At 64.6% G+C, this 57,125-nt stretch carries 50 protein-coding genes and 5 pseudogenes (1 of these 55 running past the window's edge); 20 read left to right on the plus strand and 35 right to left on the minus strand.

Going from position 1 to position 57,125, the window contains the following annotated elements; all coding sequences use genetic code 11:
- Window positions 1–122 precede the first annotated feature (122 nt).
- The 5 genes from HB724_RS02590 to HB724_RS02610 form a co-directional block, all read right to left on the minus strand.
- A complete protein-coding gene (locus HB724_RS02590; RefSeq protein WP_213979352.1) occupies window positions 123–1,604 on the minus strand; it encodes a glycoside hydrolase family 28 protein in 1,482 nt (493 codons plus the stop codon).
- Between the two features lie 59 nt (window positions 1,605–1,663).
- The gene (locus tag HB724_RS02595; RefSeq protein ID WP_213979353.1) at window positions 1,664–4,540 is read right to left on the minus strand and encodes a TonB-dependent receptor; all 2,877 of its coding nucleotides are present in this window, start codon (window positions 4,538–4,540) and stop codon (window positions 1,664–1,666) included.
- A gap of 106 nt (window positions 4,541–4,646) precedes the next feature.
- A complete protein-coding gene (locus tag HB724_RS02600; protein ID WP_213979354.1) occupies window positions 4,647–6,149 on the minus strand; it encodes a DUF885 family protein in 1,503 nt (500 codons plus the stop codon).
- Complete coding sequence (gene dctA, locus HB724_RS02605; protein ID WP_213979355.1) at window positions 6,146–7,453, minus strand: C4-dicarboxylate transporter DctA; 1,308 nt, start codon at window positions 7,451–7,453, stop codon at window positions 6,146–6,148. Before dctA ends, HB724_RS02600 begins: the two co-directional genes overlap by 4 nt.
- Entirely contained in the window at window positions 7,450–8,646 is a 1,197-nt protein-coding gene (locus HB724_RS02610; protein WP_213979356.1) for a mandelate racemase/muconate lactonizing enzyme family protein, read from the minus strand. The genes dctA and HB724_RS02610 overlap by 4 nt, the downstream gene beginning before the upstream one ends.
- A 94-nt stretch (window positions 8,647–8,740) precedes the next feature.
- On the opposite strand from HB724_RS02610, the gene HB724_RS02615 reads away from it, so the two are divergent.
- Window positions 8,741–9,631 carry a LysR family transcriptional regulator gene (locus HB724_RS02615; protein ID WP_213979357.1) on the plus strand — a complete coding sequence of 297 codons (891 nt, stop codon included), beginning with the start codon at window positions 8,741–8,743 and terminating at the stop codon, window positions 9,629–9,631.
- Between the two features lie 67 nt (window positions 9,632–9,698).
- Here the strand turns inward: HB724_RS02615 and HB724_RS02620 are convergent, their stop codons facing one another.
- A complete protein-coding gene (locus tag HB724_RS02620; RefSeq protein WP_256731280.1) occupies window positions 9,699–13,475 on the minus strand; it encodes a LamG domain-containing protein in 3,777 nt (1,258 codons plus the stop codon).
- Window positions 13,476–13,905: 430 nt separating this feature from the next.
- On the opposite strand from HB724_RS02620, the gene HB724_RS02625 reads away from it, so the two are divergent.
- From HB724_RS02625 to HB724_RS02640, 4 genes are all read left to right on the plus strand, one after another.
- Window positions 13,906–14,691 (plus strand): 2-keto-4-pentenoate hydratase, encoded by a 786-nt coding sequence (locus tag HB724_RS02625; RefSeq protein WP_218625045.1) that lies wholly within the window; start codon window positions 13,906–13,908, stop codon window positions 14,689–14,691.
- 114 nt (window positions 14,692–14,805) lie between these two features.
- A complete protein-coding gene (locus HB724_RS02630) occupies window positions 14,806–16,368 on the plus strand; it encodes a carboxylesterase/lipase family protein (protein ID WP_213979358.1) in 1,563 nt (520 codons plus the stop codon).
- A 46-nt stretch (window positions 16,369–16,414) separates the two neighbouring features.
- Window positions 16,415–16,645, plus strand: coding sequence for a hypothetical protein (locus tag HB724_RS02635; protein ID WP_213979359.1), 231 nt, complete (start codon window positions 16,415–16,417; stop codon window positions 16,643–16,645).
- Between the two features lie 9 nt (window positions 16,646–16,654).
- Window positions 16,655–16,987 (plus strand): GFA family protein, encoded by a 333-nt coding sequence (locus HB724_RS02640; protein ID WP_213979360.1) that lies wholly within the window; start codon window positions 16,655–16,657, stop codon window positions 16,985–16,987.
- 74 nt (window positions 16,988–17,061) lie between these two features.
- Here the strand turns inward: HB724_RS02640 and HB724_RS02645 are convergent.
- The 3 pseudogenes from HB724_RS02645 to HB724_RS20355 all read right to left on the minus strand — a co-directional run.
- A pseudogene (locus tag HB724_RS02645) lies at window positions 17,062–17,444 on the minus strand (transposase); the annotation flags it as partial.
- Between the two features lie 18 nt (window positions 17,445–17,462).
- Window positions 17,463–18,583: pseudogene (locus tag HB724_RS02650) on the minus strand (IS3 family transposase).
- A 61-nt stretch (window positions 18,584–18,644) separates the two neighbouring features.
- Window positions 18,645–18,773, minus strand: a pseudogene (locus HB724_RS20355) (IS5/IS1182 family transposase); the annotation flags it as partial.
- Between HB724_RS20355 and HB724_RS20360 the strand changes: the two are divergent.
- On the plus strand, window positions 18,712–19,125 hold the full coding sequence (locus HB724_RS20360; protein WP_256731300.1) for a hypothetical protein: 414 nt from the start codon (window positions 18,712–18,714) through the stop codon (window positions 19,123–19,125). The pseudogene HB724_RS20355 and the gene HB724_RS20360 overlap by 62 nt on opposite strands.
- Window positions 19,126–19,474: 349 nt before the next feature.
- Window positions 19,475–20,683 (plus strand): site-specific integrase, encoded by a 1,209-nt coding sequence (locus HB724_RS02660; RefSeq protein WP_213979363.1) that lies wholly within the window; start codon window positions 19,475–19,477, stop codon window positions 20,681–20,683.
- Here HB724_RS02660 and HB724_RS02665 read toward each other — a convergent pair.
- Both HB724_RS02665 and HB724_RS02670 read right to left on the minus strand, forming a co-directional pair.
- A complete protein-coding gene (locus tag HB724_RS02665) occupies window positions 20,658–20,852 on the minus strand; it encodes a helix-turn-helix domain-containing protein (protein WP_213979364.1) in 195 nt (64 codons plus the stop codon). The genes HB724_RS02660 and HB724_RS02665 overlap by 26 nt on opposite strands.
- Window positions 20,849–21,064, minus strand: coding sequence for an AlpA family phage regulatory protein (locus HB724_RS02670; protein WP_213979365.1), 216 nt, complete (start codon window positions 21,062–21,064; stop codon window positions 20,849–20,851). Before HB724_RS02670 ends, HB724_RS02665 begins: the two co-directional genes overlap by 4 nt.
- Window positions 21,065–21,663: 599 nt before the next feature.
- Between HB724_RS02670 and HB724_RS02675 the strand changes: the two genes are divergently transcribed.
- Window positions 21,664–21,819, plus strand: a complete 156-nt coding sequence (locus tag HB724_RS02675; RefSeq protein ID WP_346344660.1) for a zinc-binding dehydrogenase — start codon at window positions 21,664–21,666, stop codon at window positions 21,817–21,819.
- Between the two features lie 191 nt (window positions 21,820–22,010).
- Here the strand turns inward: HB724_RS02675 and HB724_RS02680 are convergent, their stop codons facing one another.
- On the minus strand, window positions 22,011–22,802 hold the full coding sequence (locus HB724_RS02680) for an alpha/beta fold hydrolase (RefSeq protein ID WP_213979366.1): 792 nt from the start codon (window positions 22,800–22,802) through the stop codon (window positions 22,011–22,013).
- 168 nt (window positions 22,803–22,970) lie between these two features.
- Window positions 22,971–23,783: an SDR family oxidoreductase gene (locus HB724_RS02685; RefSeq protein ID WP_213979367.1), complete on the minus strand. Its 813-nt coding sequence runs from the start codon at window positions 23,781–23,783 to the stop codon at window positions 22,971–22,973.
- A 122-nt stretch (window positions 23,784–23,905) separates the two neighbouring features.
- Here HB724_RS02685 and HB724_RS02690 point away from each other — a divergent pair, with 122 nt between their 5' ends.
- From HB724_RS02690 to HB724_RS02700, 3 genes are all read left to right on the plus strand, one after another.
- Complete coding sequence (locus tag HB724_RS02690) at window positions 23,906–24,868, plus strand: GlxA family transcriptional regulator (protein ID WP_213979368.1); 963 nt, start codon at window positions 23,906–23,908, stop codon at window positions 24,866–24,868.
- Between the two features lie 153 nt (window positions 24,869–25,021).
- On the plus strand, window positions 25,022–25,981 hold the full coding sequence (locus tag HB724_RS02695) for a helix-turn-helix domain-containing protein (protein WP_213979369.1): 960 nt from the start codon (window positions 25,022–25,024) through the stop codon (window positions 25,979–25,981).
- A 160-nt stretch (window positions 25,982–26,141) separates the two neighbouring features.
- A complete protein-coding gene (locus HB724_RS02700; protein WP_213979370.1) occupies window positions 26,142–27,566 on the plus strand; it encodes a coniferyl aldehyde dehydrogenase in 1,425 nt (474 codons plus the stop codon).
- Between the two features lie 184 nt (window positions 27,567–27,750).
- On the opposite strand, the gene HB724_RS02705 is transcribed toward HB724_RS02700, so the two are convergent.
- A complete protein-coding gene (locus HB724_RS02705; RefSeq protein WP_256731281.1) occupies window positions 27,751–28,998 on the minus strand; it encodes an aminotransferase class V-fold PLP-dependent enzyme in 1,248 nt (415 codons plus the stop codon).
- Between the two features lie 50 nt (window positions 28,999–29,048).
- The gene (locus HB724_RS02710) at window positions 29,049–31,475 is read right to left on the minus strand and encodes a TonB-dependent receptor (protein WP_346344653.1); all 2,427 of its coding nucleotides are present in this window, start codon (window positions 31,473–31,475) and stop codon (window positions 29,049–29,051) included.
- Between the two features lie 676 nt (window positions 31,476–32,151).
- On the opposite strand from HB724_RS02710, the gene HB724_RS02715 reads away from it, so the two are divergent.
- Window positions 32,152–33,273: an alpha/beta fold hydrolase gene (locus HB724_RS02715; protein ID WP_213979372.1), complete on the plus strand. Its 1,122-nt coding sequence runs from the start codon at window positions 32,152–32,154 to the stop codon at window positions 33,271–33,273.
- 517 nt (window positions 33,274–33,790) lie between these two features.
- Here the strand turns inward: HB724_RS02715 and HB724_RS02720 are convergent.
- Window positions 33,791–34,810, minus strand: a complete 1,020-nt coding sequence (locus HB724_RS02720; RefSeq protein ID WP_213979373.1) for a bile acid:sodium symporter family protein — start codon at window positions 34,808–34,810, stop codon at window positions 33,791–33,793.
- Between the two features lie 68 nt (window positions 34,811–34,878).
- Between HB724_RS02720 and HB724_RS02725 the strand changes: the two genes are divergently transcribed.
- The 4 genes from HB724_RS02725 to HB724_RS02740 all read left to right on the plus strand — a co-directional run bounded on the left by HB724_RS02725 (window position 34,879) and on the right by HB724_RS02740 (window position 37,004).
- Window positions 34,879–35,778, plus strand: a complete 900-nt coding sequence (locus tag HB724_RS02725) for a LysR substrate-binding domain-containing protein (protein WP_256731282.1) — start codon at window positions 34,879–34,881, stop codon at window positions 35,776–35,778.
- A 104-nt stretch (window positions 35,779–35,882) separates the two neighbouring features.
- Complete coding sequence (locus HB724_RS02730; RefSeq protein ID WP_213979374.1) at window positions 35,883–36,092, plus strand: hypothetical protein; 210 nt, start codon at window positions 35,883–35,885, stop codon at window positions 36,090–36,092.
- 108 nt (window positions 36,093–36,200) lie between these two features.
- Window positions 36,201–36,455 (plus strand): hypothetical protein, encoded by a 255-nt coding sequence (locus HB724_RS02735; RefSeq protein ID WP_213979375.1) that lies wholly within the window; start codon window positions 36,201–36,203, stop codon window positions 36,453–36,455.
- A gap of 18 nt (window positions 36,456–36,473) precedes the next feature.
- Window positions 36,474–37,004 (plus strand): PIN domain-containing protein, encoded by a 531-nt coding sequence (locus HB724_RS02740; protein WP_213979376.1) that lies wholly within the window; start codon window positions 36,474–36,476, stop codon window positions 37,002–37,004.
- Window positions 37,005–37,008: 4 nt separating this feature from the next.
- Here the strand turns inward: HB724_RS02740 and xth are convergent.
- Window positions 37,009–37,831: pseudogene (gene xth, locus HB724_RS02745) on the minus strand (exodeoxyribonuclease III).
- Window positions 37,828–38,073 (minus strand): hypothetical protein, encoded by a 246-nt coding sequence (locus tag HB724_RS02750; protein ID WP_213979377.1) that lies wholly within the window; start codon window positions 38,071–38,073, stop codon window positions 37,828–37,830. Before HB724_RS02750 ends, xth begins: the two are co-directional and overlap by 4 nt.
- A gap of 154 nt (window positions 38,074–38,227) precedes the next feature.
- Between HB724_RS02750 and HB724_RS02755 the strand changes: the two genes are divergently transcribed.
- Window positions 38,228–40,084, plus strand: coding sequence for a CHASE3 domain-containing protein (locus tag HB724_RS02755; protein WP_213979378.1), 1,857 nt, complete (start codon window positions 38,228–38,230; stop codon window positions 40,082–40,084).
- Between the two features lie 95 nt (window positions 40,085–40,179).
- Here HB724_RS02755 and HB724_RS02760 read toward each other — a convergent pair whose 3' ends face one another.
- From HB724_RS02760 to HB724_RS02790, 7 genes are all read right to left on the minus strand, one after another.
- The gene (locus HB724_RS02760) at window positions 40,180–40,761 is read right to left on the minus strand and encodes a DNA starvation/stationary phase protection protein (RefSeq protein ID WP_213979379.1); all 582 of its coding nucleotides are present in this window, start codon (window positions 40,759–40,761) and stop codon (window positions 40,180–40,182) included.
- A 114-nt stretch (window positions 40,762–40,875) separates the two neighbouring features.
- The gene (locus tag HB724_RS02765) at window positions 40,876–41,454 is read right to left on the minus strand and encodes a class I SAM-dependent methyltransferase (protein ID WP_213979380.1); all 579 of its coding nucleotides are present in this window, start codon (window positions 41,452–41,454) and stop codon (window positions 40,876–40,878) included.
- A complete protein-coding gene (locus HB724_RS02770; RefSeq protein WP_213979381.1) occupies window positions 41,447–42,193 on the minus strand; it encodes a PIG-L deacetylase family protein in 747 nt (248 codons plus the stop codon). Before HB724_RS02770 ends, HB724_RS02765 begins: the two co-directional genes overlap by 8 nt.
- Window positions 42,190–43,278: an acyl-CoA dehydrogenase family protein gene (locus tag HB724_RS02775; protein ID WP_256731283.1), complete on the minus strand. Its 1,089-nt coding sequence runs from the start codon at window positions 43,276–43,278 to the stop codon at window positions 42,190–42,192. The genes HB724_RS02770 and HB724_RS02775 overlap by 4 nt, the downstream gene beginning before the upstream one ends.
- A 62-nt stretch (window positions 43,279–43,340) precedes the next feature.
- Window positions 43,341–44,465, minus strand: a complete 1,125-nt coding sequence (locus tag HB724_RS02780) for a glycosyltransferase family 2 protein (RefSeq protein ID WP_213979382.1) — start codon at window positions 44,463–44,465, stop codon at window positions 43,341–43,343.
- 5 nt (window positions 44,466–44,470) lie between these two features.
- Window positions 44,471–46,624, minus strand: coding sequence for a catalase (locus HB724_RS02785; RefSeq protein ID WP_213979383.1), 2,154 nt, complete (start codon window positions 46,622–46,624; stop codon window positions 44,471–44,473).
- A 143-nt stretch (window positions 46,625–46,767) separates the two neighbouring features.
- Window positions 46,768–47,706 (minus strand): NAD(P)/FAD-dependent oxidoreductase, encoded by a 939-nt coding sequence (locus HB724_RS02790; RefSeq protein WP_213979384.1) that lies wholly within the window; start codon window positions 47,704–47,706, stop codon window positions 46,768–46,770.
- Window positions 47,707–47,793: 87 nt separating this feature from the next.
- Between HB724_RS02790 and HB724_RS02795 the strand changes: the two genes are divergently transcribed.
- On the plus strand, window positions 47,794–49,407 hold the full coding sequence (locus HB724_RS02795) for a DUF4403 family protein (protein ID WP_256731284.1): 1,614 nt from the start codon (window positions 47,794–47,796) through the stop codon (window positions 49,405–49,407).
- 107 nt (window positions 49,408–49,514) lie between these two features.
- On the opposite strand, the gene HB724_RS02800 is transcribed toward HB724_RS02795, so the two are convergent.
- On the minus strand, window positions 49,515–49,844 hold the full coding sequence (locus HB724_RS02800; protein WP_213979385.1) for a hypothetical protein: 330 nt from the start codon (window positions 49,842–49,844) through the stop codon (window positions 49,515–49,517).
- 103 nt (window positions 49,845–49,947) lie between these two features.
- On the opposite strand from HB724_RS02800, the pseudogene HB724_RS02805 reads away from it, so the two are divergent.
- A pseudogene (locus HB724_RS02805) lies at window positions 49,948–50,265 on the plus strand (ATP-binding protein); the annotation flags it as partial.
- A gap of 203 nt (window positions 50,266–50,468) precedes the next feature.
- On the opposite strand, the gene HB724_RS02810 reads toward HB724_RS02805, so the two are convergent.
- From HB724_RS02810 to HB724_RS02825, 4 genes are all read right to left on the minus strand, one after another.
- Window positions 50,469–51,617: an NADH:flavin oxidoreductase/NADH oxidase gene (locus HB724_RS02810; protein ID WP_213979386.1), complete on the minus strand. Its 1,149-nt coding sequence runs from the start codon at window positions 51,615–51,617 to the stop codon at window positions 50,469–50,471.
- Between the two features lie 59 nt (window positions 51,618–51,676).
- Complete coding sequence (locus HB724_RS02815) at window positions 51,677–52,030, minus strand: putative quinol monooxygenase (protein ID WP_213979387.1); 354 nt, start codon at window positions 52,028–52,030, stop codon at window positions 51,677–51,679.
- Window positions 52,031–52,110: 80 nt separating this feature from the next.
- Window positions 52,111–52,572: an antibiotic biosynthesis monooxygenase family protein gene (locus HB724_RS02820; protein WP_213979388.1), complete on the minus strand. Its 462-nt coding sequence runs from the start codon at window positions 52,570–52,572 to the stop codon at window positions 52,111–52,113.
- 93 nt (window positions 52,573–52,665) lie between these two features.
- Window positions 52,666–53,436, minus strand: a complete 771-nt coding sequence (locus HB724_RS02825) for a glucose 1-dehydrogenase (protein WP_213979389.1) — start codon at window positions 53,434–53,436, stop codon at window positions 52,666–52,668.
- A 154-nt stretch (window positions 53,437–53,590) separates the two neighbouring features.
- Between HB724_RS02825 and HB724_RS02830 the strand changes: the two genes are divergently transcribed.
- Window positions 53,591–54,475 carry a LysR family transcriptional regulator gene (locus HB724_RS02830; protein WP_213979390.1) on the plus strand — a complete coding sequence of 295 codons (885 nt, stop codon included), beginning with the start codon at window positions 53,591–53,593 and terminating at the stop codon, window positions 54,473–54,475.
- A 31-nt stretch (window positions 54,476–54,506) separates the two neighbouring features.
- Here the strand turns inward: HB724_RS02830 and HB724_RS02835 are convergent, their stop codons facing one another.
- The 5 genes from HB724_RS02835 to HB724_RS02855 all read right to left on the minus strand — a co-directional run.
- Complete coding sequence (locus HB724_RS02835) at window positions 54,507–54,773, minus strand: DUF6506 family protein (RefSeq protein WP_213979391.1); 267 nt, start codon at window positions 54,771–54,773, stop codon at window positions 54,507–54,509.
- A 13-nt stretch (window positions 54,774–54,786) separates the two neighbouring features.
- Window positions 54,787–55,344 (minus strand): flavin reductase family protein, encoded by a 558-nt coding sequence (locus tag HB724_RS02840; RefSeq protein ID WP_213979392.1) that lies wholly within the window; start codon window positions 55,342–55,344, stop codon window positions 54,787–54,789.
- A 58-nt stretch (window positions 55,345–55,402) separates the two neighbouring features.
- Entirely contained in the window at window positions 55,403–55,729 is a 327-nt protein-coding gene (locus HB724_RS02845; RefSeq protein WP_213979393.1) for an NIPSNAP family protein, read from the minus strand.
- 77 nt (window positions 55,730–55,806) lie between these two features.
- Entirely contained in the window at window positions 55,807–56,802 is a 996-nt protein-coding gene (locus HB724_RS02850; protein ID WP_213979394.1) for an aldo/keto reductase, read from the minus strand.
- A 31-nt stretch (window positions 56,803–56,833) separates the two neighbouring features.
- A protein-coding gene (locus tag HB724_RS02855) for an aldehyde dehydrogenase family protein (protein WP_213979395.1) crosses the window boundary here: on the minus strand, window positions 56,834–57,125 show its end. The gene runs 1,136 nt beyond the window's last position; the window shows 292 of its 1,428 coding nt (coding positions 1,137–1,428); its start codon lies beyond the right edge, outside the window — the gene reads right to left on this strand; its stop codon occupies window positions 56,834–56,836.

Here is a 57,125-nt window from a genome sequence, read left to right on the forward strand (position 1 = left end):
CCGGGGGGGGGGGGGGGGGGGGCCGCGCCGCGCCCGGGGCCTGGCGGGCGGGGCCAGCCAGAGCAGCATGCCGAGCGCGGCAGCCCCGCGAAACATTCCCTTCATGCCCCTCGATCCTCCTCTCAGCCGTCCCTGCCGGCCGGCACGGCGACCCCGCCCGGCGTGGGGCCGGACACGGGCTGGCCGTTGCGGCGGACATTCTCATAGCGCAGCCCCTCGACATGGCTGACGATGTCGGGCTCGGCGGCGCGCACCACCGCGCAGTCGACCAGCCGGATGTCGCGGATCGGCGCGTTGGCGAAGCCCTGGAGGTCCAGCACGCGCTGGCAGCGGCCGACGAGCAGACGCTCGATCGTCAGGCCCCGGAAGACCGGCGTGAAGCCGCCTTTGGCGCCTTCACCGTAATTATAGTCGATCGTGATCGCCGCGCGATCGACCTGGCCCACGGTCACGTCGCGCACATGGACATTCTCCAGCGTGCCGCCGCGCATCGCGTTGTTCTTGAATCGGATCGCGGTGTTGAGCCGGGGGCTGTCCATCCGGCAATTCTCGACGAAGACGTTGCGCACGCCGCCGGTGATCTCGCTGCCCAGCGTCACGCCGCCATGCCCGTCCGCCATCACGCAGCCGGAGACGATGACGTTCTCGGTCGGCCGCTTCAGGCGCCGGCCGTCGGCGTTGCGGCCGGACTTGATCGCGATGCAATCGTCGCCGGTGTCGAACAGGCAGTTCTCGATCAGCACGTCGCGGCAGCTTTCGGGGTCGCAGCCGTCATTATTGGGGCCGTGGCTCGAAATGGTGAGGCCGCGCACCGTCACATTCTCGCACTCGACCGGATGGATCTCCCACATCGGCGAGCGGATGATGGTGAGGCCCTCGATCAGCACGTTGCGGCAGCGATAGGGCTGGATGAATTGCGGGCGGATGGTCGAGCCGGGGGCGAACACGCGCTTCGCCACGGGCACGCCCTCCTCGGCGAGGCGCTTCAGGCGTTCGCTGTCACCCTCCGATCCGTCGTCGGGGCCGTGCTTCCAGTGCCACCAATGCTCGGTATCGGCCTGGCCGTCGAGGACGCCATGGCCGGTGATTGCGACATTCTCGCAATCGATCGCGTAGATGAAGGGCGAGATGCCCATCAGCTCGTTGCCCTCCATCCGGGTGAGCACCGGCGGGAAATAGAGCGCGGGATCGCGCGCGAAGCGGATGATGCTCTCGCGATCGACGTGCAGCTCGACATTGGAGCGCAGGTGGATCGGCCCGGTGAGCCACACGCCGCCCTCCACCACCACGCGGCCGCCGCCGGGCGCGCGGGAGGCCGCCTCGATCGCGCGGGCGATGGCCTGGGTGGCGAGCGTCTTGCCATCGGGCACGCCGCCGAACTGCTGCGGGGTGAAGCGGTTGGCGCGGGGGAAGCTCGGCGGACGAATGCGCCGGCGGATCGCCTCCGCCTCCGCCCATGCGGGGGGGCTTTCGTCCGCCGGGGCGGCGGCGCGGTCCCATGGGGCGACCGCCCGTGCATGGGCGGGGGCGGAGGCGAACGCTGCGCTCAGCCCGGCGGTCCGGGCCAGGAAATCGCGCCGTGTGGTCCAGATCGGCTGAGGCATGGGATCGGTCCGAAAAAGGAGTGCCGACGCGGCGGGGATGCCGCGCCGGCAGGGGGCGATCAATAGTTGAAGCGAATACCGGCGAGAAACTCGCGGCCCGTATGGTGATAGACCGAGAGCAGGTTCCGGCTGTCGACGAACTGGTCCTGATATTGGTCGGTCAGGTTCACCGCTTCGAAGGTCAGCTTGAACTGGTCGGTCAGCGTGATCTGCAGCGAGGCATCGAGGTTGAAGGTCTTGTTGGTGCCCTGGCTGTCCACGCCCTGGGTGCCGACCGCATCGCTCAGATAGCCGCTGCGATAGGCGCCGGAGACGCGGGCGCTGATCAGCTTGTCCTCGTAATAGAGGGTGGCGTTCGCGCTGTCGCTCGAAAGGCCGGTGAGATCGCCTTCCTTCACCACCGCGCCCGACGAATTGAGATACTTAATCTTCGACGTGACGTGGGTGTAGTTCAGCAGCACGCCGAAATTGCTCAGGATGCCGGGTAGGAATTTGAACGGCTGCTGGAAATTGATCTCATAGCCGCGCAGGCGGCCGCCCGGCGTGTTGCGCGGCGCGGAGAAGGTCCAGTTGGCCTGATCCGGGCTGCACGTGGTCGGATACTGGTTTCCGCAGGCCGCGATCGCCAGGCTGTCCGGCAGACCGAACGGGTTGGAGCTGTAGGCGCCCGACGACTGCACCGTCTGCACGAAGCTGTCGATGTCCTTCTGGAACAGCGCGACCGAGATCAGCGCGCCGGGCTGGTAATACCACTCGGCCGCGAAATCGAGCGTGGTGGCGCGGAACGGATCGAGGTTCGGATTGCCGACCGACACGCTGCGATTAGCGCCGGACACCTGCACCGTCGCAGACGGCGGCAGGCTGCCCAGGTCCGGGCGGGCCATCACCTTGGCGGCGGCGGCGCGGATGATGATCTCCTTGCTCGGTTCGAACACGAGGTTCACCGAAGGCAGCCAGTCCTCATAGGTGCGTGACGAGGTGATCGGCAGCGGCGCGCCGCTCGAGAAGGAATAGCCCTGCGCGCGCTGGAAGGTCTGGACGTAGCGCACGCCCGCGTTGCCGCGGAAGGTGAAGGCGCCCAGGTCGCGATCGAAATCGAATTGCAGATAGCCGCTCTTGTCATGCTCCGTGACGCTGGTGTTGCCCGACAGGCCCGGCTCGATCCCGAGGCGGAAGGTGCCATTGCGCGCAGTCGGATCCTCGAGCCCGAAATAGTCGCGCGCGGCGAAATAATCGGGTCCGAAATAGCTCTGACCCTCGATCGTTACGATATGGCCGAACTGGTCGAGCGTGTCGCCCGGCAGCGTGCAGCAGGCGAGGTTGGTGTCCTGCGCCGAAGTGGTGCCGTTCGAACGGCGCAGATCGGTGCTGGCGAAGGCGTAACGCTTGTACGAACCGCCCGCGCTGACCTTGAAGTCGTCGGTCAGCTCCCATTTCAGGTTGAGCTGACCGGTGTCATACTCGTTCTTGGCCGATGCGGCGCGCAGGCGGATCTGGCTCAACACCCAACCCTGCGGGCCGCTGAGATTGGCGTTGCCGAAGTTGAACACCGGATTCTTGCGGTCGCTATAGTCGTAGCTGTAGCCGTCGACATTATACTGGTCGAACGTCACCGTGTTCTGGATCGGGTTCTGGTGATCCGAACGCGACATGCCGAACAGCAGGTTGACGCTAAGGCTGTCGCCGAGCTTCTGGTCGAAATTGGCGGTCACCTGCTTGAACTTGGTGTCGAGCCGGTCGAAGCGGTTCTCGGTGCGCAGGTCAACGCCGTTGAAGGTGCCCTTGACGATCGTGCCGTCCTGAACGGTGGCGTCGATCACGTCGGTATCGTTGACGCCGCAATTGGCGGGCTTCGGCGCGGTAGTGCACAGGCCGGCCACCGAAAAGCCGTTGGCTTCGAGATAGCGTTCCTCACGCGTGCCCTTGAAGTCGGCATACAGCCCGTCGATGGTCAGCGAGGTGTTCTCGGTCGGCTTCCACTGGATCGAGCCGGTGACGCCGATGCGCTCCTGATCGGTGATGTAATAGTCGTAGCGTGGGAAGCGCGGGTGGAAGAGCTTGTTGGCTTCCGCGCAGGCGGGCGTCGTGGAAGGTGCGCTTGCCGAGGTGTATGCGCACGGCGTGCCGAGCCAGCTTTCGAATCCCGGGGCGACGCCAGCGGTGTTGGTCGTCCAGCGCACGGTCGAATAGCCGCTCTCGATGATCTGGCGCTTGGTATAGGCGCCCGAGAGGAGCACGCCGAAGGTTTCGTCCTGATTGCGCCACGAAAGCATCGCGGCGGCGCGGGGCGAGAACTTCTTGGACAGGTCATTATAGCCCCCCTGCGCCGAGGCGGCGAGGGTTAAGCCCGCCTTATAGTCGAACGGATGCGCCGTGTTGAGATCGACGGTGGCGCCGAGCGAGCCCTCCTCGGTCACGGCATCGGCAGTCTTGCGGACCGTGATGCCGTTGAAGAGATCGGCGGCGAAGACGTTGAAGTCGAAGCCGCGGCCGCGATTGGTGCCGCCCGAGGCATCCGAGCCGCCGGCGGTGGCGATCGCCTCCATGCCGTTGATGCGGACGCGCGTGAACTGCGGGCCCAGGCCGCGCACCGAGATCTGGCGGCCTTCGCCGCCGTCACGCGCCAGCGCCACGCCGGGCACGCGCTGGATGGATTCGGACAGGTTCAGGTCGGGGAACTTGCCGATGTCCTCGGCAAGGATGGTGTCGACCGAGCCGGCCTCGGTGCGCTTCACGTCGAGCGCGCGCGCAAGACTGCCACGGAAACCGGTGACAACGATTTCGTCGTTGGTGGATTCCTGCGCCGCGCTGCTATCCACCGGTGCGGTTTGCGCTGCGTCGGAGCTTGTATCCTGCGCCAGTGCCGGTGCCGCGAAACCGGCTGTGCCGGCCATGACGGCCAGCGATACGCCGGCAAACCACGCACTTCGCCTCATATTCCCTTTACGCATCTCTCTCTCCCATTTTTTCAAAACCTTACGGCCGAACTGTTTTCGTCGGTCCGCTGTCTTTTTGAATTCCCGGCCGGCTTGTGCCGACTCTCTATGCGATCATCGCGAAACGCTTGCGTCCGTTGGCGAGCACCTTGCGATGGAAATTCCTGAGCGTTCCGGGGCTCTGGGCCTTCGCCGCCGCGCCCAGTCGCGCCAGACCCAGCCAGGTCAGCGCTTCGGCGGCTCGAATGGCCGGCTCTATGCAGATTCGCTCGATATCCTGCGCCATCGGCGCGAAATAAATAGCCTCCCCCTGCAATGCCGCGAGCTTGTCGCTCGTCTGGACCAGCGAATCTTGTCCTAGGCGGACACCGGTGTCAACCAGTCCGCGCCCAATACGGAACAAGAGCCAGTGCAAATGGCCCAGCAGGGCGCGGTCATCACCGGCGAACGCGCCGTCATCGGCCATGCGCTGCTCGGCATAGACGGCCCAGCCTTCGGCGAAGGCGGGGGCATAATCGATCCGCAGCGGGTGGGGCGCCGATTCGGCTTCGATCGGAAGCTGGATCATGTGGCCGGGCAGCAACTCGTGATGCGCCACCGCGCCGAGCGTCCAGGACGGGCGCGCGCGGATGCGTTTCAGGTCGACGAAATAGCTGCCCGACATGGCCGGGGTGGGGACGACGCGATAGCCCTGCCTGCCCGTCGCTTCCTCCTCCGCCGGCATCCTCCGTGCGGCCACGTTCAGGCATTGCGGGGGAAGCGGGCCGAACAGCGCCGGCAGGCGCGGGCGGACCTTGTCGAGCCGGGCGTTCATGTCCGCCATGGCGCGGTCGCGGCCGGCATCGTCGTCGGAATAGAGGAAGCGCGGATCCTGGAACGCGGCACTGATCCGGGCGCCGACACCGCCCTCCGCATAGCCGAGCCGCCTGAGCACCGTGTCGGCGCGCGCGGTTAGTTCATGCGCCTTCTCAGCGAAAATGCGGTGCGCCTCGGCCGGTGCGATGTAGGCGACGTAATGGCGTTCGAGCAGCAACGCGAAATAGTCGGTGCCGCCGGGGAAGTGGCCGACGCCGGGTTCGGCGGGTGCGCGGGCGCGGAGCCCGGCGAGCAAGGCGGCCTGCTCGCCGAGCCTGGGGGCGACTGGATCGCCGGCCCGGGCGGCGACGGCGCGGATGCTGGCGAGCGTCTTGTCGAGCAGGGGGAGGGGCAGGATCACGCCGTGCGCGGCGTCGGCGCGGATGCCCTCGCTTTCCTTGGCGATATCTTGCGCGAGCGCGGCATCGTCCTTGCCCTTGCCGGCATCGCGCCAGGCGCCGGCGGTCGGCGAAACCGTATAGGGCGTGCGGCCCAGCCTTCCGATCGGAAAGCGCGCGACGAGCCGGGCGTCGACCTCCAGCCCGGCGCGCACCGTATCGAGGTCGATCCGCGCCGAGGGCGAGAGTTGGGAGGGATCGAAGCCGGCGAGACGCTTCAACTTCGCTTCCGGCGTGTCGAGCCTGGCGAGGCTGTCGAGCGCGGCTTTCAGCTTGGCATCGCGGTCCCGCGCCGCGCGCGCGATGCGCGGCAGCGCGGCGATGCCTGCGGCGGCGAGCAGATCGCGGCGCCTCATGCCGATGTCTCCCTGCCGGAAAGCGTCGCGCGGGCGCGGTCGAGATCCAGTTCGCCCTCCCAGCGGGCGACGGCGATGGTCGCGACGCTGTTGCCGATCAGGTTGGTGACGGCGCGGGCCTCGTTGAGGAAGCGATCGACGCCCAGCAGCAGCACCAGCCCCGCGACCGGGATCGAGGGGATGGTGGAGACGGTCGCCGCCAGCGCGACGAAGCCCGCGCCGGCCACGCCTGCCGAGCCCTTGGACGTGAGCAGCAGCACGCCGAGCAGGATGATCTGGTGCCCGATATCGAGCGGCGTGTCGGTGGCCTGTGCGATGAACAATGCCGCCATCGTCAGATAGATGCAGGTGCCGTCGGTGTTGAACGTATAGCCCGCCGGAAGTACCAGCCCCACCACCGGGCGCGAGACGCCGAGCCGTTCCAGCTTGTCCATCACCTGCGGCAGCACGGCCTCGGTGGAGCAGGTGCCGAGCACGACGAGCAGTTCGTCCTTGAGATAGCGCAGCAGCCGGGGCAGCGAGAGGCCGACGATGCGCATCACCAGCCCCAGCACCACGACGACGAACAGGATCGAGGTGAGGTAGAGCGCCAGCAGCAGGTGCCCGAGCGACCAGAGCGTGCCGACGCCATATTTGCCGATGGTGAAGGCCATGCCCGCCCCGGCGCCGATCGGCGCGAGCCGCATCACCAGCCCCACCACGCGGAACATCAGCGCCGTGAAATCCTCCACCAGCGCCACGGTGCGCTCGACCCGGCTGCCCATGCCGCTCGCCGCGATGCCGAGCAGCACGGCGAGCAGGATTACCTGCAACATGCTGCCTGCGGTGAAGGCGCCCGCAAAACTGTCGGGGATGATGCCCAGCAGGAAGCCCGTGATGCCGGGCTCATGCGCGGCGCGCGCGGTGAAGGCGCTCGCGGCGGCGCCGTCGAGCGTGCCGGGATCGACGTGCATCCCCGCGCCGGGCTGGAGCAGATTGGCGACGATCAGGCCTACCGCCAGCGCGATCGTCGACAGGATTTCGAAGTAGAGAAGTGCATTGAAGCCGATCCGGCCGACTTCCTTCAGGCTGCCCATCTGCGCGATGCCGACGATGATCGTGCCGAAGATGATCGGTGCGAGCAGCATCTTGATGAGCTTGATGAAGCCGTCCGCGAACGGCTTGAGCTGGACGGCGAAGCCGGGCGCGGCGATGCCGATCGCGATGCCCAGCGCCATGGCGATCAGCACCTGGACGTAAAGCTGGCCGAGCCACTTCCGCGCGGCGGGCGGCCGCACCGGAAGCGCTGCCGCCGCTTCGCTCATGCCGCGATCGTCCGCGGCGAGATGTCTTCGGTAAGCGTCTGCATCAGGGCGTAAAGCTCCGATTTCGCCTCGAAACCGATGCCCGGAACGTCAGGCAGCCGGACATAGCCGTCCTCGACCGCGATCCCGTCGGCGAAGCCGCCGAACGGCTTGAACACATCCGGGTAGCTCTCATTGCCGCCCAGATGCAGGCCGGCGGCGATGTTGAGCGACATCTGGTGGCCGCCATGCGGTACCACGCGGCGGCTCGACCAGCCTTCCTCGCGCAGCACCTCGAGCGTGCGGAGATATTCGACCAGGCCATAAGAGAGCGCGCAATCGAACTGGAGCCAGTCGCGCTCGGGGTGCATGCCGCCGAACCTGAGCAGGTTGCGCGCATCCTGGTGCGAGAACAGATTCTCGCCGGTGGCCATCGGACCGTCATAATGGCGGCCAAGCTCGGCCTGGAGCGCATAGTCTAGCGGATCGCCCACCTCTTCGTACCAGAAGAGATTATAGGGCCGGATCGCCTCGCCGAAGCGGATCGCGGTGTCGAGATCGAAGCGGCCGTTGACGTCGACCGCGAGGTTCTGCCCGTCGCCGACGATTTCCAGCGCGGCTTCGATGCGGGCGATATCCTCTTCGAGCGGTACCGCGCCGACCTTCATCTTGCAGACCTGATAGCCCCGGTCGCGATAAGATCGGAACTCGTCCTGAAGCTGCTTGTGATCCTTGCCCGGATAATAATAGCCGCCCGCCGCATAGACCCAGACCTGGTCGTCGGGCGCCGCGCCGTTGCCGTAGCGATCGGCGAGCAGCCGGTAGAGCGGCACCCCGGCGATCTTCGCCACCGCGTCCCACATCGCCATGTCGATCGTGCCGACCGCGACCGAGCGTTCGCCATGGCCGCCCGGCTTCTCGTTGGTCATCAGCGTCGCCCAGATGGCGAAGGGATCGAGATTGCCATTGGCCTCGTCGATCAGCGTCTCCGGCGCGGCCTCGGCGAGGCGCGGCAGGAAGCGCTCGCGCATCAGCGCGCCCTGGCCGTAGCGGCCGTTGGAATTGAAGCCGTAGCCGATCACCGGCCGCCCGTCGCGCACCACATCGGTGACGACTGCGACGACCGAGCAGGTCATCTTCGAAAAGTCGATATAGGCATTGGCGATCGGAGACGCGATCGAGACGGTCTTCTCGCGAACTTCAACGATGCGCATGCTGCCTCCCTTCGAAAACTCGATCGCCCGGATAGCCCCGCCCGGCCGGGCCTGCTAATGCCGAAGTCCGCTTCGGCTATGCGGATTTTGCATCATGGACCTGAACTGGCTCGAGGATTTCCTGGCGCTCGCGGAAAGCGGCAATTTCTCGCGCGCGGCTGAGGCGCGGCACGTTACCCAGCCTGCGTTCAGCCGGCGTATCCGGGCGCTGGAGGAATGGGCCGGCACCCCACTATTCGTGCGCGGGGCGCAGCGGGCGACGCTCACCCCGGCGGGCGAGCTGTTCGCGCGCAGCGCTCCTGCCTTCGTGCGAAGCATCACGAATCTGCGCCGCGAGGCGCGCGAGCTGGGCAGCCGCGAGGGTGCGATGCTCCATTTCGCGGCGACGCATGCGCTGTCCTTCACTTTCTTCCCGCACTGGATACGCGGGATCGAGATGCGAGCGGCGGTGGGTGCAGTGCGGCTGGTGTCGGACAGCATGCAAGCCTGCGAGGAGCTGATGCTGCAGGGGCAGGCGCAGTTCCTGCTCTGCCATCGCCATCTGGCCGCGCCGGGCCGGTTCGAGCCGCGGGCCTTTCGCTCGGTACCGGTGGGGCATGATGCGCTGGTGCCGTTCTGCGCGCCCGATTCTGAAGGCGCGCCGCGCTGGCGGCTGGAGGCGGGCGGGGTGTTGCCTTTGCTTGCCTATAGCAGTGAATCGGGCCTGGGCCGTATCCTCGCGGCGCAGCATTTCAAGGAGCGGGCGCCGGGGCTCGAAACGCGGTTCGAGGCGCATCTTGCGGCCACCCTGCTCGGTCTGGCGCGCGAAGGAAGCGGGATTGCCTGGCTGCCGGCGAGCCTCGCCGATCAGGACTTAGCGTGCGGCGTGCTGGTACGGGCGGGCGGAGCGGAGTGGGAAGTGCCGGTGGAAATCCACCTGTTCCGCCCCGCCGCGCGCCAGACGGCTGCGGCGGAACGGTTCTGGAGCGCTGCTGCAATGCAATAAGCGCATGAGGCAATTCCTCCCCGGAACGGGGAGGGGGACCGCGCCTGTTCCGGCCAGGAGTTTGGGATCATTTGGCGGTTGGCAGCGCCACCACATTGTTGCGCCGCGTCACCTCCGGCGCGCCGCCTTCCAGCGCTACGTGGATCCGCGCGGCGCCCTTGGGCAGCGCCAGCTTCACCACCGCTGTCTTCGGCGTCAGGTCGAGCGGCGCCGCGATCGCCGGCACCTTGGCGGTCGCCAGTGCCTTGCCATTCGCATCCTCGATCGTGATCGTGCCGCCCGAAGTATCCTGCGCGCCGAGGTTGTGGACCGTCACGGAGACGTTCCGCCCCTGCACCGCCACGTCGTCGGTGCCGATGCCGAGGTCGGGGCGGGCCGAGACGGTGCTGCTTGGCGTCCGGAGCGTAAACTCGATCTCGGTCGTCGCGTGCGGCGCGAAGGCGACGCGGGTCGAGGCGCTGCGTTCGAGCGGCACTTGCGTCGTGGTGCCGCCGGTCTTCATCTCCCACTGGCCGGGGTCGACGTTCCAGCTCGTCATCTCGGCCGATTGCGGGCGGTCGCCGGTGTTGTAGGCGATCACCTTGAAATGGGTGGGGGTGGCCCCCGGCATCAGGATCGCGGTCTGCGTCGCGCCTTCGGGATCGTCGAAGCGCCAGCTCACCGTGTTGCCCGGCCAGGTCTGGTTGCGTGACAGCGCGATGCCGCCCAGCCGCTCGCGCTGGAGGATGTCGTTGGGCTGCTCGACGCGATCGGACCACCAATGGCCCAGGGTATACATATATTGGTGCTGCGCCTTCTCGGCGATCGCGTCGGCATGGAGCGATTCGAGATGGGCGGTGTCACTGGTGGCGTCCCATGCCGCCCATTGCTCGAACGGGCTGGCGCCCTTGCCCTTGGCGGCGAGCGTCTTCGCCCAGTCTTTGTCCTGGCCGAGCAGCGCGACGACATTCTCGTTGAGATCCTGGACCGAGGCCGGGCCGTTCTTCGCGGTGCGGCTCAACATCGGCTGGAGATATTTCGCGTCGCCAGTGAAGCGCCACGCCGCCCAGGCCGACTGGAGTGAAGTGTAGAGACCGCCGCCGTCGCCCACGCGCTCGGCATCGGTGCGCCAGTTGATCTCGTTCGGATAGGTCCAGTTGCCCTTGGCGTCCTGCTTGCCATGGGTCATCCAGCCGTCGACCACGCTGGTGACGAGGCCCTCGGCCTGCTGGTTGCCGTTATACAGGCCGATCAGGATCGGCGCGTGCATCACAGTGAAGCTATAGGGCTTCTGCCATTCCCACGGCCCTTCGCGATACATTTTCCGCCCGCCATACCAGTTGGTGGCGAAGTGCATGTGCCCGGCGGGGTTCTTAAGGATCACGCCCTGCAGCGCCTTGGCGGTGGCCATCAGCCGCTCGATCGCCTTGGGTTCGCCCCAGTTGAGATAGAGCCGCTCGGCGTCGCTGTTCAGCCCCTCCTCATAGGCGTGGAGCTCGTCGGTGGTGATATAGCCCAGCCCGTTCACGCGCATGCCGTTGGTGTAGACCGAGTCCGAGAGCGCGCGGAGCGAAGCGTTGATCTTGTCCAGGTCGACGCCCATCAGCGCCAGCCCGGGCCATTGCTCGGTCAGGTCGACATCGTCCGAGATGCCGCCGCCGAAATCGCCATAGGGAACCTGGCGATTGTCGATCCACCAGTTCACGAATTCGCGGGTGAGCTTCAGGTCTTCGAGCTGGCGGAAGGCCCAGAGCGGCACGCCGGCGGGCGCCTCGGGCTGCTTGAACGCGGGCAGCTTGTAGGCGCCGTAGCTGATGTCCGCCCAATAGCGGCGCCCCTCGACATTGTCGGGATCGGCGCGCAGGAGATCGGTGATGTCGCCGAACACCCGGCGATAGAGCGCCGCGCGCTTCGAGGCGGTGTGCTCCTCGACCAGGAAGGCCCAATTGTCCTTCACCTGATTGAAGCGATCGGCGATATGCTCGGGGAGCGCGGCGGCGCGGTCCTTGAACACCAGGCGAACCTGCGTCCCGTCGAGCGATTTCGGCCCGAAATCGGGCGCGGCGGAGGCGATCGTCAGATAGAGGCTGTCGTTGGTCAGGATGCGATCGCGCAGGTCGAGCCACAGGGTCCGCGCCTCGCCCGGGCGGACCGAGACGGATACATCGACCATGTCGCGGCCCGGCCAGATCGGATCCTTCACTCGGATGTTGAGCGGGATCAGGCCATCGGCGCCGGGCGTCGCCTTGAGCGCGGGAATGTCGAGCGCGATGCCATCCAGCCCGTCATGGACATCTTCCCAGCCATAGTTCCAAGCGCGCGCCAGCGGACGGCCCGGATAGGCGTCGCCGAAGCCCGAGGGGATCAGCACATGGACGATGGGCTGCGCGCCCTCGACATGCGAGGCCGCGCTCGCATCGGCGGCGTTGCCCGCCCCCGGCGCGGCATGGCCGGCCACGCTCGGCAGCGCGACGACGGTGGCGCGCTCATCGGGGGCATAGCGCCCGGCGATGAAGCGGTTGAGCTTGTCGAGCGCGGCGAAATCGGCGCCGTCCTTGGAGTCGATCGCGTAACTGAGCTTGAAACTGCCCTCGGGCTCCTTGCCCGCCTTCACGTCATAGGCCCAGATCTCCTGGATCGGCTGCTCCTGCATCGTGTTGGTAAAGCGCAGCACGCCGCCGGTGCCCCCGGGCAGCGAATCGAAGCTGCGCACCACCCCTTGGGGGCGTTTCGCGACGTTGCGGAAGCTGCCGCCATCCGCCGCATAATCGAGCGCGCCATAGGCGGCACCGCGAATCTCGACGCGGTTGAAATGCTCGCCGGCCGGAACGGCGAGCGTGTAGGTCTTGCCGCCTTCGACATAGACGTTCCAGTCGGGCAGCTCGAAATAATCGTCGCGGCCGGGGAGCTTCGAGCGGTTATAGACGCCCGGCCAGGTCGTCTCGGCGATGCCGTCGATGCCCTTCCACATCCATTCCTTGAGATCCTTGGCGTCGGAAAACTCGACCTTGCGGATGCTGGTCTCGGCGCTGTCGAGCACGGGCGGGGAGGCGCGGTCCCAGCCGAAGCGGTGGAGCCAGGCGGCGCGCTTGGCGGCCGCGCCGGGCACGGGCTGCGCGGCGGGATCGGACTTGGCGGCGAGCGCGGCAATGCCGGCGGCGTCCAGCATGCGGTCATAGACGCGGATCTCGTCGACATCGCTGCCGCGCATGAAGCTGTAGCGGCTCTGCACCTGGTGCGGCGCGATGATGCGGCCGGCCAGGCCGAACTGGTCGAGCCCCGAATCGAGATCGGCCTTCTGGTCGAGCCGTGCCGCCTCCTTGCCGTCGACATAGAGGCGCACGCCCACCGTCTCGTCCCAGCTGAAGGCGATATGGTGCCAGGCTTCGGGCGCGGGACTTTCGGGCAGGCGGAAGGAAACGCGCTCGCGCGACAGGTTGGTGTCGGTGACGAAGGCGTCGAAGCCGTGGCCGTTCCAGTCGATGCGCAGGAACGCCATGTCCCAGCTCGAATGATCGGCGAAGCCAACGCGGAAGATCGCGAAGGGCGCCTCGCCCACGCGCTCGCGCGAGCGCCAGAAGAAGGAGAGGGTGCCGCGCTGTGCCTGGATGTTGCCGGGTGCGTTCCAGGCGACATAGCCGTCATCCGCCCAGCGGAAGGCGCCGCCGATCGCGCCGTCGGCGACGCGCGTGACCTTGCTCTGGAAATTGGGCACCGCATCGCCGCTCGCGCGCTCCGCGGTGGCGTCCTTGTCGCCCGACGCGCGGAAAAGCAGGCCATCCCCGGTCTGGGCGGTGGCGGGACAGGCGACGCACAGCGCCAGCGCCGTGCCCGCAAGAAAACGCGTGGTCGAACGAACCATCATGACAGCCTCCCCAAACGGGCAATTGCCCTGTTTTTGATTTTGCCTAATGCATGTCAGCGGCTGACACCGGTGGCAAATGAAAAATTGTGTCCGATTTCTTGCTCCCGGATTGCGCCGAGTCGCAGCGCGGCGGGTAATCAGGGCCATCCGTGGAGCCATGCGTCGGGGCGTCGTCGCGGCCTGGACACGTCGCGCCGGAATGCGAGGAAAGCGCGAGCCGCGTTGACGAGTTGATCTGACACCGGTAGCATCTTCCCCAGCCCGCCAACCTGCGGAAAAAGCCGGGGCGGACGGCACTGGAGAGGGAAATCGCGCATCGGTTCTCGACACGGTCCGGCATCGTACCGGATGCTCCCGGCGACGCCCGTCCGCGCGCCACGGGCGGTGGATACCCGCGATTCCGACGCGATATGCAGATAAGGATCATGCATTGATTGAAAGACGGGAACCGGCGGAAGCGATCGCCCATGCATTCGTTGCGGCGCGCCAGGCGGGAAGCGCGCTGATCGATTATCCGGGCGATCTGCCCCAGACGCTCGACGAGGCCTATGGCATCCAGGAGCGGGCCATCGCGCTGTTCGGCGATCGGATCGCCGGATGGAAGGTGGGCAAGATTCCCGAGCCGCTGGACGCTACCTATGGCACCAACCGTCTTGCTGGCCCCATCTTTGCAGACAGCGTTGTCGAATCGGTCGACGGATCGCCGGTGATGCCGGTCTTCCACGACGGCTTCGCCGCGGCCGAGGCGGAATATCTGCTGCGCCTGGGCGAACTGCCTGCGAGTTTCGACCGGGATTGGAGCAACGACGATGTCGCGGCGCATGTCGATGCCGTCCATGTCGGCATCGAAGTCGCCAGTTCCCCCTTTCCGGGCATCAACGCGCATGGCCCGGCCGTCACCATTTCCGATTTCGGCAACAATAACGGCCTCGTGATCGGCGCCGCGCTGGCGCGCGATTCGGGCTTTCTCGACTGGCCGGTGACGCTGACGATCGACGGCGAGCCGGCGGGCGAGGCGACCGCGCGGCAGATGCTCGACGGGCCGTTCGGCGCCATCCGCTTCCTGTTCGAGCTTGCGCGCGACCGGCGGCTTCCGCTGGCGGCGGGTCAGTGGATATCGACCGGCGCCATTACCGGCGTCCATCCGGTGTGCCTCGGCGCGCAGGTGGAGGCGCGGTTCGGGGATAGCTACGTGGTGCGCTGCGCGATCGGCTGACTTCCGGGCCTGGCGGGCGGCTCCCGCGCGATCCGGCATCATTTTGCGAAGGCGGGCCGCACGTCCGCCGAATAACGACGCCGGGCAAATCCGGCGCATGGTGGGAGGGATGCGATGGACGGGATTACGCGGCGATCGGTGATGGCGGGCGGCGTGGGGCTGGCGGCGATGCCGCTGGTGGTGCGCGCGGCGGCGGGCGATCCGATCGTGGAGACGAAGGCGGGCTGGTTCGCGGGCGATCGCGTCGACGGGCTGCTGCGCTTTCGTGGCATCCGCTACGGAAAGGCTGCCCGTTTCATGGCGCCGCGTCCCTATGCCACGCCCGGCCAGACGGTGCCCGCGCACGAATTCGGACCGATCTGCCCGCAGGAGCGCAATGGCGACAGCCAGCAGTCCGAGGATTGCCTGTTCCTCAACATCTGGACGCCTGGCACCGACCCTGCCGCGAAGCGCCCCGTGATGCTCTATATCCATGGCGGCGCCTATTCGAATGGCACCGTCACCGTGCCGCTAAATGACGGCGCGAAGCTGGCGGCGGCCGAGGACGTGGTGGTCGTCACCGTCAATCACCGGCTCAACGCCTTCGGCTATCTCTATCTCGCCCGGTTCGATTCGCGCTTCGCGGACAGCGGCAATGCCGGCCAGCTCGACCTGATCCTCGCGCTGCAATGGGTGCATGACAATATCGCGGCGTTCGGCGGCGATCCGGGGCGGGTGTTCCTGTTCGGCCAGTCGGGCGGAGGCGCCAAGATCGCGACGCTGATGGGCATGCCTGCGGCCAAAGGGCTGTTCCATAGTTGCGCGACGATGAGCGGCCAGCAGGTAACAGCATCGGGGCCGCTCAACGCCACCCAGCGCGCCGAGGTCTATCTCGCCAGGCTGGGCGTTAAATCGGGCGATCTCGGCCCGCTGTTCGACATGCCGACCGAGAAGTTGGCCGACGCGCTCGACGCGCGCGATCCGATCCTGGGCGGAGGACTCTATTTGGGGCCGGTGCTCGACATGAAATGGCTGGTGCGTCACCCCTTCTGGCCCGACGCCAATCCGCAGTCGCTGGCGATCCCGATGATTCTCGGCAACACGCATGACGAGACGCGCGCCTTCATCCCGCCCGAATCGGCGCGGGCGCAAGGGGTCACCTGGGACAATCTCGCCGCGCGCATCGCGCCCGAGATCCGCATGGACCTGCTTCCCGAATGGGTGGTGGCCCAGTATCGCGGGCATTTCCCGGCGGATACGCCGACCGACATCTTCTACCGCGCGACCACCGCCGGGCGGAGCTGGCCGGGGCAATGGCTGGAGGCGGATGCCCGCGCGGCGGCGGGGGCGAAATCGACCTGGGTCTATCAGGTCGACTACAAGTCGTCGACCCAGCCCGAACGCGGCGCGCCGCACACCATGGACATCGCGCTCGCCTTCGGCACGCTCGACGCATCGGGCTCCTTCACCGGCACCGGCCCGGCGGCGCAGAAGCTAAGTGCCCAGGTGATGGGTGCCTTTGCCGCGCTCGCGCGCACCGGCCAGCCGGTGGCGAAGGGGCTGCCCGTCTGGTCACCTTATACGCTGCCGGGCAGGGCAACGATGGTGTTCGACACCACCAGCCGCGTCGCCGACGATCCGCGCAAATGGGAGCGTGAGCTCTGGGCGCGCGTGCCCTATATCCAGCCGGGCTCGTAACGGCCGATCCGCGCGGGACGCCTGGGAGCATAAGCGTCAGCGCCGGTTGTTCGAATATTGGGCACATGGGGCATCGCTGCTGCCGGTCGAGCTACACCAGTTGCTCTGCTGGGCGAAGCGCGGGGAGATCGGCTGGACGATGCTGCGCCGCTTCGCGCATGAGCGCCATGGCGAGGCGAAGGCGGGGGCCGAGCGGATCGCCGCCGAGGGGCCACCTGGGATCGGGACTCATAACCCTCCGCTCTCGCGAATAGCGGACATTCCAAAATCGCGGTAAAAGGCCGTGATGGGCGTTCGTGGAAGCTGTCACTGCGGTAATGTGCGGATAGAGCTGCCAAGCCAGCCGGAATGGGTGGCGGACTGTAATTGCTCTCTCTGTCGTCGACTGGCCTGGCGTGTCGCTTACTTCCCGCCGGAGCAGGTGAACATTTCAGGCGAGACGACCGCCTATATCTGGGGCGATCGAATGATCGGTATTCACCACTGCCCAATCTGCGGCTGCGGTACACACTGGCAGACCCTTGAGGAAGATTTCGGTAAAGTGGGCATCAACGCCCGCTTACTCGACTCATTCGACGAAACGACCGTCGAGGTGAGGAAATTCGACAACGCGGATTAAGTCCGTCGTCGGCATACGCTTTCCACCCCTTGCCGCCATCCACGTGGCAACCGCGACTGACGCCGGCTTTTTCGCAACCACCATGTAACGGCGGCAACCAAATAGATCGCACCAAGGAAGTTGATGGCAAGTTTGTCGTAGCGGTTCGCAATGCGGCGGTAGTTCTTGAGGCGACAGAACATGCGCTCTACGGCATTCCGACCTTTGTGCAGCGTTCGCGAGAAGCAGCTTTTCCAGCGATGGTTGGCCTTGGACGGAATGTTGGGCACGGCGCCTTGGCGCTCGATCAGGTCGCGTATCGCGTTGCTGTCATAAGCCTTATTGGCAAGCACTATGGTGCGCGGCGCGAGATCGTCGAGCAGGACTTCGGCTGGCGGCCCGCCCGCTGCCGCAAGCGCGACGAACATCTCCTGCCAACTGCTTTGGCGGCCCACCGCACGAACCGATTATAGAGTGTGACGTGCGCCCCTGATTGTTACCACTCAGAGGTAGAGTCCGGCTCCTTCATGATGGTTGGTTGACGTTGGCCGGCGATCTCTGCGGGGGTCTTCCCGCCCAGTTTCGAGTGCGGCCTGACGTGGTTGTAATCGTGCTGCCAGGTGTCGAGCACGAAGCGGGCATGGGCCAGCGACGTGAACAGCGTCTCGTTGAGGCATTCGTCTCGCAGGCGGCCGTTGAAGCTCTCGACGAAGCCGTTCTGCATCGGCTTGCCCGGCGCGATGTAATGCCACTCGACCCGGCGCTCTTGCGACCATCGCAGGATCGCCGACGAGGTCAGTTCGGTGCCGTTGTCGCTGACCACCGTATGCGGCTTGCCGCGCATGCCCGTAAGCCGCGTCAGTTCCCGGGCGACCCGCACGCCGGACAAGGACGTGTCGGCAACCAGCGCCAGGCACTCCCGCGTATAGTCGTCCACCACACACAAGATGCGGAACCGACGGCTGCACGTCAGGGTATCGGAGACGAAGTCGAGCGACTAGCGCTGGTTCGGCCCATCCGGCAGCATTATCGGCGCACGCGTTCCAAGCGCACGTTTGCGGCCACCGCGACGGCGGACGCGCAGGTTCTCCTCGCGGTAAATCCGCCGCAGCTTCTTGTGGTTGGGCGCCATACCCTCGCGCGCCAGCAGATAGCCCAGCCGCCGATACCCGAACCGGCGGCGCTCCGCCGCCAGTTCACGCAGGCGCGCCCGTAAGGGCGCATCATCGCCTCTCGTCGGCTGATACCGGATCACCCGGCGGCTCACGCCGACCAGACTGCCCGCCCGACGCTCGCTCAGCCCGTGATGTGCACGGGCATGAGCGACGGCTTCCCGCTTAGCGCCGGGCGTCACCATTTTTTTGAGGCCAGATCCTTCAGCACGACGTTGTCGAGCATCACCTCGGCCACCAGCTTCTTCAGCCGGGCGTTCTCGTCCTCCAGCGCTCGCAACCGACGAGCCTCGGACACCTCCAGCCCGCCATATTTCGACTTCCACTTGTAGAACGTCGCCGAGCTGATCCCGTGACGCCGGCACACCTCCGCCGTCGCCATGCCCGCCTCCTGCTCCTTCAAGATCGCGATGATCTGCTCTTCGCTGAACCTGCTGCGCTTCATTCCGTCCGACTCCTTCCGTCGGCCTCTACTCAAAATCGGTCACATTCCAGGGGCACACGTCAAGTGTCTTGCGCGACCCGTAACAGGGTGGCGCATCGACCCAGCGGTCGCCCGATTTCACCTCGTGAATGATGCCGCTGATCACTCGGCGATCATCGACCCGCGAAACTTCTCGCACCTTGTCTGGCAGCGGCGGACTAAGCCGGGCGAACTGCGTGTCGCTCAACCAGAACTCGCTCAAATCCATGTTCCCGCTGCCGGAGAGCATGAATCACATTCGTGCCGCCAAGGGAATCCCGTTTATGGATCCCGATCCTGGCATTTTTTTGACGCTTGTCAGCTTATTGGTGTTTGCGTTTCGAAGCTGCTTGAATGGAATTGGCTGCTCTTTCGCAGTTCGCGCGTCGACTATCGGCGAATATCTGGTGTGCTACTTATCTGGTGGACTAGGAGCGCTGTGCCCTTGGAAATCTGCTGAACGCCATGCCGAACCAGGTAGTTTGCGCCAGACACCAGATCGTTGCCCTCGGGAGTCGGTTTGAGACAGCAGGCCGCCGTGCCTAAGGCGCTACGCGAACGCTTCAAAGTCCGACTATGTCCGGTGAAATACGTCCGCGCTTATTATACGTGTTGCATTTTGCAACTGACATTTTCAAGCTAAGTACTTGAAAATATTGGTGACCCCTACGAGTGTAGAACTTTAGTCTCAGGTGGTGCCGGGACGTCTCTAACTACACTGTAAAATCAGAGATTTGTCTATTAGTGTGTTCGTGATCGATCGCCCTGAATTGCCTGAAACTGGATCGAAATGTGGGAACGATTGTGGGGCCATTTCCTGCATGAAAATGTGGGAACGGACCCGCGAAATTCCCGGACAGGGAATCGAACGCGATGGCGCTTACTGCCCTCAAAGTGAAGAACGCCAAGCCCGGTCGCCATGTCGATGGCCGGGGACTTTGCCTGCTGGTCAAGGACAGCGGTGCGCGAACCTGGGTGCTCCGGATGCAGCGCAATGGCAGGCGGCGCGACTATGGGCTGGGCTCGGCGCTGGACGTGTCGCTGGCCGAGGCGAGAGATGCGGCGGCGGCGCTGCGCCGGCAGGTCCGCGAGGGCGTCGATCCGGTCGCCGAGCGGCGCAAGTCGCGCAAGGTCGTGCCGAGCTTCGAGACGGCGGCGCGGGATTGCTATGAGACCTTGAAGGAGGGCTGGAAGAACCGTCGCCATGCCAACTGGATTTCCAGCTTCGAGAACCATGTCTTTCCGTTGATTGGCACGAAGCCGGTGGATCTGGTGGACAGCGCGTGCGTGGTCGAGGTGCTGTCGCCCATCTGGCTCGACATTCCCGATACCGCGAGGCGCGTCCTGCAGCGCATCGGCGCCGTGCTGGACTTTGCCCACATCAAGGGATGGCGGGCGGAGGAAACCTCGCTGCGCTCCGTCCGCAAGGGACTTCCCCGCCAGGTGGACAAGGGAGGGCATCTGGAAGCCATGCCCTATGCCGACGTGCCCGCGCTCATGGCGAAGCTGGCGGCGGCATCGCCGACCACGGGGCGGGACGCGCTGCGCTTCACCATCTACAACGCCGTGCGATCCAACGAGACGCGCTTTGCGGTCTGGACCGAGTTCGACCTGGACAAGGGCGTCTGGACCATTCCCGGCGAGCGGATGAAGGCGGGCGAAACCCATGTTGTGCCGTTGTCCGCATCTGCCGTGGTGCTGCTGCGCAAGCGGTGGAAGGAGCGGACCAGCGACACCGGCCTTGTGTTCTCCAATGACGGCGAAAAGCCGATCAGCGATATGACCATGACCAAGCTGTTGCGCGATGACGGGATCAAGGGCGTCACCGTCCACGGCTTCCGCTCTGCCTTCACCGATTGGTCATCGGAGCGGACGCATTTCCCCAAGGAGGTCGCCGACAAAGCGCTGGCGCACAAGCTACCCAACAAGGTCGAAGCGGCCTATCGCCGCACTGATTTCTTCGACAAGCGGCGCGATCTGATGGCGCGCTGGGCCGAGTTTCTGGGCAGGGTGCCCAACAAGGCAAGCAAGGACGCCGGCCCCACGGCGTCCGAGCCTATGCCGCTCCGCGCTGCCGCCTGACGAGGTCGTGCAGGCTGGCGGTCGTGATGCGGGTGGACTTGCCGAGCTTCACCGTCTCGACTTCGCCGGCCGCGATCAGCTCGTAGAGCTTGGTGCGGCCGACACCGATCATGCGTGCGGCGTCGTTGACGCGCACGCAGATCGGATCGGGAGAAGATGGGGCGGTCATAGCTCCGCGCTCCCGGCGGGATCTTCGCGATAGGTTGCCGGATCGGCGACCCAGCGATCGACGGCGGATTCATGCCAACCGGCGCCGTGGATGCTGATCGGGATTTGCCGTGGGAATGTCCCGTCAGCGATCTTGCGATAGAGTGTGGAGCGTGAAAGCCCGGTGCGGGCGAGCACCGTCTTGAGGCGAATGATCCTGTCTTTCTGTGTCATATGGCATGTCCATCTACCCCGATGGCCTGCCCGCCGTAGATCACGCTGCGTCAAACAATCTCGCTTCACAAGGGGGGAGGCATTGAAGTGCCGATTCAAGGCACGTGGGAGCTTATAGAGAGCCGCTTCCGCTACATCATGCCGCGCGGTCGATGCAGGCGACTGGCTGAACTTCCTCGGGCATGATCGCTGTCGTGAACCACACAAGATTGGTCGGGCCAGCGCTAGGCAAAACGGCATGTACGCTGCGGCGTACAAATAAAGATCATAAATCTCAGACCCTTGGCGCCGACGGTATCGGTTTTGTGTGCCGCGGAGTACAGCTGACCCGACATCGCGGCACACAGCGCATACAAGGTTATCCCATTGATTTAAGATAGAAATTGCTTCGTAGCACCCGTGCGTAGGGTCCATTACACTACGCCCATAAGGGCGTGCGTCTGAACTCCTGCATCCGCCTCGCGGATGCGCCAGCAAGTTGCTCAAGTCGGGGGCATCTCGGCTGATAGATTGAAGCACTTTTGGATTAGGCTTCGACCGCTAAACTCCGTCCAGTCGCAAGGCGGGCCAAGTTTTCCGATCACATTTATAAACTGGAGCTGCTGCGCTCCCATACCAAGCAGTTGTTCGACTGGATCACGAGCGGAAAACTCAAAATCCGCATCGGTGGCACCTATCCCTTAGCCGATTCCGCAAAGGCCCATAGCGACATGGAAAGCCGCGCCACGACGGGCAAACTCTTGCTGATCCCATAATCGAAAAGGGGGCGATGCGCCTATGTTTTTGGGGCATCGTCCGCCTGCCTCCGCCGACGTGGCGCCTTGACTGGCTCGCAATGGGGACCGTGATCTTCGGTCGCGGGTCAGATTGAATTTCCGCTGCCGCCCAATGGCGGACGAAGAGAGAAAGGCGCGGCCAGCCTGCCGCGCCTTCACTTCCCGGCACCTTACTGCGCAGCCGCCTCGATCGCTTCGGCCAGCTCGTCCGGCTCGGTCAGAAACGGGGTATGCCCCGTCTGCACCGTGAATTCTTCGCGGACCGGAGTGGCGGCGACCATCTTCGCCTGAAACGAGGGGCTGATGACATGATCGAATGCGGTATGGACATAGACCTTGTCGACCCGGCCGAAATTGGCGGCCGTGACATGCACCGGCGTTGCCAGCGGAGCGAGAGGCTCATCCACGATCCCGTTGGCGACCGCCGTCCGTATGGCTTCCGGGGCGCCGTTGGCGAAAAGATCCGCGCGTGCCGAATATTCGATCGAGGCGATACCCTTGGCCTTGTCGATTTGCAGATGGGGACCGATTTGCTCATCCGCGTCCTTGCTCGTCATCGACACCAGCGAGTCGCCATCCTGCGGGAGTAGAGCGGCGACGAACACCAGGGTCTTCACTTGCGCCGGATCCTTTTCCGCGGCGTCGGCAATGACCATGCCGCCGAAGCTGTGGCCGACCACGACCGCTGGACGATGAAGCTTGTCGAGGGCCGTGACCACGGCGTCGCGGTAGATGTCGAGGCTGACCTTGTCGGGCGCCGCCGGGGCGCTGGGACGACCGGGCAGATCCACGGTTACGACCTCGTACCCGTCGGCTTGCAGTCTGGCGCTGACATGGCCCCAGATCTGCGAGTCTTCGAAAGCGCCGTGGACGAGGACGATCGGTGGCTTGTCCGCCGCCACGGCGTTGGTGCTGAAAGCAAGAGCGACGGTGGCGATGGTAGCGACAAATAATCGTTTCATGGTAAATATCCCTTGAGATAGATTGAATATTGACTGCGATGTCGGGCTTGAGGTTGCGATGAAAGAAATGATGGGTTTTGCGATCATTATCGAAATCGCCAGATGCCAACATCAGTTCTCATGATGACCTGAAGTTTCTAACCATCGCCATGTGAGGCATTTAGATATTCATGCCTGCTGAGCGATAGTCCCCGTATAGCGCGCGGCGGGCGCCGACTTTGAAAGGTTCGGTGCGAGTGCCTTGCGTGCATTCTCGAGCGCGGCCCAGTCGCCGGCGTCGGGAAGCGAGGGGATCGTCACCAGCTCGCCCTGAGCGAGACCGGCCAGCGCCGCATCGACCAGCTGATCCGGCGTCATGACGATGCTTGTCGGCAGGTTGGACACTGGCAGACCGGCGGTGGCCCAGAATGTGGTGGAGGTCACGCCCGGTAGCACCGCCTGTACGCGGATGCCCTTGGCGGCAAGCTCATGCTGCAGAGCCTGGGTCATGGTGAGGACGTAAGCCTTGCTCGCGGCATACACGCCGTTGAAAAGCTCCGGCGCCAATGCGGTGACAGACGAGACATTGATGATGGTGCCGTGTCCGCGCCGGGCGAAGGAAGGCGCGACGGCATGGGTCAGGCGCGTCAGCGCCGTGACGTTGAGGTCGATCATGGCTTCCAGGGCATCGATATCCGAATCGAGCAACGGAGCGGTGGCGCCGATGCCGGCGTTATTGAGCAGGAGCGTGATCGTCTCGTCATCGCGCAGGATCGCTGCCACGTCGGCGATGTCGGCGGCCTTGGTAAGGTCTGCGGCCACCGTGCGTACCGCGCGGCCGGCGCCGGCCAGCGTGTTCGCCTTGGCCTTCAGGCCGGCGGCGTCGCGCGCAACCAGGATGAGATCATAGCCCTGTTCGGCAAGGCGATCGGCATAGATCGCGCCGATGCCGGAAGATGCACCAGTGATCAGCGCGGTGCCCTTGGTGGTCTGGGTCGTCATGGTGAATTCCTTGGTTTCGTGAGGGGTATGCAACGGCTCGTTGCCGCCCACTTGATCTAGGCGCGCTTGCTGGCGTCTCAAATGTCGTATATGCCACCTTTTAGGACGTGGAGGGAAAGCCTATGCTGTCGATCGCGCTGGTGGTCGAACCCCAGTTTCAGGTGATGAGCATGGCCGCGCTGACGGCCTTCGAGTTCGTCAACCTGGTGGCGGACGAGCAAATCTATGATTTGCATCTGGTGTCGGAGACGGGCGGCGCGGTTCGCACATCGTTCGGCGTGACGATCGATAGTCACCCGTTCGATTTACGCATCCACGATACCGTGATCGTCGCGGGCGGGCTCGAAGTCGTACCGGCTGCCGCCGGCACCATCGGCTATCTCCAGACAATAGCCCGGCATTCGCGCCGGCTTGCCGCGATCTGCAACGGCGCCTTCATCCTCGCGGAGGCGGGCTTGCTCGATGGCCGGCGCGCGACGACGCACTGGGCAAGCGCGCGCATGCTTCGCGAGCGATTTCCGGCGGTGAAGGTCGACGAGGACCGGATTTTCATCGTCGATGGATCGATATGGACGTCGGCCGGCATGACCGCCGGACTCGATCTGGCGCTTGGCATGGTCGAGCATGATCTCGGCGCGGATATGGCGCGCACGGTGGCACAACATCTGGTGCTGCATCATCGCCGTGCGGGGGGCCAGTCCCAACATTCGGCGCTCCTTGAAATCGATGCCAAAAGTGACCGGATCCAGACCGCGCTGGGCTATGCGCGGCATAATCTTCGATCCGAATTGTCGGTCGAGGAACTCGCGGGCGTGGCCAATCTCAGCCCGCGTCAGTTCAGTCGCGCATTTCGCGCCGAAACCGGGCGGTCGCCTGCCAAGGCGGTCGAGCATCTGAGGATCGAAGCAGCGCGCGTCATGATGGAGCAAACGCGCCATCCGATTGAAACTGTCGCCGCGGAAACCGGCTTTGCGGATCGCGAGCGGATGCGACGCGCGTTCATTCGGACGTTCGGACAGCCGCCCCAGGTGATCCGCCGCAACGCGCAATTCGCTGAGGCGAGTGACGAAACCCAACACGCTTGAGGGCCGCCGACAGCCGCGAGCGGATCGCGTTTCCTCCGGCGGGTTTACGAGCGGCTGCGCAATGGCGGGCCGGATGGGGAATTGTCCTGGGGGCGGGAAATACCCATCTCCTTTCGGCCAGGTCGCCCGGATCTGCTGATAAATGCGCAAGAAATGAGGCTTGGTGTGATGTTTTCGGCGCCTTTTCGGGATCGATCGCTCGGCGGGCCGGGCGGTGAAGCGGCGTTCCTCTCGGATACGAGACGCATCTTCCCCAATCTCTCGGTCGAATGCCATGAGGGGGCCGTGTCCCGCTCCGTCGAGGGTCGTGAGATCGGTGGTTTTCCGATTGCACGCGTCGCCTCGCCCCACATCTCCGTCCATACCTCCAGGCATAGCGCCGCGCGGTATGGCATGGCGGAGCGCTTCAAATTCTACTGGCAGCTCTCCGGGGCCATGCGTCTGGAGGACGCGGAGCGCTCGGTGTGCCTGTCGGCGGGCGATGCGATCCTCCTGTCCCTATCGTCCACCTATCGGCTGGACCTGGGTCAGGAGGCGTGCGGCCTGATCCTGATGTTCAGTCCCACGCCCCGCTCTTCGTGGGGTGAGGCCGCGTATCGACATCATGGCCGGAAAATTGGAATGAATGGCGCCAGCGTCGCGGCATCCGCGACAATAGCGGCGTTGCTGGCCCATGCACGCGGGAGCCGGACCGATGCATTGGCCGTGCGTTCGGCCCTCGAACTCGCCTTCGCCGCACTGGAAGACGAGGAGGGCATCGCGCCGGCGTCGCCCGCCTCGTCGGGCTCGCTGCGTCGGGCGGTCCTGCTGGTGGAGGAGCATATCTCCGATCCGCATTACGGACCCGAGCAGTTGGCCGCCGATCTGGGATGGTCCAGGCGCACGCTGTACAACCGCTTCGCCGAGCTCGGCCTGACCCCGGCCGGTTTCATCAGGCGCCAGCGCCTGCGCAGCGCGCGGGCGGACATATTGGGCGATCCGGCAGGAGAGCAGGAACTGGGCGTAATCGCGTTGCGCAACGGCTTCACTGACAGCTCCAGTCTCAGCCATGCGTTCAAGGCCGCCTATGGAATCCCGCCGAGCCGGTTGCGGCTTGGGCGCAAGCCCCTGTGAGGGAAGCCCTCCGTCGATAATCGGTGCGGAGCGAAACAAATCTGCACGCATCCACAACCGGCTGCACGCAGCGACAAGCGAAGCGGCCGAGGTCTCCCATTTCTTCTTGGCAAGCATTGGCCGCCGAGCGGCCAAAATGCCGGATAAGAGGAGATGTTGGATGACTATCTTGGCCACGAACGCGATCGACCAGTATCAAACCGAGTTGCACGCCATCATTCGCTCGCAGCGGGCGGCTTATGAGAAGGACGGGTTCCCGGACGCAGCGGTCCGTATCGACCGGCTGGAGCGGGCGACGGCGCTGATCGTCAAGAATCGGGATCTGCTGGTCGACACGATCTCGGCCGATTTCGGCCATCGCAGCCGGGAGGACACGCTGGCCGAGCTGTTCGCCACCGTTTCCGCGCTGCGGATGGCGGCCGAGAATGTCCAGACCTGGATGCAGCCGGAACAGCGCGCGCCGATCACGCCGGACGCCGAGGCGCGGGTGGAATATACGCCGCTCGGCGTGGTCGGGATCATCGGCCCCTGGAACTATCCCCTCACGCTCATCTTCGGCCCGCTGTCCGGCATCCTGGCGGCGGGAAACCGTGCCGTGGTGAAACCGTCGGAATTCACCCCTCAATTCTCCGGCCTGCTGGCACGTCTTATCGGCGAGGCATTCTCGCCGGACGAGATCAGCGTGGTCCTCGGCGGTGCGGAGGAAGGCGCGATCTTTTCAGCCGCGCCGTTCGATCACCTGATCTTCACAGGCTCGACCTCGGTTGCGAAGCATGTGATGCGCGCGGCTTCGGACAATCTGACGCCGGTAACGCTGGAGCTGGGCGGCAAGTCGCCCGTGATCGTCACGGAGCAGTTCGATCTCGCCGAAGCTGCCGCCCGGATCATGACCGTGAAGACCCGGAATGCCGGCCAGATCTGCCTCGCGCCTGATCATGTGTTCGTGCCCGCCGGCAGCGCGCGGGCCTTCGCGGACGCCTGCGTCGCCGCGACCCGCGCGATGTTCCCCGAGGGTATCGGCTCTGCCCATTACACTTCCATCATCGCCGACCGGCATTATCAGCGGCTGGTCAGCCTCATCGAGGATGCTCGCGCCAAGGGCGCTGAGGTGGTCGACGTGCTCGCGCCCGAGGAAGGCGGCAACGATCGCCGGCTCGCGCCCCGACTGCTGCTCAACGCGACCGACGAGATGAAGGTGATGCAGGAGGAGGTCTTCGGCCCGCTGCTGCCGGTGGTCGAATATGACGATCTCGACGCGGTGCTGGCGAAAGTGCGCAGCGGCCCCCGTCCGCTCGCCGTCTATTATTTCGGCAAGGATGATGAGAACGCCCGCAAGATGCTCGATGGCACCGCGTCGGGCGGCGTCACCATCAACGACGTGATGGCGCATGTCTTCTGCGAGGATCTGCCGTTCGGCGGAATCGGTGCGTCGGGCATGGGTTCCTATCACGGGCTGACCGGCTTCCGCACTTTTAGCCATGCGCGCGCCATCTACCGTCAAAGCCCGGGACGGGAGGCGTCCGCTCTTTTCCGTCCGCCCTTCGGACCGGCGTTCGAGCAGTTCATCGCTCAGGCGCTGGTCTGACTGGGAGGGTGTGCGCCGAACTGATGGGCCAAGCTGCCGTCGTCGGGACACGCCATCGACGCGAGCCATTGCTTTCCACTGGAAGTAATGGCTCGCCGCGTGTTGGCTCGATCAGATCAACTCCCCGGATGGCTGGTGCATGTGACCCCGCAGAGAGTCGGAAGTTGGGGGCAGTCCCGTCTCTCTATCTTAAGGACTTGATTGCGCCGATCAGACGATCGATCTCGTCCTCGCTCGTGAATATGCCCGGGGTCACGCGCACGCACGCGCCGCTCGCCACCCCGTCGCGGTGAACGGTGAAAATCCGGAACTGCTCCAACAGCCGGTTAGCCAGGGCCTTGTTCTGCGCGATGCTCGTCTGCCCGCGCAGACGGAAGGATGTAAGCGCGCAGGTGAGGCGCGGGTCGGCGGGAGTCAGGATCTCGACCTTGGGATCCTCGCGGAAAGTCTCCGCCCAGCGGTCGCGCAGATGGCGCAGTCGCTGCTCCTTTGCCCTGACGCCGATCCCCTCGTGGAAATCGAGCGCATCGGCGAGCGCGAGGAAGGCGCCGAAATTGGCCGTGCCGGTGTGGATCCGGCTGTTGATGTCGTCCCGGCCGCCATCTCCTTCCACGCCCATGGCATGGTCGATCGCGTCGAGGCGGCTCTTGCGAATATAGAGGATACCAACGCCGATCGGCGCGCCGATCCATTTCTGGCAGGTCAGCCCGACGAAATCGGCGTCGAGGGAAGCGAGATCGAAGTCGAGCTGGCCCCAGGAGTGGGCGGCATCGAGGATGACGTCGACGCCCCGCGCCTTCGCCAGCGCGACGATTTCCTTCACCGGCATCACCAGCCCGGTCCTGTGCCCGACATGGGTGAGCAGCATCAGCCGGGTTCTGGGATGCGCGTCGAGGGCCCGCGCATAGGCGTCGATCAGGCCCTGATAGGTCGCGGGCTCGGGGATGGCGAAGCTGACGGGCTCGACGCCGCGCCTGTCGCGCATCCAGCGGAAGCCGGCTTGCATGCTGTCATAATCGAGGTCGGCGAAGAGCACCTGATCGCCCGGCCGCAGTCGGTTATAGCCGCCGATCAGAGTCAGCAGGGATTCCGTGGCGCCGCGCGTGAAGGCAATCTCGTCCGGCTGGACGCCCAGTATCGCCGCCGCGCGGGCGCGCAGCTTCATCAGGTCCGGCCAGAAATCGCCGCGCGAATAGAGCGATGTGGCCCTGTTCACCATGTCCAGCTTGCGGGCATAGGCTTCGGTCACGGGCCGGGCCATGGCGCCCCAATTGCCGTTCTCTAGCTGTACGACATTCGGCGGCAGGTCATATTGGGCGGCGATGCTGCGCCAATAGCTGGTGTCCGTCGGTAGCGCGCCGGGCGACGGCATGGCCGCCCGGGCGTTGCCGGCGGTAACCGCCAGCGCTGCCGCGCCGGCGGCCAAGCCCATGGCTTCCCTTCGGTTGAGCTTATCCATGGCGGTAGCCTTCGGCCGCAGCGTCAGAATTTGACATCGAACCGCGCATAATAATTTCCGCCATTGGTGCCGTAGGGCGCGTTGCGCGAGTAGACGAGGCCGCGGCTCGCCTGGAAGATCGCCTTGTCGGGATAGGTATCGAACAGGTTCTCCGCGCCGACACGCAGCGAAACCTGCTCCGTCACCTTGTACGACACAGAGGCATCGAAGAAGGCGACGCCGCCGAAATTCTGGAAGATGTCGCCGGTCGAATTACCGGTCGAATCCGTCCAGGAGCCGTAATAGAGCAGCCGGCCGAGCAGCGAGACGCGGCCGATATCATAGGTGAGGGTGCCCGACACATTGTGCTGCGGAATGCCCTTCTCAAAGGTGGTCCGTTGCGTGGGGTTGCCGGTGAGCGAGCCCGACAGCACCTCGGTATGGGTGTAGCTATAGGCCACCGTCGCGCCGAGCTGGCCCGGCCCGACCCCATGATTGTAGGACAACACCGCGTCGATCCCGCGCGTACGGGTGTCGAAATCGTTGGTGAAGAAGTTGACGCTGGTGAAATCATTGGCGCCGGCCACGTTCAGGTCGATGAGCTGCTGGCGGATGGCCGGTGTCACCGTGAAGGTCTGCGACACGCCGAAGCGTTTGCTCACATCGACCTGATAAAGGTCGAGCGACCCGCTGAGCCCGGTTTTGTTGCTGCGCCAGACGAGGCCGGCGGTGTAGGTCTTGGATTCTTCCGGCTCCAGCGGCTTGGCGCCGAAGAAGGCCGCCACCGGATTGAGCGGCGAAAGACGGCCCGTGGTGAAGAGCTGGAGCGTAACGGTGTCGAGGCCCTGGCTGATGTTGGTGGCGTTGAGCTGGCCGGGGCTCGGCGCCTTGAAGCCGGTGGAATAGGAGCCGCGGATCGCCACCGCCGGCGTGATCTCGTAGCGGGTGGCGAACTTGTAGTTGAAGGTGTTGCCGAACGTATCGTAATTCTCGTCGCGCAGCGCCACCTCGCCGCTCCACCGCTCGGTGAAGGGCACCTGGATATCGAGATAGCCGGCATAGTCCGTCTGGTTCCACTTGCCCGCCTGCTGCGGGCCGAAGCCGGGGAAGCCGTTGGACTGGGCGGCAAGGCCGGCCGCCGCGCCGGGGCCGACCTCATAGGAGGCCGGATCGCCCATCTTCACCTGATAGGTCTCGACGCGGCGTTCGGCGCCGAAGGCGATGTTGATCGGCTCCGCGAACACGGCGACCGGCAGGCGATAGACGCCGTCGAAATTGAGGTTGAACTCGCGCTGGACCTGGCGGCCCAGGTTGAAGTCGAACGGGCTTTCCGGCCCCATCGAGGCGTTGATCGAGTTGTTGAGGAAGAAGCGGCTCGAATTGATGCCGAACGAGGCGCTCACATCCCAGGTGAAGCGGGATGAGCCCGTGCTGCGGATGCCGCCGACGATCTGGCCGTCATTGGCGCGCACGCCCTCGCGCGGGCTGAAGCCCGCCGGATAGACGTCGTTCAGGTCGAAACCGGGAAAGACATCCACGATCTTGTAGATATTGGGGTTGGCGTCCGGGTTGCGCCAGTTGATGTCGGAGATGCCGTAGCTGTTGGCATAGGTGCCGAACGTATAAGCCTCGATCGACGGCGCCAGCGGCACGGCCGCGTCGAGCGCGAGGCGCAGGCTGTGCGTCTCCGGATTGCCCCAATGCTGCACGGGATCGGGCACGTCGATGTCCGGATGGGCGGCCTGGAAGGCGATCGCGTCGGGGCGCTGGGCCGTGCGCGAGGTGGTGTCCGCGTGCGAATATTCCGCCGAGAGGACCGCATGGCCGCCGTCGCCGAGCGCGAAGCCGGCGCGCGCGCCGACCTGCCACTGCGTGCCGTCGCCCTTATAATATTGCGAGCCCTGCGAATAGGCGGAGAAGCCCGGCTTCTCGTCGAGGATGATGTTGATCACGCCCGCGATCGCGTCCGAGCCATATTGGGCCGAGGCGCCGTCGCGCAGCACCTCGATATGGCCGATGCCGAAGTTGGGGATCTGCCCCAGGTCCGTTGCCTGCGAGCCGTTGCTCTGGAGGAAGGCCGAGCGGTGGAAGCGCTTGCCGTTGACGAGGACCAGCGTCATGTCCGGCGTCAGGCCGTCCAGCGAGGCCGGGCGGATGAACTGCGGGCCGTCGGAAGAGGGCAGGTGCTTCACGTTGAAGCTCGGCACCAGCGTGGCCAGCGTCTCGTCGACATTGCTTGTCGCGGTCGAGCGGATCGACTTCTGGGAAAAGACATCGACCGGGGAGAGTGCGTCGAACTGGGTCTGCGCCTGTTGGCGGGTGCCGGTGACGATGATGGTGTCGGAGCCCGCAGCGTCCTCCTGGGTGGCTTGCCGGGTTTCGCTCGCTTCCTGGGCGTAGGCTGTCCCCTCCGATGTGAGGGCGATGCAGAAAGCCACTCCGGTCAGAGCCGCGATGCGATAATGATTCACTCAGTTGTCCCCGATTTGATTGCGTCGGGTGGCACATGGCGTGGCTTAGTGACCTTAATGTTACAGAAGCGTGTTGTTTATGTTATCTGCATATATAAAATTATAAATCCGCAGAGCGTGAGTAATTTATGATTACTTATCCCACTAATGAAATACTATTAGCGTCTGGCGAGCGGAATTTGTATTCATATTTTACCACTGATATTGTCAATAGATACTTATCTATATCAACATGCGATATCGTATTGGTGGTGTGGATGAGCCATTGCTTTCCGATGGAAGTAATGGCTCGCCGCGTGTTGGTTCCATCACATGAACTCCCCGGATGGCTGATGCATGTCAATGGCCGCCTTCGCCCAATCTCAGTCGTCCGACCGATCGGTACAACATCCCGAGACCGGCCATTCAAACCGCCCGCCGCGTTCCCGCTTCTAAATGTCCGACGGGCAATCTCAGGAGAACTCGATCGGGACAGATTTGGAAAAGCGCGTCCCTGCAGGGACGCGCAAGCGCTTCGCAACGACCTCGTCCCGTTGGACATTCGTCTGGAGAACGACTGACCGGCAATACCGCCATCAACGCTCATCCACTTTTAGTGCGCCGCTTCGCGTGCCTTCTGCTAGCAAGGCCCGCACCCAAGTCCGGGATTGCCAACCACATTGATCAGGGATGAAGAATGAAGCGAGCCTTCGTTGCCTCGGCCGTAGCGGCCGTTTCCATGTTCCCGGCCGCGGCCGTGCCGGCAGATGAACCGCGCCAGAGTTACACACGAGCCGAAGTCGCTGCTGTCATCGGAGACATTCAGAAGATCGTCTCCCCAAATGGCGTACAGGAACAGCTGGAAATCCCGATTGGTGGCATAAAGCAATGGATCAGTGTTCGCGGACGGGATCGTCGCAATCCGATCTTGCTGGTCATCCACGGAGGCCCTGGCTCGGTGGAGATGCCGCTCAGCTGGACATATCAGGCGGGATGGGAAGACTATTTCACCGTCGTCCAATGGGATCAGCGCGGCGCGGGAAAGACGTTCGCTGCCAATGATCCCGAGTTGGTCAAGCCCACGCTGACGATCGACCGCATGGTCGCCGATGCCGGCGAAGTAGTGCAATATCTACAGAAGCGCTACGACAAGAAGAAGGTATTCGTTCTCGGACATTCCTGGGGCAGCGCGATCGGGCTGAGTTTGGCTAAGCGTCATCCGGAGTGGCTTTATGCCTATGTCGGCGAAGGCCAGATTCTGAACGGTGGCGACAATGAGCGGGTAGGATACGCCAACACGCTGAAGGCGGCCCGAAAAGCCGGCAACGCGAAGGCAATCCAGGAACTCGAGGCAATAGCGCCCTATCCGAATCTGGACGGCAGCACGCCGCTCGAAAAGGTCCGGGTCGATAGGAGATGGTCGGGCTATTATGGGGGCTTGGCTGCCGGCCGGAGCTCCTTGGACTGGTACAGCAACGCACTGGAGATGTCCCCGGAATATACCGACAAGGACCTGGCGGCGATCGACGGCGGAACGGCGATGTCCCTACGAGCTTTCCTGCCGCAAGAGGCGAAGATGGACCTCACCAAATATACCAGCTTCAAGACGCCGATCATCATCTTCGCCGGGCGTCACGACAATACGACGCCTTCGGAGAATGTGGCGGCCTGGCTGCCGGGTGTCCGCGCGCCATCCAAGAAGCTCATATGGTTCGAGAATTCGGCCCATATGATCGCAACCGAAGAGCCCGGACGTGTCCTGGTCCACCTGGTGCAGGATGTGCGTCCCTTTGCGCGCAAGGATCTGCCTGATCGTTGAGCAAAGATCCGCCAGGTTCGGGCGACAAGGCCGCGGCGAGCCAACGCCACGGCACTGTTTCCTTCAACGGCTCTATTCCACACCACCATCGCCACGGTCATCGACCGGCACCTGTCACGTGCCGTCGCGAAATAGACCAATCCGGACCCCGCCGCTTTCGCCATTCGCAATCGACGCACCGAAACTCCCGTTTCTTGATCGTTTTAGGGAAGCGGGGCATGATGCAATGTCAGCATCGCCCATTGCGCCTCCGAAACCTGCCTGTCGGCACTCCACCATAAGCCGCCCAAGGGATGGATCGTTGGCCTCGGAGGCGGCCGTCCAGTTCAGGTTGCCGGTACGGCTTGTCAGAACGGCGGCAACGGGGATTTTGGGCTCTGACAGCTTCGAGGAAGAAGATCTGCGATAGCGGCCGCGCCCACATTGCCCGCCTTGGCGATTTCCGTGCCGGCGACCAGACCCGCGACGATCGGGGCGGTCTTGAGCAGGGGTATGGCGTGAGTTTGACGGCGATTGCTCAGGCGGTCGCCGGTGTCGCTACAGCTATCACTGTTTCGCGGTCGCGCGTCCGGGCCGCATATCGGCGGGCCAGCATCGCGCAGACGAACAGCTGGGCCTGATGGAATAGCATCAGCGGCAGAACGATCAGGCCCACGGCGTGGCCGGGGAATAGGATCGTCGCCATCGGGATGCCGCCGGCCATGCTCTTCTTGGAGCCGCAGAAGACGATCGCGATCTCGTCCTGTGTCGAGAAGCCGAGCCGGCGCGTGGCTATCGTCATCGTGGTGATAACCAGCGCGAGCACGGCCAGATCCAGCGCGATCACCACGGCCAGATCGGCGCCCGAAAGCTCGGACCACACACCCGCCACCATGCCCGCGCTGAACGCCGCGTAGACGACCAGCAGTATCGAACCGCGATCCACCACCGTTGTCAGCACGGGATGGCGTAACAGCCATGCGCGGATCCACGGCCGCGCGATTTGTCCCGCCACGAACGGCAGCAGGATCTGCATCGCGATATCGCCGAGCGCGTGGGCGGAGAAGCCGGCGCCGACCGCCGGCAACAGGAGCGACACAAGCAGCGGTGTCAGGAAAACACCCGCCAGGTTCGACACCGAGGCGCTGCATAAGGCGGCCGGCACGTTGCCCCGCGCGATCGAGGTGAAGGCGATCGAGGATTGGACGGTCGACGGTAGCAGGCAGAGATAGACTAGCCCGACGAGGATATCGTGCGGCAGATAGGGACGCATGATCGCGCCTATCGCCAGCCCGATCGCAGGAAAGAGCAGGAAGGTGCTGGCGAAGGTCAGCGATTGAAGCCGCCAATTCGTGATCCCGGTCCATACCGCGGCAGGCGAAAGTCGCCCGCCATAAAGGAAGAACAGCATCGCCACGGCGATCGTGACCGCGGCATCAGCGATCACGCGCCCCTCTCCACGCGCGGGCAGCAGCGCCGCGAGCGCTACCGTCGCGATCAGGAGCAGAAGATAGGGATCGACCGGCAGGCGGCCGATCCATGCGCGGATGATGGTCATGGCTGAACTCCCGACTTGCGGCGCTCGCGACCTATGCCTTCGCCCGGTGATGCACAATTCCGATCATCATGATAATAGTCATCACGAACCACGATAAGCGATACGTCATGATCCACCCCGATCTCCTCCGCAGCTTCGTCGCCGTCGCGGAAAGCGGCACGTTCACTGGCGCGGCCCGTGCGCTGGGCCTGCGCCAGTCCACCGTCAGCCAGCAGATCAAGCGGCTTGAAGATGCGTTTGGGCGCCGGCTGTTCGATCGTGACACGCATCGCGTCACGATCACCACCGAAGGGGAGGCGACGCTCGACCATGCCCGGCGGGTGCTCGATGCCCTTGAGCGAATGGCACGTTATCTCTCGGGGACATCTCTCCGGGGGCGGCTGCGGATTGGCGCTTCGGAGGACTTTGTTCTTTCGGCGCTTCCCGATGTGCTCGCGGAGTTCGTGCGGCGCTACCCGGAGGTGAATATCGAGCTGACTGCGGGCCTGAGCGAAAATCTCTACGAACGCTTCGATGCTGGTGCGCTTGATATCCTGTTCGTCAAGCGACGTATCGGCGACAGGCGAGGGATCGTGGCGTGGAGCGAACCGATCGTCTGGGTCGGGCGCGTGGACTATCGGCCACCGGCTGATGATGTGCTTCCGCTGCTGCTCTATCCGACCCCAAGCGTCACGCGCGCTCGGGCCCTCGAAGCGCTGGAAGCGGTGGGAACGCCTTGGCGGGTGGCCTTCACGAGCGCCAGCCTGACCGGTCTGACCGCCGCCGCGCGCGCCGGGATCGGGGTGATGCCACATTCGGCGCGGCTCATGCCGGCGGGGCTGGCGGTCGTCCCGGCGAATGCCAGGCTGCCGCAACTGCCCATCCTGGAGTTCGTCATCATCGGGCCGGGCGGTCGCCACGCGGTCGCCGACGCGCTCACGACAGCGATCCTGCAATGGACTGTATCCGGTCACACCAGCCGAGCATGATGGCGTGCCATGTCCCGAGCGCTGCATTTTCGCCGGAAGGCGCGCTGCAACCGTCTGGAGGCCAAGGGACTGGTCGTGCGCGAGCCGGCGCCCAACACCGCCGGGTGCTGGCCGCCGTGCTGACCGATCGGGGACGGGCTCTGGTCGACCGGGCCGCCGGTCCGCGTTTCGCCGAAGCCGAGGAGGCCGTCTCCGGCCTGACGACGGCCGAGCGGATGGTGCTGAGCAAGCTCCTCAAGTCCTTTGGAAACACGCTCTCGTCATCGGCCCATAATGCTCGCAGGCGCGAAGATCTGGCGTGCACTGGAGGTTAAACGCCCCCGCCGTGGAGCATAGAGAACCGGCGCCTCGCAGTAGCCTCGCGATACGCACCGCCTATCTATATTACTGTTATCCAAGTTAGGTAATACCGGAGAGCAGCCGTGACCGCGACCAAGCCCGTCAAGCCGGTCCGCCCGCGGCGTGCTGCCGTGAAGACCGCAGATACACTGGGGATGCGCCTGGCCGCGGCCGCGGGCCTTACCGGCGAGGCCAAGACCAAGCATCTCAACGCCAAGGTCAGGCCGGCGCTGTTCGAGGCCGCGCTCGCCGCGCTGGCCACGCAGGATGATCTCGGACCCTGGCTCGCCGCGCAGTGGGGTGTGCTTGCCGACGTCGACCCGGAGCTTTTCGCCTAGATCGAGTCCTGATCCAGTATGGCCACCGCCGGTCTGCACTATCGCGAGTGCGCGAGCTTGCCGTTGGTCGGCGCGGCAAGTCCGCGCGGGCCGCTGCTGCTCGACACCAACGTCATCCTGAACGCGCTCACCGGGCGAGGACCGCCAGTCCTGAAGGCGCTCTTGGCCAATCTTCCGCAGAGCTTCGTCTCGGCGCCGCCCGTCGCCGAACTCAGCTGGACCAGGGGCGTCTCGATTCTGATCATCCGCAAACTGCCGGCGTGGTCTCCACCATCGAGCAGACCTTGGCGCGGATCGATCCGCGCCAAGATCCTGACCCCCACGGCGGATCACTGGAGCATCGCCGGTCAGTGGGCCGGGGCGGCGGTCCGCGCGGTGGCCGGGGAGACGCGGTCGTTCAAGAACGCCGCCGATCGGTACGAGATGCTCAACGACGCGCTCATCGCCGTCGTGGCCAGCGAGGCGGGAATCTCGATCGTCACCCAGGACGCCGACTTCGATCTCTTCATGCAGATTGATCCCGCCCTCGACGTCCTGTTCTACGGTTGAAGACTTATCGAGGTCGGCCGATCACCGACGAGGCGAGCCGCCGGGTAGGCTTGTCGGCCAGTTCGATTGAGACCGGCGCATGATAGCTGGTCTTCTCCCAAGCGCGTGGCCTCATGTCGACCTCGGCTGTGACCAGGCGCGAAGCTGCCACCGGGTTAAGCAGGACGTGGTCGATCCGAAGGCCAGCGTTCCGCTCGAAGGCGCTGCGCCAGTATTTCCAGAAGGTATAGACGGTCTGATCGGGGTGCAGATGGCGGATGGCGTCGGTCCAGCCCTGGTCGAGCAGGCGCGCATAGGCCGCCTTCACCTCCGGCGCGAACAGAGCGTCATCGCGCCAGCGCTTAGGGGCGTAGACGTCCTTGTCGGCCGGCATGACATTGAAATCGCCGGCGACGATTACTGGCGCGTCGAGACTTACCGGACTGCCGAGATGCTGCTGGAGCCGGTCGAACCAGCGCAGCTTGTAGTCAAACTTCGGGCCGGGCCGGGGATTGCCGTTGGGCAGGTAGAGGCTGGCGACCAACACGCCGCTAACGGCCGCCTTGATGTAGCGGCTCTGGACGTCGTCGGGATCACCGGGCAAGCCTCGCCGTGTCTCGTGCGGATCGCCGACGCGACTAAGAACGGCGACGCCGTTCCATCGGCTCTGGCCGTGCCAAATCGCCTTGTAGCCAGCGTCGCGGATCGCCGCTTCCGGAAAGCTTTCCTGCGGTGCCTTCAACTCTTGCAAACAGACCACGTCCGGCTGGGCTTCGTCCAGCCAGCGCAGCAGCATCGGTCGGCAGCCGCCCGTTGACCCCGTTGACGTTGTAGGTCGCGATCCTCACAGTCCCATCAGCGCCAAGAGGGCCTTGAGCTTGACGGCCTCAACAGCGATGCCCGGGAACTTCTCCGACCAGTCTAGGCCGGAACGGGTATAGGCGCCGCGCGCGCCGCCGCCGAACCTCGCCAGCTGGACAGGCCGGAAGGGCGGTGGCCGCAGGTCGCTCCTGCCCGCCGCTTGGGGGCGCCTTCGGTTTTCGGCAGGGTCATCGCGCGCGCCATCACGCGCCTCAATTTGGATGGGCATCTGCGAAGAATGACAGGAGCGCGGAGTCGTTCCGCGTCCCGGTGAAGGCGCGGGCCTATGGTCGCCAAGGCCATGTCCTCTCCCTATAGTCCCTGCTATCGCTCGTCGGGAAACGATCGAGAGCAGGGCGGATTCGCCGTGCCAGGGGGTGCGCGTGGATTCCTATATCTTCAGACGCGGCAAGGAGATTTCTCTGCGGTCCCGTATCGCCATCTCCGGCGGCTTTGGCCTACTGGTCGTGGCCGCCGTCACGGCGATCTTCGTCGCCGTGTCGACAGGGCGGGCCGAACGCTGGACGGCGCACTCTCTCGAGGTCCGACAAGCCCAGGCTATCTTGTTCAGCTTGGTGCAGGACGCTGAGACTGGGCAGCGCGGCTACCTTCTGACCGGCGATATCGCCTATCTTCGGCCGTTCGAGCGCGCCGAACGGCGCTTGTCCGAACTTGAGGCGAGCCTCGCGCGCCTCGTTGCGGACGATCCCGCCCAGAAGGCTCGCCTCGCAGGCCTGGCGGGCGACATAGAGAAAAAAATGGACGAGTTGCGCCGCACGGTCGCCCTGCGCAAGGCTGGCGACGCCACCGGGGCCTTGGCGATCGTCAGGAGCAACGAGGGGCGCGACCTGATGTTGCGGATTCGGGCGCAAAGCGCGGCCTTCGACGAGGCCGAAGCGCGCACCCTCGCCGATCGCCAGGCCTCGGCGGCTCGCCTTCGCACCGTTCTGATCGGTCTGATCGTGGTCGCCCTCCTGATCGTGGCCTTGCTAGGCTATCTGGTGGCGACTGCCGCGCGACGCCACGCCGGCGAGATACTCGACCAGAACAAGGCCTTGCTTCAGGAGAAGGAGAACCGCGAGCAGGCCGAGGCGATGCTGCGCCAGGCGCAAAAGATGGAGGCCCTAGGCCAGCTTACCGGCGGCGTCGCGCACGATTTCAACAACATGTTGGCGATCATCGTCGGCAACATGGACATGATGCTCCGTCGGCTGTCCGAGGATGAGACGCGCCTACGCAGCCTCGCCGAGGCCGCGCTCACCGGCGCGAACCGCGCCGCGGCGCTGACCCGGCGGCTGCTGGCCTTCTCCCGATTGCAGCCGCTCGATCCGAAATCCGTGGACGTCAACAAATGCGTCTCCGGTATGTCGGAAATGCTGCGCCGTTCGCTTGGCGAGCACATCGCGGTCGAAACCGTGCTGTCGGGCGGGCTCTGGCGGGCCTTCGTGGACGCTCCGCAATTGGAAAGCGCCATCCTCAATCTGGCCGTCAACGCCCGCGACGCGATGGGCGAACGCGGCCGCCTGACGATCGAGACCTCCAACGCCTCGCTCGACGCCAGCTACGCCGAGCAGCATGTCGAGGTGGACCCGGGGCAGTATGTCCTGATCGCCCTCACCGACACCGGTTCGGGCATGTCGCCCGAAGTGATGAGCAAGGCCTTCGAGCCGTTCTTCACCACCAAGAAGGTCGGCGAGGGAACCGGTCTCGGCCTCAGTCAGGTCCACGGCTTCCTCAAACAGTCGCGCGGCCACATCAAGATCTACAGCGAGGTCGGCGTCGGCACGACGGTCAAGCTCTATCTCCCGCGCGACACTAGCGCGGGCGCGCACGGGGTCGAGCCCGCGCGGCAGAGTCAGAAGATCGTCGATCGCGCGGCCCATACCGTTCTGATCGTGGAGGACGATCCGGGCGTGCGCAGTTTCGTGGTCAGCGCCGCCCGGGAGCTGGGCTTTGGCGTCATCGAGGCCGACAACGCCGTTGTGGCGCTCGAACGCTTGGAGGCCCATCCTCAAATCTCGATCCTGTTGACCGACGTGGTCATGCCAGGCGTCACCGGCCGGCAGCTGGTCGATATGGCGCTCGCACGACGAGCCGACCTTCAGGTGATCTACATGACCGGTTACACGCGCAACGCCATCGTCCACAACGGCATGCTCGACCCCGGCACGCATCTGCTCGTCAAGCCCTTCACCCTGGAGGAACTGGACCGGGAACTGCTGGCGATCATCGCCCAGTAGGCTGGTGTCGATATCGTCGGTAAGCAACCCCGGCGCCGCAGGCGGCGTCGCCCGGAGCCGTTGGACCTTCGGACCCGCCAATCCGCGCGGGCGACCTAATCGGGACGGACCAGATCCGTCTCGGCCAGATGTTCGGCGATGAACCAGACCTGCGGCTCATTGGTCCGGATGATATTGCTCACGATCAGGTCGTTGGTCCCGTCATCGCCTGCTTCGTCCGCGCCGTCCGCGGCCTCATGCGCCTGCTTCAGGATAAGCTCGTGGGCCTCGAGAAGGCGCGACAGCTGCGTCGGCACGTCCTCGCGTCCCTTCGGCGGTCTTGGGATTTTCGTGGCCTCGGCGACGTCCGGCGCCATGGCGATGCTGATCCCGCCGAGCGCCATGATGCGCTCCGCGATGAGGTCGACGAGCGCGACCTGCTCCTCATAGTGTTTATCGAGCAGCAGATGGAGCTGGTAGAAAGTCGCCCCCGACATCTGCCAGTGATGCTTCTTGTAGAGGTCTCTCAATGTCATTGTGTCAGCCAGCAACTGGTTGAGCGCGCCGACGCTCTGCGTGCGGGCGTTATCTTCCAGGCCAAGCGGCAGGCGCTTCAAAGTTCCGAAGGCCTGGATCTCCCGATATTCGACCTTGAACCGTGGCTGGGCCGGGTCCGCCTTCGAAGGCTTTCTGGCCATGGCGTTTCCTCTTCCGCTGGCGGCGGCATGCCGCCGTCGAACGTCAACGTCAGCTTGGCCCGGGTGGTTCCATCTATAGCAACGCAACCATGGATATACAGGAGAGGCGACTGGCTATCGGGGCCGGATCAAGACATCGAGCCGATACTGTCCTCGCGTCGTCCCGGTCGGGTGTTGAACGCTGGTTCGCCTCTTCAGGGCCTCTATGAACAAATCAGCGGCCTCCGCACCTTGCAGGCTTTCCGCGGTCGGACCCAGATAGTTGACGAGCACGCAATCTCCACCGTCGCACCAGGTTTGGGACAATCGCCCGGCGAGGGCGTCGATTTCGAGGGGGGAAAGAAAATACAAGACCTCCGACAGGACGACGAGGTCGACCGGCATGTCGGGCCAGGCGCCGGGAAGCTCACCACGACGGAAACGGATGTTGGGCCGGTCGGCGTTGCGTCGGAGCGCTTCGTCCAGGGCCACCGAAGAAACGTCGATACCAACCAGGTAATGGCATCGAGACGACAGCAACCGGGTCAATTCGCCAATGGAGCATCCGGCCTCGACGCCGACGCCGTAACGGGATCGCGGCAGGGCCGCGAGGGTCGCATGATACTTTTCCTGCTCATAGCCCGAGGTTCGAAAGCCCCACGGGTCGATGTCCCGGGCGTAGAGCCGGTCGAACCTTGCGCGGCGCTCAGACATAGGCGTCGTCACCGATGAACAATTCCGGGCTGTCGAGGAAATGGCGGCGGGCCCGGGTGTCCATGACGAAGCCCTCGGGATCATCCGGAATGAGGTTTGTCATCTGCGAACGATGGGCGTCGATGGCGGCCATCTTTTCCGCCCGAAAGGCCGTCGTATCGAAGCGATACAGGGAATCCCCGGGCTCCAGCACATCATCGACAAACCGTCCCCAGACCGGATAACGCCAGAGCTTGAGCCTTGGCTGCACGCCCACGACTTCGCGGGCGATCCGCGCGGCGCAGCGATGGTCGGGATGGGGATCCTTCTCCCAGGTCGTCCAGATGGCGCTCACGCCGCGGGAGTCGATCATTCGCAGCAGGCGAGTCCTGACCTCCGCGCGATCGGCGGGCGCCGCCGGCGCGCCCTGGTCCGGAAAGCCGAGCATGACGACATCGGCCGCGCCGGGGGTAAGGCGTCCCACGACTTCGGTTAATTCGGCGCGGCGTAGGGCGATCAGCCTGTCTCGCGGGAAAAGCCGCGAGTTGGGGTGGGACATCCTGCCGTCGGTCAGCTCGACGACGAGGACGCTCTTGCCGGCTCGGCTCGCTGCCGCGATCGCACCGCCGCACCCGAGCGATTCGTCGTCGGGATGCGGCGTGAGGACCAGCACGGCCCCTGGACCGGTCATCGCGTCGATGCAGATTGGCTTGGCCCGCCTTCCAGCGCGGACGATGGCGCCCTCGGCGAAAGGCGTCACCAAGGCCGCGATCCGGCGGGCACGGCGGCGAGCAGCCGCCCGGCCTTGAGCAGCTTGGCGTCAGGCGCCGCCTGGCGAAGGAACATCGACAAATCGCGCCGGATGCGCTCGATTGACGTCCTGCGGACATGGGCTGCCGTGCCCAACGACTTCTCGGCAAGCTGGAGGATCTCGACGCAGCTTTCCTCGACGAATTGCCGTGCCAGCAGGGCATCGGCGACCGCAGCGTCGGTGGCGGCCGGATCGCTGTTCACCGCCGCCTCGACGGTCTGGCTCGTCTCCCGCAACAGGCTCGTCATCGCGCGGCAGAGGGAGACCGCGCGGGCGTACCGTGTCAGCTGCATCGGATCGTCCAGCCGCTTGCGCGCAGCAAGAGCGTGTTGCCACAGATCGACCAGCGCCTCGGCGCCGCCGAGATGCGCCGCGCAGTAGCGCCAGATCCCGCCCTCGAAATGCGGCTCGCGCTCATAGTCGCCCGGCCGGCCAACGAACTGGTCCGGGTCGAACGCCATGCCCGCGAAATCGAACCGGCCCGAGGCCGTGGCGCGCATCCCCGAGGCTTTCCAGGCGGACGGGTCCTGGCGTTGGGGATCGGACACCTCCAGCAGGGCGAGGCGTGACGGACCCTCGTCGCTCGTGTCCTCACGCAGGGTGACGATGGCGAAGCGCACCAGGCCGAGGCCGGAGGCAAAGACCTTCTCGCCATCGAGCCGCAGGTGGTCGCCGAACGGGGCGTAGCGAAGCGGGCGGGGTCCATCGGCGCCCCAGACGCCAAGCAGCGCGCCATCCCGGACAGCCGGGAAGATGCGCGCCCTCAAGCGGGACTCACCGTAAAGGCACAGCAGCTTCACCGCATTGATATGGCCCTCGAACAACCGGGCCACCGAGAGGTTGGCGCGGCCCATCCGCCGCAGCAGCTCAAACGCGCTCACGGCGGAGCGAGCGTGCAGCCCCAGGCCCGCGCCGCCGTCATCGCCGGGCAGGCAAGCCGCCAGCAGACCGGCATGCCTTAACATGTCAATTTCGGGCGCAAGACCGGCGGGATCGATTTCAGCCAGGTCGGCACGCTCGGCCAACCGGCTCATCAGTGCGTCGTGCTGGGCTGTGACATGAGACGAAGCGTCGCGAAGGGGCATGCTCCGGGTACTCATGCAGTTTCTTCCGCAGGCGGAAGCCGCGTCGACGGGGTCATCACCGCCGCCGCCTCATCACGGAGCATCTCGAGGAGCGGCAGTTCCGACGCCATCTCGTTCCAGAGCATCCGCCGGCGCGCGAGTGCGGGACTGACAGTCTCGACGAACCTCCACAGGGCGCCGAAGCTTGTGAAGGCTGGCGCCTGTTTGCGCTCTTCTCCGGACAGGCCAGCTTCCGACAAAGCCGCATCGCGTTGCCGGTGATCACGGAGCGCCCGGCGGAGCTTCGCACGCAGCGTCGCCCGGAACCATGTGTTTCGAGCGGGTTCGAGCGTCTCGTCGCACCAATGCTCGCCGCCGGCCAGCCGGGAGGCGATGGTGTCGGCCATTCCGCCCGGCGCCCGGCCCTTGAGCCGGCAGGAGGTGACGACGCGGGGCGCGGGGGCGTACAAGACGGGCAGGTCGTGGTCGACAAAGCGGCGGACCAGCGCGCGGTCCTCCGCGCATGGTACGAGCGGGGCACCACCGACCCGATCATAGGCGGCAGCCGACATCGCGAGACTGGCGCCTGACACCGTGCCATGAAAAGGCCAGGGATTGAGAGGGTCGGGGTCCAGCAGGCTGGTGAGTTCCAGCGCCGTTCGGCGATACCGGTCCTCGACCGCCCCCTTCTCGGTCGCCCATGACGGCAGTTGCGCGAACTCCAGCGGATCGAGTTCGATGTCGCCGCAGACCATGGCCGCCTGACCCTTCGCCAGGGGAGTGAGGCTGGCTCTGACCCAATCGCGATCGGGTCGCGAATCGGCGTCCGTGGTCAGCAGCCAACCCTCCGCGCCGACCTGAACGCGGGCAAGATCGAGCGCGGCGCGGCGCGCGCTCCCGGCATGCGCGATTTCGTCAGGGAAGCATCGCTCGGCGAGCCGAAGCGGGGCGCCGGTTTTGTCCGCCCATGCCAAAGCGCGCTGAGCGGTGCGATCAACGCTGTTGTTGACCAGAAGGGCGATGGCTCCGGGCCGTGGCCATCGCGCCATGGCGATCCGGCACGCTTCGAGGCATTGGACGATGCGCCCTTCCTCATCGCGCGCCGGTATGGCGACGGCATAGGTGGCCTGTGGGCCTCGGCGGAGCCCAACCGACAAGGCCGTTATGCTCCAGCGTCGAGATCGACCCTGGCTTCGCGGTCCCAGAAACGCAGCGCGCCGGCCGTCTGCACGAATGTCTCGGCATCTCGCTTGCCGCCCAGCTTGATGCATCCCTCGTCGAGATCGGCGGCCAGTCCGGCCTTCTCGAACAACGCCGCTACCTCGGCCGTGTAGCCGATGAACTTGCAATGTGCGAAGGCATCGGTCGCGAAATCCTTCGCGGTTACATCGCCGGCGAGCAGCGCTGCACCGTCCTTCGAGGCGAGGATCGCTACGGCATCAAACAGCACCGAGGGACCACCGTCTATCTTCTGCTTCGCCGCGACCTTCGTGCCGTCGGAGAGCGTGGCGCCACCGATCTTCGGGGCGACGACCTCGTAGACCGCCTTCGCTTTATCGACCGCCGTGACCAATGCGTTGAACAATCCGGCGTCCGCGCCGTCGGTGAGCAGGATGCCCAGCTTGCGCCCGGCGAAGCCGGGCGGCGGGTTCTTGAGGATACTCAGCGCGTCGGAAACCGGCAAATCGGTTCTGGTCGGCCGCGCCGCTCTGGCAGGGTTGGGCAGTTCAAGACCGAGCCCGTTCGCAACCGTTCCGGCCAGCCCTTCGTCGATATGGATGAGATGCGACACCACCCGCGAGCGGATGTCGGGCCGCTCGACCTTGCTCAGCTCGAAGGTGATCGCGTCGCCGATATGTTTCTGCTCGACGGGTGTCTGGCTGATATAGAATAGCCGGGCCTGGCTGTAATGATCCGCGAAACTCTCGGGCCGCAACCGGGCCTTCGGTCCGGTCTCCTCAGCGGCGAAGCTACGGAAGCCGCGTGCCGGATCCTCGCGCGGGCCACCCTCCGCGCCCCAACTGTTGGGCTCATAGTTGGCGCGGCCGATAGGGTTGCGCATGGCCATGTGCCCGTCCTGCTGGAAATGCGCCATCGGGCATTTGGGCGCGTTGATCGGGATATGCGTGAAATTGGGGCTGCCGAGCCGTTTGATCTGGGTATCGAGATAGGAGAAGTTGCGGCCCTGCAGCAGCGGATCGTTCGAGAAATCGATGCCCGGCGGCACATTCTGGGTGCAGAAGGCAACCTGCTCGGTCTCGGCGAAGAAATTGTCGACCACCCGGTCGAGCACCAGCCGACCGATGATCCGCACCGGCAGTTCCTCTTCCGGGATGAGCTTGGTCGGATCGAGCACGTCGAACGCGAACTTCTCGGCGAACGCATCGTCGAACAGTTGCACGCCCAACTCCCATTCAGGGAAGTCGCCACTGCTGATCGCATCCCACAGGTCGCGGCGGTGGAAGTCGGGATCGGCGCCGTTGATCTTGACGGCCTCGTTCCATATCACCGATTGCATCCCCAGCTTCGGCTTCCAGTGGAACTTGACGAACGTAGAGCGGCCTTTCGCGTCGAGCAGCCGGAAGGTGTGGATGCCGAACCCCTCCATGAAGCGGAGCGAGCGCGGGATCGCCCGGTCGGACATGACCCACATGATCATGTGCAGGCTTTCGGGCGTCAGCGAGATGAAGTCCCAGAAATTGTCGTGCGCCGACTGGGCCTGCGGGAAACCGCGATCGGCGGCCGGCTTCACCGAATGGATCAGGTCGGGAAATTTGATCGCGTCCTGGATGAAGAACACCGGGATGTTGTTGCCGACCAGATCCCAGTTGCCTTCCTTCGTGTAGATCTTGACCGCGAAGCCACGCACGTCGCGGGCGAGGTCGGGCGAGCCCTTGGAGCCGGCGACGGTGGAGAAGCGGACGAAGGCTGGGGTGCGCTCGCCGACGCGCTGGAAAACGTCGGCACGCGTCACGCCCGCGAGCGAGTCGGTCAGCTCGAAATAGCCGTGCGCGCCATAGCCGCGGGCGTGGACGACGCGTTCGGGAATGCGTTCATGGTCGAAATGGAAGATCTTTTCGCGGAAATGCGCGTCTTCCAGCAGCGCCGGGCCGCGCGCGCCCTGGCGCAGCGTATTCTGGTCGTCGGCAACCGGAATGCCCTGTTGCGTGGTCAGTGTGGCAACATCGCCGCCGGCAACCTGATGCGTCTCGCCACCGGTACCCTGTTGTTCCGCGTAACTTGTCTCGATCTTCGCTCCGGGCGCGCCCGGAGCCTTCTTCGGCGTTTCCCCCGGCTTCTTCCCTTTGACGGCCATGAATCCTCTCCTTGTCTCTGTTTCAGGCGGGAGCGACAGGATCTCGTGTTTCCAGGGATCATGGCCCCCAACAACTGTTCACCTGCTACGCGCACCAGCAGCAACTGGTTCCGCACTCGTCTCAGCTGCGAGTCACTCTCAGGCTAATCCGTGGCCTGGAGCGTGTGCCGATCCTGCTCGCGCAGCCAGTTGTGGGCATTGGTCGCCGCCATCGCACCATGGCCCATGGCGACGCTGATCTGGTCGAGGCCGGCCACGACATCGCCAGCGGCGAAGAAACCCCGGACACCGCTGTCCTTGACGGCCTCAGCCGGCACGCAGCCTTCGTCCAGGAGGCTGATGCCGAGTTGCGTGGCAAGTTCGGCCCGTGGTCGGCAGCCGAGCGCGGGATAGATCACATCGAACGTCAAAGCGGCGTCCCGTCCCTCAAGCCGCACGTCCATCCTGTCCTCATGCGGCTCCAGTGCGGCCAGTGCGCCGGTCTTCACCGCGATGCCTGCCTCGGCCATTTCTGCCGCCTGCTCCCCGGACAGTTCCGGGTGGCTGAGCGGCATCAGCGTGATGTCGTCCGAATATTGGCGCAGGAAGAGCGCTTCGGCTGCACCATCGGCATCGCAGCCGATCACGCCGATCCTCCGTCCGCTATGCTCATATCCATCGCAGACCGGACAATAGCGCAGGACATCGGCCTTGATCGCCCCTTCATGCACATCGTGGGGCAGGTCCACCTGGTTGAGGAAGATACCGCTGGCGAGGATCACCGCGCGGCTTTCCCAGCTCGTCCCCGCAGTCGAGGTCAGACGGAAACCCTTCGCCGTTCGTTCGATGTCCGTGATCTCGGCCTGTTCGATCCGGGCGCCAAACTCGGTGGCGTGAGCGGACATACGGTCGATCAACTCAGTGCCCTCAATGCCATCAGGAAAGCCGGGGGCGTTGTGCGTCTTCGGAATCCGCAATGCGCGGCTATTGCCATCGTGAAGGACGAGAACCTCGCGCCTATAGCGAGCGAGGTAAAGCGCTGCCGTCAGACCAGCAGGCCCGGCTCCGACGACGATAACCGCAGCTTGGGATGCATTTGTCATGCCTTCCGATCCTCTCAACACCGGTACCGACGCGATACGTCTGAGCTATTGATGCGGTTCCGGCGCTCAGGTCGAGCCGCGGCAAGAATGCACGAGCCGCCGGCCAGCCCGTACAGCAACACCCGTGGCGGCGCCGATCGTTCTGTCCAGGGAACGAAGGTCTCGGGTATGTCTTTCGTCGGTGGGATGGAGAACGAATTGGCTATGTGCGGGCTTCTCGGCAGGTTGCGCCGCTACGGCCACTGTTCCTGGGTATTGGCGCTTCTACTGCTGATGCCGGGATGCCGGCAGAATGTCGGCAATCCCGCCCCACCGCGGATCGATACGGCAGTCCAGATGCCGCAGCAAAGCTCGAATATCGTCGTTCCCGTCATCGCGCAGTTGGCCGAAATCGAGAATGGCCTCAACCGGCGTACACCAAGAATCTTGTGGCAGATCGACAGGCGTGAGCCGCGCTGCGTGCCCGCGCAGCGGGTCAAGGTCTTCGCGCGGAAGGTGAAGGTGACCCCGGATCTTAGCTGCCGGATCGTCGGGCAGGTGACGCGGGGGCGTATCAGACTGGGCGGAAGCGGCGATACGCTCACTATCACGCTTCTCGTCAGCGCTACCATCAGCGCCCGGGACGTTGGCGGCATCATCCGGCAGGAGACAGCAACCGGGGCCGCCACCGTCCGCGCGCTTGCGAAGCTTTCCGTCGACAGCAACTGGTCGCCGATCGCGAAGGTCGATATCGCCTATGACTGGACCGACCCGCCCGGCATAGACTTGCTCGGTCAACGGATCCGCTTCACCGGGAAGGCGGACGAGAAGCTCAAATCCGTGATCGCCGGCCTTGAACGCGACCTTCCCAGGGAACTCGCCAGGGCGCATCTGCGCGACCAGCTCTCCGGCGTCTGGAAGCAAGGATTCACCTCGATCATGCTCAACCGCGAGCGCCCGCCGGTGTGGATGCGGGTCACACCGCGCCGGCTCGGGTTCGGTGGCTATCGCGTGTCCGGCCGCCAGCTGGAGATAGTGCTCGCCGCCGAGGCGCTGACCGAAACCTTTGTCGGCAGTCGGCCCCCCGATCCCAAGCCGACGCCCTTGCCGTCGCCGTCCCGGGCCTCCGGTCCGGAAGGATTGCGCTTCTTCATCCCGGTATTGGCCGACTTCGAGCAGCTTGAGCCCGTGGTCGAGCGCGCTCTCGGCAAGCTGGCGAAGAAGGGGATCACGCTGACCGGGATCGGTCCGGTCGACGCGAAGTTCGGCAAGGTCACCATCTATGCAACCGAGGGCGGACGCCTGGCCGTTGGTATAAAGGCTGAAGCGAGAAAACATGGTGGCATGCTGGCCAGCACGCGCGGCGAGATCTGGCTGTCGGCCGTGCCCTACAACGACGTCAACTCGCAGATCGTCAAGGTGCGCGATCTGAAGATCGCCGGACAGACCGACAGTAAGACAGTCAACCTTCTGTTCGCGCTGTTCGGAGATCAGGCTGTTCTGGGAAGCCTGCGCGCATCGCTCACACATGACTTTGGTCGCGACTATCAGAAGGTACTGGTCGCCGCCCGGAAGGCGATTGCCGAACACCGTGAAGGAGATTTCATCCTCTCCGCCGATGTATCGACCGTTGTGAACGGTCCCCTGAAGGTCACTGGCCAGGGCCTTTTCTTGCCAGTGCAAGCGGAAGGCCAAGCGAACATCCTGTACGAACCTCGCTGATCGGACAGGGGATCGATAGTGGAAATTACCATTGATTTCAACGATCTGTCGCGTCTGCCAGGGGCGGGATTAGCTTGGCATCCCGTCAAACTTCGGGGAGCACCTCACTACGTCGCGGGCGCAAGAACCTCGGTTTGCGGGCCGCATTTTTGCCCGAAGACCCTCTTGAAAGCGCCCAACCTGCTCCTAGATTTTTCCGCCGGACGCTGTTTTCGAATCCGGTGGACATTGAGGGAGCACTTGTACCCGATGTTGCTCTGCAAGGTGATTGACTTGAGCGCGTCCTCGATCACGGGATCCTTGATGAGCTTCTCAGCCTCTTCGCACTTCACTCCATACACCACCGGATTCCAGCGCTGGATCCACAGATCAACACTGAAATCAGGCACCGCGACAACGCCGGCCGCACCGCTTTGGCCGTCGAGCGTCTCCAGCATTTGTCATCAGCATAGATTATATCAGGGTGGCCGGTAGCAGAACGGTAGCTTCAGCCAGGTTGCGAAATAAGCAGGCATCCAGCTTTTATTTCGCTGCATATGTGTGAACCGGCTCGAGGAAGAGGCCCGGATCGGCAAGGCCGGGACCCTGGCGGCCCACCTCTCGCGGCTGGATGTGGTCGTGCTCGACGAGCTCGGCTACCTGCCGTTCGCCCGCTCCGGCGGCCAGCTGCTGTTCCACCTCGTCAGCAAGCTCTACGAGCGCACCTCGGTGATTATCACCACCAACCTGGCGTTCGGCGAGTGGCCGAGCGTGTTCGGTGATCCCAAGATGACCACCGCCATGCTCGACCGGCTCACCCACCACTGCGACATCGTCGAGACCGGCAACGACAGCTGGCGCCTCAAACACCGCAGCTGACGCCCAGGCAGTCGATCAGGAGTGCTTCGCGCTGGTTGCGCCTCCGGTCGGGCTACGCCCGCCCTACGCCGCAACCAGCGCGAACCCAGCGCTCGTCATCCTCGTCCTGCCAATCGAAAAGGGGGTCCCTGTTCGACGCCGATAAGGGGTCCCGGTTGGACGCCTATTTACAACGTTAGGGTAAGCGCGCGCCATGGGAGGCTTCAGCCTTTGGCCGCAACCGGCGTCGCCGAGAACTGCTTGATCTGATTGGCACGTCCTTGCAGCCACCAGGTGGCCTGCACGGGGAAGGACCCATAGGGATTTGCCGGATCTGCCGCTCCCAACTCGGCTTCTGCGTGAAGCGGGAAGTTGGGATCGACCAGCGCTTCACGGCCGATCGCGACGATGTCGGCATGGCCTTCGGCAACGACCGCCTCGGCCTGATGGGCATTGACGATCAGGCCAACGGCTGCGGTGCTGATGCCGACCTCGGCGCGGACACGCGAAGCGTATGGCACCTGATAGCCATAGCTGGACGGGTACTCGTAACGCGGCACAATGCCGCCCGAGGAGCAGTCGACGATATCGACGCCCAATAGCTTGAGCTGCCGCGCAAACGCCACGGTATCGTCGATCGACATGCCTTCACGCAGGCCGTCGACCGCGGACACCCGGACGAACAGCGGCTTGTCGTCAGGCCAGACCTCGCGCACCGCCTGCACCACCTCGAGTGGGAAGCGCATGCGACCTTCAAGATCGCCGCCGAACGCGTCCGACCGGTTATTGGTGACCGGCGACAGGAAGCTGTTGAGCAGATAGCCGTGCGCGCAATGCACTTCGACCACGTCGAAGCCGGCGGTGAGGGCGCGCTTCGCTGCCGCGACGAACGCGGTTTTCACGTCGTCCATCATGGGGCGGGTCAGCGCCATCGGCTTCAGCCAGCCTTCGCCATAGGGCTTGTCCGATGCGGAGACGACCGGCCACGGATGCTCTCCACGATCGAAATCAGCTTGGGAAAGCGGTCCATTGCCTTCCCACGGGCGCTGGCTTGCCGCTTTCGGTCCTGCATGGGCGAGCTGGATGGCAGCGACGGCGCCGGATGCCTTCAGCGCCGTGGCGATGCGTTCGAGGCCATCGACATGAGCATCCGACCACAGGCCGAGATCGCCATGCGTGATGCGCCCTTCAGGAAGGACAGCGGTTGCCTCGACCATGACGAGGCCGAAGCCCCCCATCGCGAAGCGGCCCAGGTGGATGAGATGGTAATCGCTCGCGAACCCGCCCCGTGCCGAATATTGGCACATCGGGGAAACAGCGAGGCGGTTTCGCAGCGTCACGCTGCGCAGGGGAACGGTTTCGAACAGTTTCATCGGGGTCATCCTTCTGCAGGAGAATGGTGGCCGCGCCAGCTGCCCGGCGCGGCGGCCGATCAGGCTTTCGCAGCGGCGGTGGTGACCATCGCGCAGCGGCGCAGGTCCATCTCGCCCTCCAGAACCTCCGGGAGCGCGGCGACGAACGCCTTCATGTACGGAAGCTCGAAGTGCGCAGTCAGGTCGGCCGCATCCTTCCAGTTCTCGTAGAGCACCCAGATGTCGGGATCTTCGTTCGAGCGGTGCAGGTCATAGTTGATGTTGCCCGGCTCGGCGCGGGCCGGCTCGACAAGCGTCCAGAGACGCCGGCCGAGTTCGTCGCCCATGCCTTTCCTCGCCCGGATGAAGGCGATCAGGGTGAGCTGGGTGCCGTTGGCAGGCGTCGGAACGCCGGAAGGTGATTGCGTGGTCATCATTCGGTCTCCGATTGGCTTGGACGGCGACGCGCGCCCGTTGAGAGCGGCGGCGCCGTCAGGCGTGGGTGACGCCCCGATCAACGGCACTCGGCGAGCGAAGTCGGGTCCGTGGTGGCCAGCGCGGAGCGCGGCTGCGGGTCGAGGTCCTGGACGAAGTGCAGGCCGCCTTCGGTGATCGGGCGGACAAGGTTACGATCGAACATCGAGAATAGCGCGACCGTGTACGGGCGGGCAAAGTGGCTGTTGACCGCGTCCTCGTTGCGCCAGACCTCATAGAGCACATAGCTCCGCTCGCTGCCCAGGTTCTTGTGGACGTTGAAGGTGATGTTGCCGGGCTCGAGGCGCGAGCAGGTCACCGAGCGGCGGAAGACCCGTTCGAATTCGGCCTCGGCGCCGGGCTTCACGTCGAAGTTGACGATAATGGCGACCTCGCCGTTCGGGCTGGGTTGGAGCGCAATCTGCGCGTTGGCGGCCTGTCCGGACAGCAATGCGCCGGTGGTGGCGATAGTGCCGAGCGCGATCTTCTTGAGCAGGTTCATCGGATTTCTCCTGGATTCGGCATTTGATGGGCGCGACGCTCCGTCCATCGCGGCGTGGAGGCCGCGATGGTGGGCATCGGCGTGGTTTGTGGGTCAGGCGATCGTGTAGCCGCCGTCGATCAGCAGGCCGTGGCCCGAGATGAACGAGGCGTCGTCCGAGGCCAGGAAGGCGACGACCGTGGCCATCTCTTCCGGCGTGCCGGCGCGGCCTGGGACCGTGGTGGCGGCGAAGGCGTACTTCGCTTCGGCGCTAGGCCAGATGCGGTCCTGGAACGGGGTGTCGATGATGCCGGGATTGATGGCGTTCACCCGGACGCCCTGCTTGAACAGCTCGATCGCTGCGGTCTTGGTAAGGCCGAGGACGGCGTGCTTGCTGGCGATGTAAAGGCCGGCGTTGGCGAAACCGATGACACCGCCCATCGAGGCATTGTTGATGATAGCGCCGCCGCCCTGTGCCAGCATGGCCTTGGCCTCGTGCTTCATCGACCAGAACACCCCGCGCACATTGGCGTTGAAGATCGTGTCATAGGTTTCGTTGCTTTGCTCGACGAACGGGGTGAACGCCCCCTCGGTGCCGGCATTGTTGAAGGCGATGTCGATGCGGCCGTAGGTCAAGATCGTCTTGGCGATGAGATCGATCACACTCTGCTCGACGTTCACGTCGGCGACGACGGCCGTGGCTTCGAAACCCTCGCTTTTGATCTCGGACACAAGTGCCTCGATCTCGGCGCCGCGGCGGGCGCTGGCAATCACCTTGGCACCACGACGGGCGAGTTCGAGCGCGGTGGCACGACCGATGCCGGAACTGGCGCCGGTTACCAGTGCGACCTTACCTTCGAGCGTTTTCAGGGGAGCCTTGTTCATTTCGACCTCCATGCGTGAAAATATTCAGCCGGGCGGGGCGCCAACCGATGGAGCCGATCTTCCGGTGCGACCCATTTATGGAGACCGGACAGATATGATTAGACGATGAATTGTGACCATAGTAGTGAATGTGAAATAGCAATCGAACGGCGCTATGCACGGCACGGAACTCGCGGAACTTTCCATTTTCCTGGCGGTGGCGCGCTTCAGGAGCTTCAAGCAGGCGGCGGTGGAGCGAGGTGTCGCCGCATCGGCGATCAGCCATGCAATCCGCAACCTTGAGGAGCGGGTCGGCGTCCGGCTTTTCCATCGGACGACGCGCAGCGTCTCGCTCACCGAGGCGGGCGAGCGTTTTCTCTCGGAACTGCAGCCCGCCTTCGGTCAGATCGAACAGGCGCTGGACAGTCTGAATTCCTTTCGGGGCACGCCGTTCGGAACAGTGCGGATCAATATTCCGAACTCCATCGCCCCCTTCGTTCTGCACGATGTGATGGGACCGCTGATCAAGCAGAACCCTGGCCTGCACCTCGACATCGTGGCGACGGATCGTCTGGTCGACATCGTCGAGGACGGCTTCGATGCGGGCATTCGCTTTGGCGAGCGATTGATGCAGGACATGATCGCCGTCCATATCAAGCCGGCGCTTCGCTTCGCGGTCGTCGGCTCGCCGGAATATCTGGACGGCCGCAGCCTGCCCGCGAAACCAGCCGATCTTCGAGAGCATAGCTGCATTCGATACCGCTACCCCAGTGGCGCCATCTACAACTGGCAGTTCGAGAAGGACGGAGAGGCGATCGATGTCGAGGTGGACGGTCCCGTCACCCTCGACGATCAGGAATTGATGGTGGAGGCTGCCCTCCAGGGGTGCGGCCTCGCCTATGTCTGGGACAATCGCGTGATGCAGCATGTGGCGAGCGGCGCGCTTGTTCGTTGCCTGGACGACTGGTGTGCGCCCGATAACGGACTGTTTCTTTATTATCCAAGCCGCCGCTATCTTTCCGCCGGGCTCCGCGCGGTGATTGACATGTTGAAGGCCTGAGCGGCGCAGGCGTGTTTCCCGGCTAGGGCGTCTATTCGGCATAGACTACTAATCCGACCGACACCGCCAGCCCGGCGCGCTCGCGAATATCGGCCGCCTCCTTCGGTGAGAATCCGCCGCACAGCTCGATGATCTCAACGCCGTCCTCGACAAGCCGATCGACTGCCGCCAGGGCACCGCTTTGCGACGACACGCCAATGATGCGCGTCCGAAATGCAGGCGATTCCAGGATCGCATGATGCGTCGCCATCTCGTACGCGGGCGCCTTGATCACGAAGGCGTACTGGGTCTGCGGCACGGCGTCCTACTCCTTACAGGTCGACTTGGAATTGCTTCCAGCGAACCATGCGATTGCGTAGATCGATGGTCGTGCCGTCGATGGAAAAGGTTCCGTCGCCATTGTGATGCAATGTCCGGCGTTCCTTTCGCGAGTCATTGACCGTGATGGTCTTCACGCTGAGGACGAAGAGACTGTAGCGGTCGACCATCGTGTCATCGGCCACGACGCATTCGATGTTCGCGAGGCATTCGGCGATGGATGGCGGACGCACCGATCGGGACGGAATTGCGGTGAGGTGAAAGCGCGCGAACTTGTCGGCGTCCGCACCCGAGCAGTTTCCGATATCCACGACCTTGGAAGCCAGGTCCGCGCCCGGTATCGAAATGACGCATTCCCCGGTTTCGCGCAGCGCCGTGAAGCTATGGTCCCACGGCCCGATCACGCACCCGATCAACGGCGGATCGTGCTGGATCACCATATGGAAACCCATGGTCATGAGATTGGGTCGCGCCTGATCGCCGGTCGCGACCAGGACAATCGGCCCGGCCTCCAGCAGCCGATAGGCCTTGTTGCCAGAGACCTCTCTCATTGCAGGCGCTTTCATCGGAACTTTTGCACCTCGCTGGTTCTGGATATTGCGCTTCCGTTCAGGGCAGATTGAACGCATCCGGGTTCAGCACGCGCCTGCCGACCTTCACGACGAGGGGGCCATCAGCCTCGGAGGAATCGCGAACGGCGTGCCATTCGGTGTCAGCGTAGAACGCGGCCCATTTCGATGCCATGTCCTGCTCGGACTCGAACTTCAGGACATAGACCAGCTCGTTAATCGTATCCGTGCCGAACTGGGTCAGGGACATGAACACTACGTCCATGCCGTGCTTCCTGAAAATGCGCAGCGAGTCATCGTTGAACCGCTTGACCATCGCGGGCATCTTGCCGGGGACAGTCGTGTATTCCCTGAGTTCGTAAATCATCATATCTGTCCTGCTGAAGCCCATCCTCAAGATGGGCGAGCGGACGGCGCCACGGTCACCCGCAGCGCCGCGCGCCGTCAGAGGTTGACCATCGACAGCTCATTGTCGCGATAGCGCTGACCTTCTACCTTGTTGCCTTCGACCGCAGCCTCAATCGCGGCGAGATCGGCCTCGTTGAGGTCGAGGTCGGCAGCGCCGATATTCTCCTCCAGCCGAGACAGCTTGCGCGTGCCGGGGATCGGAACGATCCAGGGCTTGCGGGCGAGAAGCCACGCGAGCGCGAGCTGGCCCGGCGTCGCGCCCTTCGGTCCGGCGATCGCCTTCAGCGTTTCCACCAGCGCGGCGTTCTTCTGCAACGCCTCCGCCGTGAACCGCGGATTGCCGGCCCGGAAATCATCGGCGGCGAACTGCGTGCCGGCACTGAACGCGCCGGTGAGGAAACCCCGCCCGAGTGGGCTATAGGGCACGAAACCGATGCCAAGCTCTTCCAGCGTCGGGAGGACTTCGGCCTCCGGATCACGGGTCCACAGCGAATATTCGCTTTGGACCACCGTCACCGGCTGGACCGCGTGCGCGCGGCGGATGGTCGACGCGCTCGCCTCCGACAGACCGAAATGGCCGACCTTGCCGGCCTTGATCAGGTCGGCGACCGCGCCGGCCACATCCTCGATCGGCACCTCAGGATCGACGCGATGCTGATAGAAGATGTCGATATGGTCCGTCCGCAGGCGCTTCAGCGAAACGTCCGCGACCTCCTTGATGTGCTCGGGTCGGCTGTCCAGGCCGATCGGCCAGGCACCGCCATTGGGATCAAGCTTCCAGCCGAACTTGGTGGCGATGACGACCTTGTCGCGCACGGGCTCCAGCCCCTCGCCCAGCAGTTCCTCATTGGCGAGCGGACCATAGACTTCGGCCGTGTCGAAGAAGGTGAGGCCAAGATCCACCGCGTCGCGCAACAGCTTGATCATCTCACCGCGATCGCCCGGCGCGCCATATGCCCAGCTCATGCCCATGCAGCCGAGACCCAGCGCGGAAACCTCGAGACCCGATTTGCCGAGAATTCTCTTCTTCATGATATGCTCCTTTGATCAGGGCGGAATTCGCTCAGGGCTGGATCGCCTTTGAAATGAAATCCTCGAATTCCGGTCCGAAGGGCGGCCGGAGGAGATCGACGGCCGCCACGCCGGCCGCGCCGGGGGCCTGGCGATAGATGGCGCGCGCGTGGCTGAAGGTGCGGAAGCCTTCGATGCCGTGATAGGCGCCCATGCCGGAGTCACCGATCCCGCTGAAAGGCAGATCCTCGCAGAACACATGCGCCATCACGTCGTTGATGGTCACGCCTCCGGAGGCTGTTCCGTCCAGCACCTTGCGCGCCGTCTCGTCATCCTCGCCGAAA

The organism is Sphingomonas sp. dw_22 (genome assembly GCF_018449795.1).
Lineage (GTDB): Bacteria > Pseudomonadota > Alphaproteobacteria > Sphingomonadales > Sphingomonadaceae > Sphingomonas.

Bases quoted from the DNA above. Each gene is read 5' to 3' on its own strand.
- HB724_RS02790 (WP_213979384.1), bottom strand. From the start codon at position 47,706: ATGACAAATGCATCCCAAGCTGCGGTTATCGTCGTCGGAGCCGGGCCT.
- HB724_RS02830 (WP_213979390.1), top strand. From the start codon at position 53,591: ATGCACGGCACGGAACTCGCGGAACTTTCCATTTTCCTGGCGGTGGCG.
- HB724_RS02810 (WP_213979386.1), bottom strand. From the start codon at position 51,617: ATGAAACTGTTCGAAACCGTTCCCCTGCGCAGCGTGACGCTGCGAAAC.
- HB724_RS02820 (WP_213979388.1), bottom strand. From the start codon at position 52,572: ATGAACCTGCTCAAGAAGATCGCGCTCGGCACTATCGCCACCACCGGC.
- HB724_RS02815 (WP_213979387.1), bottom strand. From the start codon at position 52,030: ATGACCACGCAATCACCTTCCGGCGTTCCGACGCCTGCCAACGGCACC.
- HB724_RS02795 (WP_256731284.1), top strand. From the start codon at position 47,794: ATGCACGAGCCGCCGGCCAGCCCGTACAGCAACACCCGTGGCGGCGCC.
- HB724_RS02850 (WP_213979394.1), bottom strand. From the start codon at position 56,802: ATGAAGAAGAGAATTCTCGGCAAATCGGGTCTCGAGGTTTCCGCGCTG.
- HB724_RS02600 (WP_213979354.1), bottom strand. From the start codon at position 6,149: ATGAGGCGCCGCGATCTGCTCGCCGCCGCAGGCATCGCCGCGCTGCCG.
- HB724_RS02740 (WP_213979376.1), top strand. From the start codon at position 36,474: ATGGCCACCGCCGGTCTGCACTATCGCGAGTGCGCGAGCTTGCCGTTG.
- HB724_RS02700 (WP_213979370.1), top strand. From the start codon at position 26,142: ATGACTATCTTGGCCACGAACGCGATCGACCAGTATCAAACCGAGTTG.
- HB724_RS02610 (WP_213979356.1), bottom strand. From the start codon at position 8,646: ATGCGCATCGTTGAAGTTCGCGAGAAGACCGTCTCGATCGCGTCTCCG.
- HB724_RS02775 (WP_256731283.1), bottom strand. From the start codon at position 43,278: ATGAGCCGGTTGGCCGAGCGTGCCGACCTGGCTGAAATCGATCCCGCC.
- HB724_RS02660 (WP_213979363.1), top strand. From the start codon at position 19,475: ATGGCGCTTACTGCCCTCAAAGTGAAGAACGCCAAGCCCGGTCGCCAT.
- HB724_RS02725 (WP_256731282.1), top strand. From the start codon at position 34,879: ATGATAATAGTCATCACGAACCACGATAAGCGATACGTCATGATCCAC.
- HB724_RS02765 (WP_213979380.1), bottom strand. From the start codon at position 41,454: ATGTCTGAGCGCCGCGCAAGGTTCGACCGGCTCTACGCCCGGGACATC.
- HB724_RS02825 (WP_213979389.1), bottom strand. From the start codon at position 53,436: ATGAACAAGGCTCCCCTGAAAACGCTCGAAGGTAAGGTCGCACTGGTA.
- HB724_RS02615 (WP_213979357.1), top strand. From the start codon at position 8,741: ATGGACCTGAACTGGCTCGAGGATTTCCTGGCGCTCGCGGAAAGCGGC.
- HB724_RS02715 (WP_213979372.1), top strand. From the start codon at position 32,152: ATGAAGCGAGCCTTCGTTGCCTCGGCCGTAGCGGCCGTTTCCATGTTC.
- HB724_RS02750 (WP_213979377.1), bottom strand. From the start codon at position 38,073: ATGCCCATCCAAATTGAGGCGCGTGATGGCGCGCGCGATGACCCTGCC.
- HB724_RS02670 (WP_213979365.1), bottom strand. From the start codon at position 21,064: ATGACACAGAAAGACAGGATCATTCGCCTCAAGACGGTGCTCGCCCGC.
- HB724_RS02800 (WP_213979385.1), bottom strand. From the start codon at position 49,844: ATGCTGGAGACGCTCGACGGCCAAAGCGGTGCGGCCGGCGTTGTCGCG.
- HB724_RS02760 (WP_213979379.1), bottom strand. From the start codon at position 40,761: ATGGCCAGAAAGCCTTCGAAGGCGGACCCGGCCCAGCCACGGTTCAAG.
- HB724_RS02595 (WP_213979353.1), bottom strand. From the start codon at position 4,540: ATGAGGCGAAGTGCGTGGTTTGCCGGCGTATCGCTGGCCGTCATGGCC.
- HB724_RS02690 (WP_213979368.1), top strand. From the start codon at position 23,906: ATGCTGTCGATCGCGCTGGTGGTCGAACCCCAGTTTCAGGTGATGAGC.
- HB724_RS02720 (WP_213979373.1), bottom strand. From the start codon at position 34,810: ATGACCATCATCCGCGCATGGATCGGCCGCCTGCCGGTCGATCCCTAT.
- HB724_RS20360 (WP_256731300.1), top strand. From the start codon at position 18,712: ATGATGCCGCTGATCACTCGGCGATCATCGACCCGCGAAACTTCTCGC.
- HB724_RS02590 (WP_213979352.1), bottom strand. From the start codon at position 1,604: ATGCCTCAGCCGATCTGGACCACACGGCGCGATTTCCTGGCCCGGACC.
- HB724_RS02665 (WP_213979364.1), bottom strand. From the start codon at position 20,852: ATGACCGCCCCATCTTCTCCCGATCCGATCTGCGTGCGCGTCAACGAC.
- HB724_RS02680 (WP_213979366.1), bottom strand. From the start codon at position 22,802: ATGAAACGATTATTTGTCGCTACCATCGCCACCGTCGCTCTTGCTTTC.
- HB724_RS02845 (WP_213979393.1), bottom strand. From the start codon at position 55,729: ATGATTTACGAACTCAGGGAATACACGACTGTCCCCGGCAAGATGCCC.
- HB724_RS02640 (WP_213979360.1), top strand. From the start codon at position 16,655: ATGGGCGTTCGTGGAAGCTGTCACTGCGGTAATGTGCGGATAGAGCTG.
- HB724_RS02840 (WP_213979392.1), bottom strand. From the start codon at position 55,344: ATGAGAGAGGTCTCTGGCAACAAGGCCTATCGGCTGCTGGAGGCCGGG.
- HB724_RS02705 (WP_256731281.1), bottom strand. From the start codon at position 28,998: ATGGGCTTGGCCGCCGGCGCGGCAGCGCTGGCGGTTACCGCCGGCAAC.
- dctA (WP_213979355.1), bottom strand. From the start codon at position 7,453: ATGAGCGAAGCGGCGGCAGCGCTTCCGGTGCGGCCGCCCGCCGCGCGG.
- HB724_RS02685 (WP_213979367.1), bottom strand. From the start codon at position 23,783: ATGACGACCCAGACCACCAAGGGCACCGCGCTGATCACTGGTGCATCT.
- HB724_RS02695 (WP_213979369.1), top strand. From the start codon at position 25,022: ATGAGGCTTGGTGTGATGTTTTCGGCGCCTTTTCGGGATCGATCGCTC.
- HB724_RS02630 (WP_213979358.1), top strand. From the start codon at position 14,806: ATGGACGGGATTACGCGGCGATCGGTGATGGCGGGCGGCGTGGGGCTG.
- HB724_RS02620 (WP_256731280.1), bottom strand. From the start codon at position 13,475: ATGATGGTTCGTTCGACCACGCGTTTTCTTGCGGGCACGGCGCTGGCG.
- HB724_RS02785 (WP_213979383.1), bottom strand. From the start codon at position 46,624: ATGGCCGTCAAAGGGAAGAAGCCGGGGGAAACGCCGAAGAAGGCTCCG.